The organism is Antarctobacter heliothermus (assembly GCF_002237555.1).
Taxonomy (GTDB): Bacteria; Pseudomonadota; Alphaproteobacteria; order Rhodobacterales; family Rhodobacteraceae; genus Antarctobacter; species Antarctobacter heliothermus_B.
On sequence record NZ_CP022540.1, the window covers coordinates 1,187,978 to 1,244,600 of the forward strand.

Below are 56,623 nucleotides of genomic sequence, written 5' to 3' on the forward strand. Positions count from 1 at the left end.
TCCTGTGCCGTCAGTGTCAGCCTCGTCAATCCGGCGCGCGGTCCGAAAGTCGAACCGCGTGCCATCAACGGGCAGGCGCGCGCCGGTCGGGATCTGGTCCGGCCCGGTTGGCGTACAATGAGACGCCTTCAGGTGCAGGTTGTGATCGTGCACGGTGCCGGCCCCCGCGACGTTGAAATAGAGATGTTGCGCCAGATTGACGGGGGTCACGCGGTCCGGGGTGGCGGTCATCTCCCAGGTCAGGGCGGCACCCTCCAAAGACAGGCGCACCTCAAAATCTACCGCGCCGGGATAACCCTGATCAAGATGGGATGAGTGCAGCGTCAGGCGCACCGCCCGGTCGCCCTCAGGGGTCATGTGCCAATTCTGCCGACCAAGGCCCAGTGGTCCGCCATGCAGGTGATGCCCACCCGGCCCTACGGGCAATTGCCAGTCCTGCCCGTCCAGTGAGAACCGCCCCTGCGCGGTCCGGTTTGCCACGCGGCCTACGACGACCCCCATAGACATCGGATTTTCGCGATAGGCTTCGGCGGTGTCATAGCCCAGCACGACGCGTCGGCCTCCGACCTGCCAATCCTGCACGGCGCAACCGATGGACAATACGGTGATGCGGCTGTCGCCGTCGTGCAGCACATGGCTGGAAATCTGGTCTGTCATCACGCCCCCCTGTTTTCGCCCAGCCATATCAGAGGGTGGGCAGAGGGCATAGCGCCGGCGCTTAATCCTCGTCCGGGACATCCGTGTGCAGGTGCCGTCCACCGCGCTTCTTGGCCAAGGCGATCTGTTTTTGCCTCTCGCGAAACCGCGTTTTGTCCTCGGCCGAGGTTTCATCCACGCACAGGTGACAAGACACGCCCTTTTCATACTCGGGGCGCGCGCGGTCTGCGGGAAGGATCGGACGGCGACAAGCGTGGCACAGATCATGAGGCCCCTCGCGCAGCCCATGTTCCACAGAGACCCGTCCGTCGAAGACAAAACACGATCCCTGCCAACTGCTGTCGTCCTCTGGCACCTCTTCAAGATACTTCAGGATGCCACCCTTGAGGTGATAGACATCCTCATGCCCCTGACTGAGCAGGTAGTTGGTGGATTTTTCGCAGCGGATGCCGCCCGTGCAAAACATGGCGATACGTTTGTTGTGAAATCGCTCTTTGTTCGCCTCCCACCACGCGGGAAAATCGCGGAACGCGTCGGTTTTCGGATCCACTGCGCCCTCAAAGGTGCCGATGGCGACCTCATAGTCATTGCGTGTGTCGATCACCGCCACGTCGGGGCTGCGGATCAGCTCGTTCCAGTCGGCGGGATCGACGTAGTGACCCACGCGCGCGCGCGGATCGACGTCGGGTTGACCCATGGTGACGATTTCTTTTTTCAACCGCACTTTCATACGGGCAAAGGGCCGCTCGGATGCGGTTGACAGCTTCCACTCCAAATCAGAGCAGCCCGGCAGGGCGCGAATATGCGACAAAACAGCGTCGATCCCGGATGCAGGCCCGGCAATGGTGCCGTTGATCCCCTCCTGCGCGAGCAGAAGGGTGCCAGTGATCTTTTGCGCCTGACACAAATCCTGCAGCGGCCCCTGCAAGGCGGCCGGATCTTCAAAGCGGGTAAAGTGGTATAGGGCGCAAACGGTACACATAGACCTGTCGATACGAAGCGAAGGGGCAGCAGTCCAGCGGCTATTCTGCCGCAATGGCAAGACCGTGAACCACGGCGGTGAAGACTTCGCTGTAGACGGGTTGTGCGTGTGGCAGGGCGCGGGTCATCGCGTCACGGACCGCACCCAGCAAACTGGACCCGCCGACATAAACGACCTGATCGACACTATCGGGGGCGCAGCCAGCCGTGCGCAGCGTGTCCATCGCGCAGATGGCAATCTCTTGGCCATAGCCTTCGAGGGCGGCGTCCAACGCATCTGCCGCGAGCGTCACGGTCAGCCCGCGTTCTACTACGCCCAGGGCGATGTCCCCTGCGTCGACGCCATTGGCCGCAATCTTTCCGGCCTCAACCGCATAGGCAATGTCGTGACCAAGATGGGATTCCAGCACATCGGCTAGCCGTTCGAACAGCTGCGGTTGCGGCGCAAGGCGGATCCAGCGCTGGACCTCTCGCAGGATGGTGGCGTCATAGACAAAGGGGATCTTTTCCCAACTGGCCAGATCGTGGAAAAGCGCGCGCGGGGCGGCGTGGGTCTTGGCCCCGATTTCGGCCCCGATTTGCGCGCCGTAGCCAAGCAGCGGCATGGCATGGGCAAGGCTCAGTGCCTTGTCAAAGTCCGTGCCGCCAAGGCGGATGCCGCCGCTGGCGATCACATGGGTCTGTCCGTCTTTGCGATCACAGAGCGTAAAGTCCGATGTACCGCCGCCAATATCGACGATCAGCATGCGCCCGGCGCCATCGACCGCCAGCGCGGCGGCTTCTGGCTCTGGGAGAAACTCTACCGAATCAAAGCCGGCAAGTCGGTACGCCTCTGTCAGATCCTCCAGAGCCTGAGCATCTCGCGTGGCGGAGGCAGAGTGGAAATGTACGGGCCGGCCAGACAGGGCCTTGTCGAATTTTAGCCCGGTGTGCGCCTCAGAGCGGGTGCGAATCTCTGTCAGAAAGCGGGCGATGACCTCTATCAGAGTTAGGCGTTCGTTCAGCAAACGGCGCGGTTCGCGGGCCAACGGCGTACCAAGGATGCTTTTGAGAGCCCGCATGAACCGCCCCTCGGCACCGTCCATCATCGCGCGTGCCGCCGCGGTGCCGTACAGAAAGCGACGTTCAGCGAAATCGACAAAGATCGCTGTGGGCAAAGTCTGTTCGCCCGGTTCCAGCGGGATCGCGTAGGGGCGACCGCCCGCCATGACAGCGGCGCCCGTGTTGGACGTGCCAAAATCCACGCCAAGCCGTGCCATGTTCGCAACTCCTGTTTGAAAGGCGGGCACGATTATCAGCCACTGCCCGGCATGGCAATTCCGAAATCGCATCCTTATGGTGCCCGCGAAAAGGATAGGGAGACACGCATGCACGCCCTGATCGTGATTGATGTTCAAAACGATTTCTGCCCTGGTGGCGCGCTGGCCGTCGACAAAGGCGATGAGATCGTCCAGTCGATCAACGCGTTGATGGCTGAGGTTGACGCTGTGGTACTGACGCAGGACTGGCACCCGGCGGGACATTCGTCCTTTGCCAGTTCGCACGTGGGCAAGACCCCCTTTGAACTGATCGAGATGCCTTATGGGCCGCAGGTGCTTTGGCCCGATCATTGCATACAGGGCTCGCCCGGGGCGAATTTTCACCCGGATCTGGAGGTCGACAGGGCCGATATGATTCTCCGGAAGGGCTTTCGTACCGCTATCGACAGCTATTCGGCGTTTTTCGAGAACGATCACAAAACCCCCACCGGGCTGGAGGGGTACCTGCGCACGCGTGGGATAGACCGATTGACCATGGTGGGACTGGCCACGGATTTCTGTGTGAACTTTTCGGCGGTGGATGCGGCAAAACTGGGGTTTCAGGTGACGGTTCTGCAGGATTTGTGCCGGGCAATTGATCTGGACGGTTCGCTAAAAGCGGCTTTGGACGGGATGCGGCAGGCCAGTGTCACGCTTGCGTGATACCGTGGCTTTCGGTTTATCCTGAATTATTACGCGACGGAGGGCCGACATGGTCGATATTGCAACCCGGGTTTGGAACCACAAGTGGAAGATCGACCCGATCGTCCGGTCCCTGATCGATACGGATTTCTACAAGCTTTTGATGTGTCAGTCGGTTTTTCGCAAGAAACGCGACACCAACGTCACCTTCTCGCTGATCAACCGATCCCAGAATGTACCGTTGGCCAAGTTGATCGATGAGGGTGAACTGCGCGAACAGCTGGACCACATCCGCTCACTGTCGCTTTCGCGAGGGGAGGGGACATGGCTGCGCGGCAACACGTTTTACGGCAAACGACAGATGTTCCGGCCCGATTTCATGGAGTGGTTCGAGAACCTGCGCCTGCCTCCCTATCATCTTGAACGGGTGGGCGATCAGTATGAGCTGACGTTCGAGGGAAAATGGCCCGAGGTCATGCTTTGGGAAATCCCTGCACTTGCGGTCCTGATGGAGTTGCGCGGCCGTGCTGTGCTGCATGATATGGGCCGGTTCGAATTGCAGGTGCTGTACGCGCGCGCAATGACCAAGCTATGGCAAAAGGTCGAAGACCTGCGGCAGGTGCCGGAATTGCGTATCGCGGATTTCGGAACGCGGCGGCGGCATTCGTTCCTGTGGCAGGATTGGTGCGTTCAGGCGATGCTGGAGGGGCTGGGCAGCAGCTTTGTCGGGACGTCCAACTGCCTGATTGCCAAGAACCGTGATCTGGAGGCGATTGGTACAAATGCACATGAGTTGCCGATGGTCTACGCGGCATTGGCCGAAGACGATGCGGCGCTGGCGCGGGCTCCCTATGACGTGTTGGCGGATTGGCAAGAAGAGCATGATGGCAACCTGCGGATCATTCTTCCCGACACCTACGGCACCGAAGGGTTCCTGAAACGTGCGCCGGACTGGCTGGCGGGCTGGACCGGCATCCGCATCGATTCAGGTGATCCGGCGGCGGCGGCGGAAGAGGCGATCAACTGGTGGATAAGCCGGGGCGAAGACCCGCGCAAAAAGCTGATCATCTTTTCGGACGGGTTGGATGAGAAGAAGATACTGGAACTCTATCGGCAGTTCGATGGCCGGGCGCGGGTGTCCTTTGGCTGGGGCACTTTGCTGACCAATGATTTCCGCGGGCTGACACCGGATGATCGGCTCGCGCCCTTCAGTCTTGTGTGCAAGGCGGTCAGTGCCGAGGGCAACCCGACGGTCAAACTGTCGGACAATCCCAACAAGGCGATGGGCCCGGCAGAGGAAATCGCGCGTTACAAGCGTGTTTTCGGCGTCGGGGATCAGGAGGCGATGGAGGTCGTCGTTTAAGGCCCGTGTTTCGCAACTGGAGGTGCTGTAGACCAAGACCGCAAAGCCGTCAGTTGTATCCTCTGGCGGCCCACAGCACCTCGGCCAGATCCGTGCTCCCGGTGAACAGGCGTCCGGCGGACAGCCTTGTCAGTTGCGCCAATTGATCCGGGTCGGCGTCGCCCATTGCGATAGTATGGATCGGGATGGCGCGGGTGTAAGGAGTTTGGTCCATATGGGCCAGCAACGGCGTGCGGGTCTCTGTATCAGAGGTGCCATCGATCACGGCGATGATGGCGGGCAGAAAATCGGTAAGCGTGCCGTCCTCTGCCTGCGGACGAAAGGCCTCAAACCCTTCGTACAGGGCGTAAAACACATCCAAGCCCCCATCGGCCTGCAAGGTATCGATCAGTCGGCGCGCCTGTTCGGATTCGGCGGTCTGGTCGCCTGCGATTACGATCGGGTCCAGAATGTTGTGGTTATAGGGAATGAGGATCGTCACATCGCGGGGCGAGGGTTGCAGCAGTCGTGCGGCTGCAGCGTCCGGGTCCAGCAAAGTTCCCACGGCGTCCTTGATCTCTTGTATCGGCGTGCCGTCGGCCGACCCGGACACATCCAGCAGCCAGACCGTTAGTGACGGTTTGCGCAGATCGGTCTGATAAAGCCGGAACGCCTCTGCAATGACTTCGGACGAGGGCGTCGGAACCGGCGCAAGGGAGCGAGCGAGGTCGATGCCCCAGTCGGGATTCCAAATCGTGGGGTCGGGGGTGTCAGAACCGGCAGAGACGACGCGGCGGCCCTGACCGGACAACACGTCCTGCACCTCTGGCGTAGACAGGAACGCCCGAAGCTCCAGAAATTTGGTTTCTTTGTCTCCATCCCCTTTGGAAATGTAGCCAATTGGGCTGTCGGCCATGGCAAGTCCGTCGGTCGGGTAGATCGCAAACAGCGGCTCCCTGCCCTCTGCGATCAGTTTTCGGTTGGCGTCGATCAACAAGGCCTCTGTGTTGATCATGGCTTCAAAGGCGGCACTGTTGTCGACCAGCGCCTGTGCCAGCCAGTCGTCGTCCCCGGAAGATCGATCCACCTGCGCCAGCAGATCGCGCATTTCGTCCCGCACAGCAGGATCGGCGAGAGTCTCCATGGTCAACGCTTCGGATGTGTTCGACAGCGCGTGAAGAAATCCGAAATAGGCCAGAGCCCCGGAATCCGATTGCGTTGCAGAAGCCACCGACAAGCGGAACTTGCCTTCCTTTGCGGCGGTGTGGATGTCCTGAACGGTCACATCGGTTCGACCAATCCACCCAAGTTCCTTGGCGATGGAAGTGCGCAGGCCCAGCACAACCGGCGAGCGGGACACAGAGGTCTCATGTTGCACCACCTTTTGCGGATCGCCCAACGCGATCCATAGAGAACTGGAGGGCCAAACCGCGTCAAAATCTGTGCCTGCCCCTTTGGCCAGTTCACGCGTGATAGCCGTTGAGGTGAGATAGGTGATTTCTATGTCGGTATCATTTTCCTCGGCCCAATCCTGAATAAGCGGCTCGACGGCGCGGTTTTCAGGGTCTGACGCGATACGCAGCACCATGCGGGGTTCAAGTACGCCGGAGTCCAGGATCAGAAGCCCGACGAGGATCACGATCAAGGCAACAAATACATATTCCAACGTCTTCATAATGCGTCTCCGGAAATCACCTTGATGGCATCGTATCTTGCACCGCGTGGAATGGAACCCGTTTGTGCCTTTTCTAAGCGCAGACGCAGCGCTATGCACGGGTGGCTTCAGGAGGTCAGAATGACAGCGATCAAACCACAGCCGGGTATCATGGACATCGCTCTGTATGTGGGCGGGAAATCCCATGTCGACGGCGTTACCAATGTGGTGAAGCTCAGCTCGAACGAGAATCCGTTCGGGCCAAGCCCCGCCGCACAGGAAGCCGTCAAACGGTCGGTGCATGAACTGCACCGCTATCCGTCCACCGACCACCGGGCATTGCGTGATGCCATTGGCGAAGTGCACGGGGTGGACCCCGAGCGGGTGATCTGCGGCGTCGGCTCGGATGAGATCATCACCTTTCTCTGTCAGGCATATGCCGGGCCGGGCACCGAAGTCGTGTATACTGAACACGGGTTTGCCATGTACCGCATCAGCGCACTGGCCGCCGGGGCGACCCCGGTTGAGGTGCGCGAGCGTGAACGGGTGACGGATGTGGACGCGATCCTTGCGGGCTGCACCGACAGGACGCGGCTGGTGTTCATCGCCAACCCCAACAACCCCACCGGCACGATGATCGGTCTGGCCGAGGTGGAGCGTCTGGCGGAGGGACTGCCTGAGCAGTGCCTTCTGGTGCTGGACGGCGCCTATGCAGAATATGTCGAGGGCTATGATGGCGGTGCCAAGCTGGTCGAGCATCGCGACAACGTGGTGATGACGCGGACTTTTTCCAAACTGTATGGTTTGGGCGGGCTGCGCGTCGGCTGGGGCTATGGCCCGAAAGACGTGATTGATGTGCTCAACCGGGTGCGCGGGCCGTTCAACCTGTCCGGCACCGCACTGGCAGCGGCAGAAGCGGCAGTGCGTGACACCACATTCGTCGAGAAGTGCCGGAGCGAGAACACGCGCCTGCGCGGCTGGATGGCCGAGGCACTCGCCGAACACGGCGTTCCCAGTGACACCTCGACTGCCAATTTCGTGCTGGCACGGTTTGCCGATCAGGAAGAGGCCGAAGCCTGTGATCTGTACCTCCAAAAGCAGGGGCTGATCGTGCGGCGTGTGGCGGGCTACAACCTGCCCCATTGCCTGCGCATCACGGTCGGGGACGAACCGTCGTGCCGGCAGATCGCGCACTATGTGGGGTTGTTCAAGGCGGGCGCGCGATGAGTGTGATTTATCCCCGCGTTGCGCTGATCGGGCTGGGACTGATCGCCTCGTCGATGTTCTGGGCTATGAAACGTGGCGGTCTGGCCGACCATGTCATGGGATATGCCCGGTCCGAAGACACGCGCGAGACAGCGCGGCGGATCGGCTTGGGCGATGAGGTGGTCGACACTTTGGTCGATGCTGTGCGCGATGCCGATCTGGTGGTATTGGCTACGCCGGTGGGCGTCATGGGCCGCATCGCCGAAGAGATCGCGCCGCATCTGAAACCGGGGGCCACGGTGATCGACGTCGGCAGCGTCAAGCGCACGGTGATCGAAGAGGTCGGGCCGCATATTCCCGCGGGCGTGCAATTTGTCCCCTGTCACCCCATGGCAGGGACAGAGCATTCCGGGCCTGAGGCGGGCTTTGCCTCACTCTTTGACAATAGGTGGTGCCTTGTCGTGCCAGTCGAGGACGCCGATCCCGAAGCGGTTGCGCGGGTCGAGGCCTATTGGCAGGCGATGGGTGCCAACACAGAGGTGATGGAGCCAGAGCACCACGACCTTGTTTGTGCCGTGGTCAGCCATGTGCCGCACCTGATTGCCTATACAATGGTGGGTGTGGCCGACGATTTACGGCGAGTGTCCGATCAGGAAGTGATCAAGTTCTCGGCTGCGGGTTTCCGCGATTTCACCCGGATCGCGGCCAGCGACCCCACCATGTGGCGCGACGTGTTTCTGACCAACAAGGAGGCCACGATCGAGATTCTTGGCCGCTTTACCGAAGAGTTGATGGCGCTGCAGCGGGCCATTCGAACTGGCGATGGTGAGCAGCTTCACGCCTATTTCACCCATACGCGGGCCATTCGGCGTGGCATTCTGCAAGCGGGTCAGGATACCAATGAACCCGATTTCGGTCGTGCAAAGGTAAAACGGTGAAACACCTCGCTCTTGGTCTGTGCTGTCTTGTGATGCTTGGGTCCTGCGGGGCGCGAGAGAGGGTGTCGAACGGGCTGGACAAGATCGGGAACGCCTTTGCCGGCAGCGATGGCGGTGGCCTGTGCGGCGATCCGGCGCTGCAGGGTGAAGTTGTCGGCGCCGTGCCGGGCAAGCTGTCAGCCTGCGGGATCGAGGACGCGGTGCGGCTGCAATCCGTGGGCAACGTGCGCCTGAGCCAAGGCGCACTGATGGATTGCAAGACGGCGCGCGCGCTGGAGGTTTGGGTCCGCGAAGGCGCGAAACCGGCCGTGGGTCGGCGAGGCGGCGGTGTGTCGGGACTTAAGGTGGCGGCGCATTACTCCTGCCGGACCCGCAACAACCAGCCAGGCGCGCCGATTTCGGAACATGGACGCGGCAAGGCGATCGACATTTCGGCGATCCTGCTCAAGGACGGGTCCAGCATCACGGTCGAGGATGGCTGGGACAGGCGCAAGGATGGCAAGGCGCTACGCCGGATGCACAAGGAGGCCTGTGGGGTCTTTGGCACGGTTCTTGGGCCGGAATCAGACCGTTTTCACCGCGACCATTTCCACTTTGACACCCGGCGGCACGGCAACGGCGCCTATTGTCGGTAACACGACTGGCGGCGTGACACGATTGGCTGGGTAGACCCAGTCTGTAGCCTGGCGTTTATAGTCCAGGTTGCAGGGGGCGCTGCCCCCGCTCCTGCGGAGCCCCCCGGGATATTTCAGGACAGAAGAAGCCGAAGGTGGCGTTGGGTTCTCTTTCGCGTGAGGCGGGGGTGCAGCGGCAACGCCCGAGGTGGGGCGTTGCCGGGTTGATTGTACCTGTCAGGCCGCCGGAGCGGGCGGCGTGTCCGGGTTGGCGTCTTCGTCGGTTGGGGCGGGGCCGTCTGTGGCTTCGGCTTGGGGCGTGCCACCCATTAGTCCATCAATGGTGCCATCCATCGTCATGCCCAATTCCTCTCCAAGCTTTTTCAGCGCTGGCAGTTGCACGGCCATGCCCAAAATGGAATCGAGCGCCTGATTGACCGGGGGTTTGTCGCCCGCGCCGGTGCCGCCTGCGCCGCCGCCCTGCGTGCCGTTCAGGCCCGAGAGGTGGTGAATGCGGATCGAGTCGATCTTTTCAGCCGGTTTAACTGCCTCGGCCAAGATCCGGGGCAGTGCCTCGATCCGGGCCAGGTCGATCTTCATGGCGATCAATCCGGCCGACAGGACGTTTTCAGCGTCGGCGATGGCGCGTTTACCTTCGGCCTCGGCCAGCAGGTCCATCTTTTTGGCTTCGGCGCGGATGGTGATCGCGTCGGCATCGGCCTGCGCCTCTTCGCGGCGGGCGCTGGCTCGGTCGCTGGCGGCGTCCTTTTCGGCCTGCGCCGAAAGGCGGATTGCGGTGGCAAGGCGTTCGGCCTCACGCGCAGCCTCGATCAGGGCTATCTGTTTGGTCCGTTCGGCTTCAGCGACCTGTTTGGCGGTGGTCACGGCCTCCATCGCCTTGGTGGCTTCGGCGCGGGCAAGATCGGCACTGGCGCGGGCGCGGCTTTCCTCTTCGGATTTTTGCGCGATGATGATCTGGCGGTCTTGCTCGGCTACTTCAAGCTGGCGTTCCTTGGCGATCTCGGCTTCGCGGATTTTGCGCTCACGTTCAATCTCAGCACTGCGAACGGATTCCTCTCGCGCGATGCGCGAGCGTTCGGTTTCGCGTTTGCTGTCTTCGGTGCGGGCAGCGATTTCCGATTCTTGTGCCATGCGCATTGTCTGAATGCGTTGGATCTGTTCGATGCGGGCCTGTTCCTCATCCTGCTCGATGGCGATTTTCTGGCGCGAGGCCTCCATTTCCGCCCGGCGCACGGCGACGTCTGCCTCTGCCTCGATGTTGGCGCGTTCCTTGCGGGACTTGGTGATGACCTCGGCAAGGCGGCGCATACCGACCGCGTTGAAGGCGTTGTTTTCGTCCAGCGCCTCAAACGGGGTCTGGTCCAGTGCTGTGAGTGAGACCGACTCCAGCGAAAGACCGTTCTTGGTCAGATCCTCTGATACCGTATTCTGCACTTCTTGGACAAAATCGGCGCGGTTTTCGTGCAACTGGTCCATCGACATCTTGGCGGCGACAGAGCGCAGGCTGTCGATGAGCTTGCCCTCGATCATCTCACGCAACTGGTCGATATAGAAGGTGCGGTCGCCCAGTGTCTGGGCGGCGCGGGCGATGCCCTCTTCGGTGGGCATGACGGAGACGTAGAATTCAACGCCGACATCGACACGCATCCGGTCCTGGGTGATCAGAGCGGCCTCACCGTTGCGCTGCACCTCCAGACGCAGCGTCTTCATGTTGACGGGGCTGACCTCATGAAACAGCGGAATGACGATGACACCGCCGTCCATGATCACCTTTTTGCCGCCGGCACCGGTCCGGACAATGCTGACCTCACGGGTGGCGCGGCGATAGAGGCGGGCAAGTACAAGCATAATGAGGACGACGAAGGCCAGAACGGCCACGACGATAATGAGAATGGGGGTAATGTTATCCATGTGAGTCCCTCAAGGTTCGAAAAATCAGGTGAGTGCGACCAGCAGGTAGCCGGATTCATAACGGTGGCGCAGGACCATGACCTCTGTCCCTTGTGGGATGGTCACGTCGTCGCGCAGAGGTTCGGCGCGGAGATAGTGCGAGTTGCCGAAACGGTCGGTGACGCGGACCTCTGCGGGGCGGCCCCGTGCGGCGGTGCCTTGGGTCACGACGCCCGCGCGGCGGCCCAGATGGCGTTCGGACAGCGCCTCAGTTTCCATTTTGGGCAACAGACGCGCGAAGAGCGCGCCGAATTGCCGGGCAAACCAGATTGCGGCGGCAGCGGCGGGCACGGCGGTCAGCCAAGCGGGCAGAGGGCCGCCAAAGATGTTGCTGGCGACGACCTGAATCACGAGGCCGGACAGGCCAAACGCCAGCAGGATTGCGGCCAGCCAGATGAGCGCGGGCATCTTGCCAAAGCCAAGCCATGCGGCGGCGCTGGCCAGACCGTCGGGTGCGCCGTCGGGCATGTCGCCGTCCATGTCCGGACCGTCGACGTCAGGGCCGTCCAGATCCGGACTGGCCAGTTCAAGATCGCCGATATCTATATCCGTGCCGTCCAGCCCCAGGTCGATGTCCAGATCGCCGAGGTCCGGCATGTCGACGTCCAAGTCGGGTCCGTCAACATCAAGACCGTCCGCGCCCGCGCCCAGCAGCGTGCCGCCCAAGATGCCAAAGGCAACCTCAAGCGTCAGCAGCCCGAACAGCAGTGCCAAGGCGAGGGTGAACGGGAACATTCCGTCTGACAGAAGCAGTTCGAACATGCCTTCTCCGAAATTAGTGTATACAAAGGTATACATAGTATCTGGGGATCTCACGATCCTGTTACAAGACTATGATGGCAAAATCGACCGACCCTGCAACAGGATCATGACAGGCATGCCGTTGCTTGAGTCAAAGGGAAAGTCCGGAATGCCCGACTTCGTGGCGCGGTGCGGGGCTGTTGCGGGTCAGAAGCCGGGTGTGCCACGTTCCTCTGGGTGTGCCGCTAGGTGCCGCGTCTTGATCTGATCCGAGGTTTCGCGGCTGCCGTCATGGCTCCACCCTGGTGGGGCGACGCAGTACATCAGCCGATCCCGCATCCTTAGACCCGGCTGTGTCGCGTCGTGCCAGATGCCGACCCATTCGTGAAAGGCGACGCGGATCGGGTTGAAGGTGCCAAGGTTGTGCACAAGCCCGTAATCGGGTTTCTCCTCATCCAGTTCGGGGACAAATGTCCCGAACATCTTATCCCAGACGATAAAGACACCGGCGTAGTTGGCATCCAGATAACGGGGGTTGCGGCCATGGTGGACGCGGTGGTGGCTGGGCGTGTTCATCACTGCCTCGACCCAATTCGGCATCCGGCCAATCGTTTCGGTATGAATCCAGAATTGATAGATCAGGTTCAGCCCGCCGCAGAACAGCACCAGCGCCGGATGAAAGCCCAACAGGATCAGCGGCGCGCGCACCACCATCATAAAGGTAAAGGTATAGGTCCACGTCTGTCTCAGGGCCGTGGTCAGGTTGTAGTGCTGCGAGGAATGATGATTGACGTGACTGGCCCAGATCCAGCGGATGCGGTGGCCAAAGCGATGGACCCAGTAATAGCGCAGGTCATCCAGCACAAAGCACAGCAGGACCACCCACAACGCTGTGCCCAAATCCAGCGGTGTTAAGCCCCACAGGAACATGAAAAAGCCCCAAGCGATAAAGCCGAGCGCAATCCCTGCGGTCACGTTGCCTGCGCCCATGATCAATGAGGTGACGGCATCGCGCGTTTCATACCGGCCCCCTTTGCCGGTGACACGAATCCACAGAAGTTCAGCCAGTATCGCAGCGATGAAGAAGGGGACGGCAAGCTGCACGACATCGGGAAAAGTGATCTGGTCGCTCAAGTCGTGCCGATCCTTTCTGCCCAGAGGGCGATTTCGTCCGGATCAAGGTGCAGACGGACGGTCGGCGCCACGTAGTCCGGCAGATACAGGGTCAGGCCTCCGTCGCGGCGGGTCACACGGCCATCCGCCACCCAGCGCGCCGTGCTGTCCGCGCCCATGGGCCAGACGACGCCGGTGCCGGTTGGCGTGGCAATCAACGCCGCACGGCCCGAGCGGCACAAGGTGACGCCGGTGATGTCGGTCAACGGAAATTCTCGGGTCCATGCGGCGCGCGCCTCTGCCTCCGTTGTGAAACGGCGGGGCTGTGACAGGCCGGTGGTGTGAATCAGCAGCGCGACGCCTGCGATGCCAACAACCACCAGCGCTAAAAGTACGGTCAGCGGCATGTCTCCTCCTGACGGATCATCTTGCCGAGTCAGCGCGAGCTGTCAAAAGCAACGGCACGTCAGTCTGCGTTTCCATGGCCGGGGCAGGGAACGCTCCGCAGTGTGTCCGAAAGGGGCCCTGATTCGGGTGAAGCTGCTGCGGCACACGATGAAATGCGGCACAAAAGCCGCGAGTTTCGGAAACAGCGCTGATTTGCCTGCAGCATTGTCGCCTCAAATAGGGGGTTTTGTCCGAACTTGGGCGAAAACCATTGAGCTCCGCCCCGCTTTTGCCCAAGTTCATTCTTGTCGGTGGGGGCCGATGAACTGGAGCTAAGCAAACGTGATCGCAACCTTGTCTGTCTTTTGCCTGTTGGCCTTGGTGGCCTGCGCGTCGCAGTTTCTACTGCGCCAAGAGATGGCGGTTCAGCGCGTCGCGGTGAAACAACCTGCCCGGTTCGGCCAGAGGCGATAACCGCCCGGCCAATCAGAAATACTCTCTCTCTCTCTCCAAAAAGACCCCGTCCGGACATCCGGGCGGGGTTTTCTCTATCCCCGCTTCGGGGACTTCGGTGGGCGATTATCCTTCGCCATCACCGCTCATCAGGGCATCCAGAACGGCGCGCGTGTCGTCCGACGACCAATCCGCATCGCCGGTCAACCGTCCGACCTCTTGCCCCTCGGGGTTCAGGATCAACGTCACGGGCAGGCCCAAGACGCCCATCTGCCGCGCCAGCATCGACTTGGGATCGCGGTGCAGCGGCAGGTTGTCGACGCCGATCTCGTCAAAAAAGGCCTTCATCTTGGGCGGCGGGTTACGGGAGGTGGCGATGGTCAGCACCTCGAACGTGTCGCTGCCATACTCCTCTTGCAAGGCGGCTAGCATCGGCATTTCCTTGCGGCACGGCGCGCACCATGTCGCCCAAAAGTTCAGAACCACCCATTTGCCCTGCCATTCGGACAGGTTTAGCGGCGCGCCCTCAAAAGTCATGAAATCTGCGGTGCCGACGGCCTTTGGTTCGGCATGAAAAACCATTTTGCGCATGTCGCCAGTGGCCGCGGCCTTGGCGGCCTCGACGTCGGCAGCAACCGGATTTGCAAGCATCAATGCAGCAGTATAGATAGCCGCAAGCGTGAGACGTTTCATATGACCTCCGAAGGACACCCAATGTCTGACAAGACCTCGAACCAGATGTGGGGCGGCCGCTTTGCCGCCGGGCCCGATGCCATCATGGAGGCAATTAATGCCTCGATCGGCTTCGACAAGCGGATGGCACCCCAAGATATTGCCGGGTCTCGTGCCCATGCCGCCATGTTGGCGGCCACAGGCATCATCACTGATAGCGATGCCGAGGCGATCAGGGAAGGATTGCTCACGGTCTTGTCAGAGATCGATAGCGGCGACTTCGAGTTTTCGACCGCGCTGGAAGACATCCACATGAATGTGGAGGCGCGGCTGAAGGAAGTGATCGGCGAACCGGCAGGGCGCTTGCACACCGGGCGGTCGCGGAATGATCAGGTGGCGACGGATTTTCGCCTTTGGGTGAGGGACCAACTGGACGCGGCTGAGGGTGGTCTGGTTGCCTTGATGCAAGCGCTGCTGGGGCAGGCAGAGGCAGGGGCCGATTGGGTCATGCCGGGCTTTACCCATTTGCAAACCGCGCAGCCGGTGACATGGGGCCACCACATGATGGCCTATGTCGAGATGTTCGGGCGCGATCTGTCCCGTGTCCGCGACGCCCGCAAACGGATGAACGAATCGCCCCTTGGTGCCGCCGCACTGGCGGGCACCGGTTTTCCCATCGACCGCCATATGACCGCCGAGGCGCTGGGCTTTGACCAACCCATGGGCAACTCACTCGACGCCGTCAGCGCCCGCGACTTTGCGCTGGAATTCCTGTCGGTCGCCTCGATCAGTGCCATGCACCTCAGCCGCTTTGCCGAAGAACTGGTGATCTGGTCCTCGGCCCAGTTCCGCTTTGTCACCCTGTCGGATCGCTTTTCGACCGGATCGTCGATCATGCCGCAGAAAAAGAACCCGGATGCCGCAGAACTGATCCGCGCCAAGATCGGGCGCATCTTTGGCGCGAATGTCGCGCTGATGATGGTGATGAAGGGACTGCCGCTGGCCTATTCCAAGGACATGCAAGAAGACAAGGAGCAGGTCTTCGACGCCGCCGACAACTGGATGCTGGCCCTTGCCGCGATGGAGGGCATGGTGCGGGATATGTCCGCCAACGTGCCCAACCTAGAAGGTGCCGCCTCTGCCGGGTTTTCCACCGCGACGGACCTTGCCGACTGGCTGGTGCGCGAAACCGGCCTGCCGTTCCGCGATGCGCACCACGTCACCGGCACACTGGTGGCCAAGGCCGAGGGTAAGGGCTGCGACTTGCCCGACCTGTCGCTGGAAGAGATGCAAGAAGTGCATGGGAATATCGACGCCTCGGTCTATGATGTCTTGGGCGTGCACAACTCTGTCCGCTCGCGGATGAGCTATGGCGGCACCGCGCCGCAGCGTGTGCGCGAACAGATCGCAGCCTGGAAAGGTCGTTTGCCATGAGAATTCTGGCACTGCTCGGACTGCTTGCACTGGCCGCTTGCGGCGCGGATGGCGAACCCGAAACGCCCGAAGGGCCGTCAGGTCCGGGCGTCAGCCTCACCGTGACCGGCAAGGCCGAGGTCGGAATCAAGGGCTGATGCTACGCTGGCTCTGGCTGGCGCTGGCGCTTTGGGGGGCGGTCCACCCAATGTACTATTTCCTGACTTTCCTTTCGGGGAATGGCTGGGATTTAGTCGCGCTAATCGACGCCTGGTACGTCAACGACAGCACGCGCGGCTTGACATGGGATCTGACCATCGCGGCTCTGGTCTTGACCGTGTGGATCGTCGCCGAGGTAACTGTGCGCCGCAACTGGAGCGCCCTGCTCGCGATCCCGGCCACCTTTTGCATCGGGCTCAGTTGCGGATTGCCGCTGTATCTATGGTTCCGATCACGGCGCATCTGAACAATGGCGCGGTAAACCCCGTCGCACATCAGCGCACCACTTTGCGCTTCTTCTTGGCTTAAATACTCCGGGGGTGAAGTGGCCGCAGGCCAAGAGGGGGCTGGCCCCCTTGCCCGCTCTCGGCTAAAGCGCGGACATGGATCATTTCATCTATCAAGACGGGCAACTCTTTGCCGAAGATGTCCCGGTGGCCGAAATCGCGGCCGCTGTCGGCACGCCCTTTTACGTCTATTCCACGGCGACACTTGTCCGGCATTTCCGTCTGTTCGATGAGGCGCTCGCCTGGGGGCCGCACCTTGTCTGCTACGCGATGAAGGCGGCCTCAAATCAGGCGATCTTGAAAACCCTTGCCGCTGAGGGCGCAGGCATGGACGTGGTGTCTGGCGGTGAATACGCCCGCGCCAAGGCAGCAGGCGTTCCCGGCGACCGCATCGTCTTTTCCGGCGTCGGCAAGACGCGGGACGAAATCCGCACGGTTCTGGAAGGCGGCATTCGCCAATTCAACGTCGAGAGTGAGCCAGAGATGCGTGCCATCTCTGAGGTTGCCACTGCCATGGGCGTCACCGCACCGATTACCGTGCGGGTGAACCCGGACGTGGACGCCAAGACCCACGCCAAGATCGCCACGGGCAAGTCCGAGAACAAGTTCGGCATCCCGATCGCCCGAGCGCGTGAGGTCTATGCCGAGGCTGCGGCCCTGCCGGGGCTGAAGGTCATCGGCATTGATGTGCACATCGGATCGCAGCTGACTCAGTTGGAACCGTTTGAGCAGGCCTACAAAAAGGTCGCCGACCTGACAGAGGCGCTGCGCGCGGACGGGCACGACATCTCTCGGCTGGATCTGGGGGGCGGTTTGGGCATTCCCTATGCCCGCTCAAATGAGGCCCCACCGCTGCCCATGGACTACGGCGCGTTGATCCAGCGCACCGTTGGCCATCTGGGCTGCGAGATCGAGATTGAGCCGGGCCGCCTGATTGTCGGCAATGCGGGGCTGCTGGTCAGCGACGTCATCTACGTCAAACATGGCGAGGGGCGCGACTTTCTGATTCTCGACGCGGCGATGAATGACCTCATCCGTCCGGCAATGTATGAGGCGCATCACGAAATTGTGCCCGTTATTGAGGCACCCGCCGGGGCGGAACTGACGCCTTACGATATCGTCGGACCGGTCTGTGAAAGCGGCGACACCTTTGCCAAAGGACGTCTTATGCCGCCCTTGCAGGCAGGCGAACTGGTCGCTTTCCGCTCTGCCGGGGCCTATGGTGCCGTAATGGCCAGCGAGTACAACACCCGCCCGTTGATCCCCGAGGTGCTGGTCAATGGCGATCAATTCGCGGTTATCCGCGCACGCCCGACCTTTGACGAGATCATAAATCGCGATACCATCCCCGAATGGCTGTGAGGCATCCTCCTCGCCGTCAATGATTGCGAGGAGCGATATGGCCCCCACCCGCGACCCCTCAACCGACATCTTCCGCACCCTGCGCTGGCCGCTGGCGCTGACCCGGCTCGGCATGGTCGCCGAACGGTTGGCGCGCGCCTTCTGGCCGTTGTGGTCCATCGTGATCTTCGCGCTGGCGCTGCTGATGCTGGGCGTTCAGGATGAGGTCGCTGTGGAATGGGTCTGGGCGGCCGGGGCCGTTCTGGGCGCGGGGGCGCTGTGGGCGGTTTGGTACGGGGCGCGGAGGTTCCGCTGGCCCTCCCGTGCGGCGGCAGTTCTGCGGCTTGACGCGACGCTGCGGGGCAACCCAATACAGGCATCGCTGGACACGCAGGCGATTGGCGGCGGCGACGCTGCCTCTACCGCTGTCTGGCGCGCACACCAGACGCGAATGCGCGCCCGCCTAGCAGAGGCGCGCGCGGTTGAGCCCGACCTTCGCGTTTCACGGAACGATCCGCTGGCTCTGCGCTATGTTGCACTCCTGACCTTATCTGTAGCGATCCTGTTCGGCTCGCTGGTGCGGGTGCAATCGGTGACTGGCATGGGGGCAGGTGGCCCGGATCTGGCGCAGGGCCCGGCGTGGGAGGGTTGGATGCAGCCGCCCGCCTATACGCGCCTGCCGTCGGTTTACCTGAATGACATCACCGCTGCGTCGATTGAGGCACCAGAAGGGGCCGAGATCACCCTGCGCATGTACGGCGAGGTGGGCGCGCTCAGTATCCGTGAAAACGTATCTGGTCGCGATCTGACGCCCGAGGCGGCGCAGGAAACGGCGCAGGATTTTGCCGTGCTGAAATCCGGTGAACTGGCCGTGGATGGGCCGGGCGGACGCCTCTGGCAGATTGCGATGATCCCCGACGCTGCGCCAAGCGTGGCCCGCGACGGCGAGATCGAGGTCAGCTATGAGGGCGAGGCTCAGATCCCTTACACTGCGACGGACGATCATGGGGTTGTCACCGGGACGGCACGGTTCGTGTTGGATCTGGAGGCGGTCGACCGCCGCTATGGCCGCAGCATCGCGCCGGAACAGCGCAAGATGATCGAGGTGCCACTGGCAATGCCGGTGTCGGGCAACCGCGCCGATTTCAGCAACGCTCTGGTCGGGAATTTTTCGCTGCACCCTTGGGCCAACCTGCCCGTCAAGCTGACGCTGGAAGTAGAGGACGGGCGGGGACAGAAGGGCCTGTCAGAGCCCGAGGCGTTGACCCTGCCGGGGCGGCGTTTTTTCGATCCGGTTGCGGCGGCGCTGATCGAGCAGCGCCAATCACTGCTGTGGAATCGTGAAAATGCCGAGATGATCGTTCAGATCTTCAAGGCGATCCTGAACGAACCAGAGGATTTGTTCCGCAAGGATGTCGAGCAGTTGCGGCTGCGTACGCTGACCACGCGGCTAGAGCTTTTGGCGAAATACGGTGCTCTCACCGACGAAAAGCAGGATGCACTGGCGCAGGCGATGTGGGATCTGGCGCTGTCGATGGAAGAGGGCGACCTGCAAGACGCGCTGGAACGGCTGCAACGGGCGCGCGAGCGGCTGGAAGAGGCGATGAAGAACGGCGCCTCGGATCAAGAAATTGCCGAGTTGATGCAAGAACTGCGTGAAGCAACGGATGACTACATGCGTCAGTTGAGCCGCCAGCAAGCGCAAGACAACCCCGAGGGTCAGCAGATGGACCCGCAGAACATGATCCAGATGTCACAGGATGACATCCAGCGGATGATGGACAAGATTCAGGAACTGATGGAACAAGGCCGCATGGCCGAGGCGCAAGAAGCCATGCGCCAGTTGCAAGAGATGCTGGATAATATGCAGATGACCCAGGGCCCCGGTGGCGGTGGCCAGTCGCCGGGTGAACAGGCGATGGAAGGTCTGGCCGACACGCTGCGCGAGCAGCAGGAACTGTCGGACGAGTCGTTCCGTGATCTCAACGACGGCCAGCGCGGTCAGGGGGACAGACAGCCGGGACAGGGCCAGCCGGGACCGCAGGATCGTCAACCCGGGCAAGGTCAGGGTGGCCGTGATCCTGGTCAAGGTGAAGGCGGCGATCTGGCGGGCGACCTTGCGGAACGGCAACGCGCCTTGCGTGATGAATTAAACCGTCAGCGTCAGGCGCTGCCCGGACAAGGCACAGAGGCCGGTGAACGCGCCGCCGAGGCGTTGGAGCGGGCAGATGGGGCCATGGACGGGGCCGAACGCGCCCTGCGCGACGGCGATCTGGCCGAGGCAATCGACCGGCAATCAAGCGCGATGGAGGCGCTGCGTGAAGGGATGCGCAATCTGGGCGAGGCACTGGCCGAACAGCAGCAACAGCGCACCGGCGAGCAAGGCTTTGCACAAGGCGGCGACCCGGCGCAGCAGCGCGATCCTCTGGGACGCAATTCTGGTAATACCGGCCGGGTTGGCACCGATGAGGGCTTGTTGCAGGGGCAGGACGTCTATCGCCGCGCCGAGGAACTGCTGGGTGAGTTGCGCAAGCGGTCAGGCGAGTTGGACCGGCCTGAAGAAGAGCGTAACTATCTGGATCGCCTGCTAGAGCGGTTCTGATCCAATAGGGCGCTGACGCGCACAGGAAATCTTGGGTCCGGCCTTTGGCCGGTCCCTCGGGGTGCCACCGGCGGGACTGTTTTTACAAATGAAAAACTAGGGGCGCTTTAGTCGGGGTCGATTTTGCCGCGCGTCGCCTTGACGGCGCCGCGTTGTTTTTTGGCATCGAGACGGCGGCGTTTCGACCCCAATGTGGGCTTGGTCGGAATCCGGCGTTTGGGTTTTTCGGTGGCTTTTTGCACCAGTTCCGCAAGGCGTTGGCGGGCGATCTCGCGGTTGCGGGCCTGACTGCGGGTGTCTTCGACCTGAATGACCAGCGCGCCCTCTTTGGTCCAGCGCCGTCCGGCCAGTTTGCGCAGGCGGGTCTTGACGGCGGCGGGCAGGTTCGGCGACCGCTCGGCCTCAAACCGCAATTCGACTGCCGTGGACACCTTGTTCACGTTCTGGCCGCCGGGGCCCGAGGAACGGACGAACTGTTCGGTCAGTTCCCAGTCCTCGATGGTGATATGATCGGTGACGTGCAGCATGGAGACAACGTAGGGCAAAAGAAAAAGGGCCGCCAGATCAGCGGCCCTTCGAGAATACGGAGGCGGGACCGGTTAGGCACTGCCAATTCGGGGGATTCTGACCCCAGGGGCTGCCCTAGAGCGCATCCTCCCGAACTGTTCCGACACCTCTCTCCAATGCTTCTCTCGACACTGGATCACCTCCTTTCAGCTGTTGAAAACGCAAGATGATGGTGCCACGGGTATCGCGAACCACAAAGTCTTTTTTGCGTATCAAGCTGATTTCTGCTCTGGGCGTGCCTTTGAAACGATCATCCGGAAGGGAATGAGGGCGACAAGGGCGAGGCTGAGTTTCACCATCCAGTCCGCCACGGCCAGCGACATCCATAGCGGCGCGACGGGGCCGACGTTGAGGAAGGGCAGCACCTCGTTGGCCCAGCTGACGTCATTTGCGGGCTCAATCCATGTCAGGCCGGACGAAAAGGCGATGGTAAAAAACAGCGCCGTGTCCAGTGTCGAGCCAACCAGCGTCGAGGCCAGCGGTGCGCGCCACCAAGTGCCTTGCCGAAGCCTGTCGAAGATCGCAACGTCTATCAGTTGTGCGGTCAGGAACGCCAGACCAGAACCGATGGCGATCCGAAGCGTGACCGCCGGATAGGTAAAGCCGTCGCCTTGCAACATGATCTGCGTGCCGATCAGCGAGCAGAACACGCCGACGATAAAGCCGGCAAACACCACCTGTCGCGCCGGGCCGGGGCCGTAGATGCGGTTCATCAGGTCGGTGACAAGGAAGGCCAGTGGATAGGTGAACGCCCCCCATGTCAGCCATTGGCCAAACAGGAACTGGACGAGGATGTTGGACGCCAGAACGATGGCGGCCATGGCTAGAATGCCGGGAAGATGTGCGCGTGTCATGATGTGACCCGTTTTTGACAAGGTTGCGGGGACTTGATCCGGCTTTTCCGGATTGGGCGCGTTTAAAGGGCGTGCAGTGCCACGTCAAGGTATCGGGGCGTTACTCTGTCACACGATATTCGACAAACTCGCTGCGTTGGAAGCCTTGGAAGTTGTCGTCAGAGATCATGGTCAAACGGATGGCTCCTGCTTCGTCGCGCCAGACAGAGAGACCTTCAAGGTTGCCGTGTTTGTGGGCTGATGTTTCCAGCAGGGTTTCCTCGGAGAGGATGCGATCCTCTCCGAAGGAAAATCGGCGCACGCGAGATCGGAACGCCAGGCCGGTGAATTCCCGTTCCAGCAGGTAGAACAGTCCGTCAGGGCCGAAATCCGCACCCACGGGCAGAAACCCGCCGTGGCGCGGTATCGAAAAGACCTGTTGCCAGCGTCCCAGGTCATAGCGCCAGACCGGAAAGGGATGGATCAGTTGACCAGACCGTTCGGGTAGGGTGTACAGGCGCCCCTGATCGTCGATGGCCAATGCCTCGAGCCCGCCGTTGCCTGCAAAACCCAAAAAGGCGCGCGGGCTGTCAAGCGGCTTTGGTCGGTTTGGCCCGGTGTAGGCCCAGACCCGGTGATCCCCTTCGAAAGAGATGAACATCTGTCCGTCCGGGCCTATGGCCAACCCTTCGGAATCGGCTTGAGGCCCGGTGAGGGGCGTGCCGGAGCGGTTCTGGAGGGGGCGCGGTGCGTCTTGCTCGATGCGCGTCAGACGGGGGCCTGTGCGGATCAACTGCCCCTCGACCAGACTGGCCCGGTCGGACAGGGCGATAAATCGGCGGCCGTCTGCGCTCAACTCCAGTCCCGAAAAACCACCAAGGTCGTGCGCCTGCGCTGGCCAGTCGAGCCGGCTGAGGAATTCTACCTTGTCGCCCGATTGCGCGACGCATCCCGCCAGAAACAACAACGAGACGCACGCGCCAAGGGCGGCGCGTTGGGTGCGGAGCAAGGGAGATGTCACGCGAAGATCAGTTCGCGGACAGAACGTCGGCACATTGGCGCGGCAGATCTCCCAGCGTCAATTCCCGCTTTGGCGGCGACGGTTTGGCGTTGGGGTCGGGCGGAGGCGGATTCAGGATGCGGTCCACCCAGCCCTCGGCTTCTTTGCATCCGTCGCCGGGTGGCGGTGCGGCCTGATCGACGCAGCCGCTTGCCCCTTTGGGACAGCTGAGGCGAACATGGAAATGATAGTGGTGCCCCCACCATGGCCTAACCTTGCGCAGCCAGGATTTGTCACCCTTTTCATCGTTGCACATCTGCACCTTGGCACCGGGAAAGATAAAGATCCGTGCCACGCGTGGGTCGCTGGCGGCGGCCTTGAGGATTTCGTGGTGCTGTTTGGTCCATTTGTCGTTGGTATAGGCTCCCGAGGCGCGGCGCATCGAGATCGAAGAGATGTTCTCACGCGCCTTGACCGACAGGTTCAGGTTGTCGGCGGGCAGCATCCAGATGTCGGCGTCCAGTCCGATCTGATGACTGGCGTGTCCGGTCAGCATCGGGCCGCCGCGCGGCTGGCTGAAATCGCCCAGATACAGCCCGTTCCAGCCGGGTTGCGCTGCAGCCTTGCGGCTGAGGTCCTGCACATAGTCGATCAGTTCCGGGTGGCCCCAGTTGCGGTTGCGCGACAGGCGCATGGCCTGCCATGTCGGGCCGGTCTCAGGCAGTTGCACACCGCCGGCAAGGCATCCCTTGGCGTATCCGCCAAGCGGGGCTGCGGACTGGTCTGATCCTTGCGCCTTGGCGCCAAACAACTGTTTGGCCTGTTTGGACGACAGCACCGGGTCCAGTGGGCGGGCCGGGGTCCGGTCGCCGGAAATGTCGCGTCCCCCGCCGCCACAGGCGGCCAGCGCAAGGACAAGGGAAATGGTAGTCACAAAACGGATCATTCGGCTCTATCTCCCTCGGGATTTACCCAGACTAGCAGAACGAGGCCCAACAGGAAAAGCCCGATCACGGGAAGAAAGCCCAACTGGTTGGATTGGGTGGCGTAGGTAAAGACAGTGATCATGGCCGGGGCGAGAAAGGCGGTTGCCTTGCCTGCCAGCGCAAATAGTCCGAACCCCTCCGCCGGTCGCAGCGGATCGCAGTGGCGCACCATCATCGATCGCGATGCGGAGTAAAGTGCGCCGCCCGCGCCGCCGATGGCCGCGCCGCAGATATAGAAAATCACGTCCGGTAGGGGCGATCCTTCGGCTAGCGGAAAACCGAATAGGCTTTCCCGTGACATGCCTACAATGAATGAGCCGACGATCAGCAGGATCCAGATGCAAATGCGGATTACCGGTTTCGGGCCGTACTTTTGATCCGCCAAGCCGCCCGCCCATGACAGCACGGCTGCAGCAATCGCCGCGACGATGCCAAACACACCGATCTGGATCACTTGCCAGTCCAGCACCAACGTGGCGTAAATGCCACCATAGGCATACAGCGCGGTCAGCGCATCGCGATAGAACAGCGAAGACAGCAAGAAGTTGCGGCAGGATTTGCGATGCCAGACGCGCACGATAGAGGTTCGTAGGTCGGCCAGAACGTGGCGCACGCTGTCCGGCTTTTTACGCTCTAGCGGATCGTCGCGGTTCCACATGAAAAACGGGATCAGAAAGAGAGCGAACCACAACCCGATGAACGGCCCGACAAAGCGTGTGCCCTCGCGTGCGTCCGGATCAAGGCCAAAGGCCGGGGACAGGCCGATCAGCGTCTTGCCGGTTTCATTCTCGGCAAAGAACAGCAACATCAGGAACAACGACAGCACACCGCCCCAATAGCCAAAGGCGGTGGCCGTGCCGGAGATGCGGCCAACCTCTGTTGGGGTGCCAAGGCTGGGCAGGATCGCGTTGTTGAGATTGAAGGCGGATTCGCTGGCCACAAAGCCCAGCCAGAACAGTGCCAGAACAAAGTACAGCCCGGTACCGTCTGGCTTTAGCATCCATAGTGAAAAGGCCGCTGCAATCGCGATTCCGGTGAACAGCCAGAACCATGGTCGCTTGCGCCCTGTTGCATCGGCCCAAGCCCCCAGCAGCGGTGCGGAAAAGGCGATGGCCAGCCCGGCGATTGTCTGGGCAGACGACCACAGGCTTTGCGCGCCGGCCTTTGCGGCGTCACTTCCGGCACCCTGTGCCAAAAAGTAATCGGCGGCGACGGCAGCGAAATAGGGGCCAAAGATGAAGGTCAGTCCAAGGGTGGCGTAGGGCTGTTGCGCCCAATCGAAGAACATCCATCCCCAGATGCGTTGTCTTCTTGTTGGTAGTGCCATGGCTGCCCCCTGCCCGTTGCGGCGATAGAACCTGTCGCGGCATGGCGTGGCAAGGGGGCTAGCGCAAGGGAAACCTTTGCACTGGCCTATAGAGTGCGCTTAGGCGGCGTCTTCTGCTTGTGGAGCGTGCACCAGATCGGGCGGGTTCTGCGTGTCAGGCGGCCAAGAGCGCGCGTCTTCTGTCTCGATCCATTTGAGCACAAATTCCGGCAGAGGGGGGCTTTCGACAGGCATACCAAGAGCCGCAGCCGACCGTGTCGTTGGCACGATGCCGTTGGAGTCGGTCAGGGCGGTCCTATAGACAGCTTGGCTGGCACAATCACCGTCGGTCTTCCACATTGATTGGTCGATATAGATGAACCGCTTGTCCCAGCCCAGTATACGAGAGTGGATCTGCACCTTGGCGAACATGCGCACGCGGCGGCGATACCGCACAACAGACCCCGCGACTGTCAGGCCCCAACGTTCGCGTTTGAGGGTGTCTATCAATCCGATGCGGTAGGCCAGAGGGATGCGGCCCAGATCATAGATCGTCAACGTCCGCCCGTTGTTCAGCTCCATCCACATGTCGAGATCCCAGGGCATGCACAGATGGGTGGTGACCTGAGTGTCAAACAGACCGATGCGCGGGGCGCGGCGGGCAAGATAGCTTTGCCAGAAGAGGCGCAGAAAGGGATACATGAGACGACTCCTTTGTGACCTTGTTGCTGCGCTGCGGCAGGCGCGTCAATCAAGACCTCGCGGCACACTTGTCCTTGGGGGCGACTGCGCTTAGGTCTGTGGCAGTCAAAAACACGGAACAAAGGCCCATCGGATGCAGTCGCTCTTTCAGATCCTGAACATGATCCTCAGCATTGCGGTCTTTGTGATCGTCGCCCATGTGATCATGAGCTGGCTGATCAATTTCCAGATCCTCAACCTGCGTCAGCCGATCGTCGCCTCGATCTGGGAAGGGCTGAACCGGTTGTTGGAGCCGGTCTATTCGCGTATCCGCAGCATCCTGCCGCCTATGGGCGGACTGGATCTGGCGCCGTTGATCACGCTGGTCGGCATCTATGCGCTGCAGATCATCCTGCGCAACAACGCGGGCTTTTTCTACGGGTATTGACCGGGCAGGGGGCATCTTGCCCCCTCGGCCTTCGGCCTCACCCCCGGGATATTTCAAGACAGAAGATGCCGGGACGGCGCGCGGTTCGATGGCTCATATTGTGGGTCAGAGGGGTTGATTCACCGAATCGTAGTGTGTGATTGTCTGGACACGAGCAGATCCAGACAATTCGACAGGGACACCCATGCCGCGCGACGCCGGGACCGCCGAGGCGATTCTCAAGGACATTTTCGGGTTTGATGCCTTTCGCCCCGGTCAGGGTGAGATCGTCGATGCGGTGGCAGGCGGTCAGAACGTGCTGGCGATCATGCCCACGGGTGGCGGCAAGTCGTTGTGTTTCCAGCTACCTGCGCTGATGCGCGCCGGGGTGACAGTGGTGATCTCACCGCTGATCGCCCTGATGCGCGACCAGGTTCGGGGGCTGCGCGAGGCCGGGGTGGCCGCAGGTGCACTGACCTCTGGCAATACGCCCGAAGAGACGGATGCAGTCTGGGATATGCTGCATTCAGGTGAGCTGAAGCTACTGTATCTAGCGCCGGAGCGGCTGGCCAATGGCGGCACGCAGCGGATGCTGGCGCAGGCAGGCGTATCGCTGATCGCGGTGGATGAGGCACATTGCGTCAGCCAGTGGGGTCATGACTTTCGCCCCGACTATCTGCGTATTGGCGAGTTGCGGCGCGCGCTGGACGTGCCGCTGGCGGCGTTTACCGCCACGGCGGATGTGGAAACGCGCGAGGAGATAGTATCGCGGCTGTTTGACGGCGTACCCCCGACCACATTTTTGCGCGGTTTTGACCGGCCGAACATTCACCTTGCCTTTCAACCCAAGGACGGGCCGCGCGCCCAGATCCTGAGTTTTGCCGCTGCTCGCAAAGGGCAGTCCGGCATCGTCTATTGTGGCACCCGGGCCAAGACCGAGGGGATCGCCAAAGCGCTGCGAGATGAGGGGCATTCGGCCTGTCATTACCACGGTGGGATGGAGGCGGGGGATCGTCGCCATGTCGAAGAACGCTTTGCCCGTGAGGACGGGCTGATCGTTGTGGCGACGGTGGCCTTTGGCATGGGCGTGGACAAACCGGACATCCGCTGGGTCGCCCACGCGGATCTACCCAAGTCGATCGAGTCCTATTATCAGGAGATCGGTCGCGGCGGGCGCGATGGTGCGCCTGCGGAAACGCTGACCCTGTATGGGCCAGAGGACATTCGCCTGCGTCGGTCGCAGATTGATGAAGGGATGGCCCCGCCGGAACGCCGTGCCGCCGATCACGGGCGGTTGAACGCGCTATTAGGTTTGGCAGAAGCGCAGGGGTGTCGGCGCAAGGTACTGCTGGGCTATTTTGGCGAGGAGGCAGCGCCCTGTGGCAACTGTGATTTGTGTGACAGCCCGCCGGAGCTGTTTGATGGCACGCTCGCGGTCCGCAAGGCATTGTCGGCGGCGCTGCGTACGGACGAAAGCTTTGGCGCGGGGCATTTGATCGACATCCTGATGGGCAAGGATACCGACAAGATCCGGCAGCGCGGTCATGACAGCCTGCCTACCTACGGCGTGGGTAAGGATCTCAGCCGGGGGCAGTGGCAGGCGGTGTTCCGGCAGATGATGGGTCATGATCTGATGCGTCCTGATGCGGAACGGCACGGGGCGTTGGTCATGACGGATCGCGCCCGTCCAATCCTGCGGGGCGAGCAGACGATTGCGTTGCGCAAGGATGTGGTGTCAAAGGCTACAGAGCGGCGTCCGGCGGTCAGGGAACTGGTTCCGGAAGAGGACGCACCGCTGTTTTCGGCCCTGAAGGCCAAGCGCACGGCGCTGGCGCGCGATGCACAGGTGCCGCCCTACATGATCTTTCCCGACCGGACCCTGATTGAGATGGCTGAACGGCGCCCGGCCTCGTTGGACGATATGATGCGGGTCAATGGCATCGGCGCGAAAAAGCTGGAGCGGTATGGCGCGGCGTTTCTTGAGGTCTTGAACGGGGCAACTGAAGAGGTCCATCCGCGGCGGCGCAAGCTGGCCGCGACGGGGGCAGGCGGCGTTTACGATGCGCTGATGGAGGCGCAGGCAGGACTGCTGCGGGGGCAAGACGGCACGCAAAAGCCGCTGTCCTGTCCGGCCTCCATGCTGGCGAAACTGGCCGATCGCCCGCCGCAGAGTGAGGATGCCTTGGGTGCTCTACTGGGCGACAAACGCGCCGACAGGTTTGGCGCGGCGTTCTGGACTGTCTTGCAAAACGGGTCCGAGTAAGGCGGGCATAGGCGCTTTGTGACGACGGCAAGAACAATCAGCTTTGCCAAGAGCATCCGTTTCTAAAAAGTGCTGCCCTTCCCAACGGATCGCACCGACAGGACAAAGGCAATTTGAAACTGGCAAAGATCTTCCCTTTTCCGGACAGTGTTCCTGCCGGGCAAAGGGTTGCGCCTGCTGGACGTTGATCTGCCGCCGGTCTAGATCAAACTGCACCTAAACAACAACAGGGGGGGCGCGGTATGCTTGTTGTGATTTCGCCGGCCAAGCGGCTGGACTGGCAGGAGCGGGCGGTCGAGATGACAGTGCCGGCGTTCGAAAGCGATGCGCAGCGGTTGGCGCGCACAGCGCGCAACCTGACCCTGAAAGACCTAAAGGATTTGATGGGTCTGTCGGACGATCTCGCGCGCCTCAACAGGGATCGTTTCCGCGCCTTCACCGACGCGCCCAGGCCAGAAGATCTGCGCCCTGCCGCGCTGGCCTTTGCTGGGGACACTTATATCGGGCTTGAGGCCGGATCGTTGGAGTGTGAGGAGATGGACTGGGCGCAGGATCATTTGCGCATCCTGTCCGGACTGTATGGTCTGTTGCGGCCGCGCGATGGTTTTCAGGCTTACCGGCTTGAAATGGGGTCCCGTCTGAAAACGCGGCGCGGCGCCAATCTGTATGACTACTGGGGTGATCAGATCGCAAAAGCGTTGAACGCACAGGCAGGGGCGATGGGGACAGACGTTCTGGTGAATTGCGCCAGCCAGGAATATTTCGGCGCTGTTCAGGCCAAGGCGTTGAAGCTGCGGGTGATCACGCCGCAGTTCATGGAGGACAAGCCGGGCGGACCGAAGATTGTCAGCTTTTTCGCCAAGCGCGCGCGCGGGGCCATGGCGCGGTTTGTTATCCAAAAACGTCTGACCGACCCCGAAGGTTTGCGCGACTTTGACCTAGGCGGCTATCGCTACCAGCCCGATTTGTCCGAGCCGGATCGGCCAACCTTTTTGCGACCCGCAGAGGCAGAGGCATTGTCAGCGTGATCTGCGCCTAGTCGGCCGACTGATCCGCAGGACGCGGGGAATAAAGTTTGATTTTTTCTCCAAGAGCAGCCTTGCGCAGGGGCTTGGTCAGGTAGTCATTCAAACCGGCCTCAAGGATGCTTTCGCGGTCGCCAGGCATGGCATGGGCGGTCACGGCGATGATCGGCACCTGCTGGCCGTCACCTTCCAGCGTGCGGATCTCTCGGGTGGCCTGTTTGCCATCCATCTGCGGCATGGAAATATCCATAAAGATCATGTCAGGACGCCTGTCTCGGAATGCTTCGACCGCCTCTATCCCGTTGTTTGCAAACCGTAAGGTCACGTTGAAGTTTTTGGCCATCTTGCGAAAGACCAATTGATTGGTCTTGTTGTCCTCGGCCACAATCACGTCCAGCGGCAGTGCATGTTTGGGGGCCGCGGCGGGCATTTCGGGCGGGGTGGGACGTGCGGGGGCCTCATCCAAACGCGGCTCCGGAAACGCAGGCAGAAGCGGGTATTCGGCCGGTCCGATCTTTTCAAGCGTCGAGAACAGCATTCTGCGGGGCACGGGTTTCTGAAGGACCGCCGTCACGTCTGTGTCGTCCACATTTCCGATCCGGGCGGGATTGTTGGCCAGTAGGATAATCGGAACACGCCGCTCGCCGCGGCACAGCTGTGCGGCAAGTTCCTGTCCGCTCATGTCGGGAAGGTCCTGTTCAATCAACAGCAGATCGGGCCGCATTGCCATTCGGTCGATCGCTTCTGAACCGGTTTTGCAGAATTCAGTCTGGAGGCCAATGATTTCCAACTGTTTTGACAGAATGGCCCGGTTGGTGTTGTGGTCATCTACGACAAGCACGCGTTTGAGGTGCTCTGGCAGACTGGCGGTTTCGAACACCGCTGGTTCCTCGGTCGGCAAAAGGATGCGCAGACCGAAACAGCTGCCTTTGCCCAGATCGGATTCGGCCCAGACCTCTCCGCCCATCAGTTCGACAAGGCGGCGGGTGATGGCAAGGCCCAACCCGGTGCCTTCGAACTTGCGGTTACGCTCATCCTCGACCTGATTGAATTCGCCAAAAACATCGTCAACCTTGTCAGGAGGGATGCCGATGCCAGTGTCCTCAACCGTGATGTGGAGGGCGGTATCGCCGTCGCCATCGGGCACGCCGACCACACGCACCAGTACATGGCCTTGCACAGTGAACTTCACTGCGTTGCCCAGCAGGTTGGTCAGGATCTGGCGAATTCGGCCCGCGTCCCCGATAAAGCGGGTTGGCAGGAACATGTCGAAATCCACGAGCAGCACGATGTCCTTGTCCCGCGCGGTGGGCTGCAAAAGCATGACCACCTCATGGATCGCGCGCTCAAGATCAAAGGGCTCTGGGTGTAGTTGCAACTTTTCAGCCTCGATCTTGGAGTAATCGAGGATGTCGTTGATGATCACCAACAGCGCCTCACCGGAACTGCGGATTGTGTCGGCGTATAGCTGTTGTTCCTCATTCAGCGAGGTATCCATAAGCAGATCGGCCATGCCGACAACGCCGTTCATTGGGGTCCGGATTTCGTGGCTCATGTTCGCGAGAAAAGCGGATTTCGCACGGTTGGCGGCCTCGGCGCGGGTCATCGCCTCTTTCAGACGTTCCTGATCCTGTTTGATCTGGGTGATGTCCATCCGCAATCCGACGCGCCCGCCGTCGCGCGTCTGGCGTTCGTAAACCCGGAGCCAGCGCCCGTCTGCCAACTGCTGTTCATGTTCCGTCTCGGAGACCCGCTGCGCGGACAGGCGACCCTCCAGCCAGTCTTCTTCGCGGCCCTTGGCCTCTGAATATTGTCCGCGTGCCAGCCCATAGCGCAGGATATCCTCAAGGCTGGCGCCGCGCTGCATGGCTGGGGCGCTGGCGGCATAGAGATCCTTGTATTGCTGGTTGCACATCAGCAGACGATCTTCGGCGTCGTACATGACAAAACCGTCGGGCATTTCCTCGACCGCGGACCACATCCGCATCAGTCCGGTTATGTCGATGCCCAGACTGACGACCCCGCCGTCGGGCAGCCGCCGATCATTAAGCTTGACGAACCTGTTGTTCCACAGGCGCAGAGTTTCATTCGGGATCGGATCCATATCCCAGCGGCCGCGCATCCGGCGGACCCAGTCTGCGTTGCGTTCACCTTGCAGATCGACGATCCCCTCCTCGACAAGAACGCTTAGCACATGTTCATAAGGGGTTCCGGGCGCGATGCTTTCGACGCCTTCGAAGACCTGCAGATAGGCAGGATTGGCCAGTTCCAGGCGCATGGTTTTATCGTACATGGCAAAGCCGTCGCGCATGGTTTCCATTGCGCTCCACAACTGATCGGTGACGACCTCGATCTTTTGCGTGGCCTCGCCCAACTGGTGCATGACACGTTGGTTTTCGTCCCGGACCACCTTGACCTCTGTCCGGGTCTCCTGAATCTCATTGCGCAATTGCAAAGCGTGTTTGCCAAGCTGGCGGTTGGCCTCGAACAATTCGGCCTGTTTCTGGTCCAATAGCCGTTCCGCGGCCAGTCGCGCCCGTCGTTCCTGGGCCAGGCGATCGGCCATGTCCATGCCATTCCTCTCCTTGCAGGCCACACCTGATTCATGCGTGGCCAAGGTGAAAATCCTATTAATCCCGGGTCAGGTTGGATGGGTCGGGGTCAGGATTCCCTGACCCTGTCGAATCCTTGTTTTGCTTTGGTCCGCGTGGCACCATTGGAGCATTGTTCTGAAAGGAGCTTTTTATGCGTCGCATTGTTTTGGCCGCCGTCGCGGTTGTGGTCGGCTTGTCCTCGGCTCATGCGCAGGAGGTGATGCCCGATCGGCGTTTCGTGATTACCCGTGATGTCGATTATGTCGGGAATGACCTGCAAAGCCTGTTCGATACCACGCTGGACGCCTGCCAGCGCGCTTGTCTGGATGCGACAGGCTGCATCGCCTTCACGTTCAATGCCCGCACCAATGCCTGTTTCCCCAAGTCAGAGGTAACAGATCGCGCCGCCTTTGAAGGGGCCGTTTCGGGCCGCGTCGTGATCACCCCGGCCGAGACGCTGGACCTGGCCGAAACCCGGCGCAGTGACCTTGATTTTCTGCGTGAAAATGACATCAGTCGCGCTCGTCAAGAGGCAGTGGATCTGGCCGTCCGTCACGGCGGCGGACAGTGGACCGTCACGGCCCTGATGGATGCAGCGCAAGAGGCGCGTGACAACGGCAACATGAGCGATGCAATTCATTGGACGGGGGCGGCGCTGGCCCAGAACGACGACCCGGCGCTCTGGCTGCAATACGGCCAGTGGTCGGTCAATTATGCCGAGACTGTTCAGGGGGCCGACAAGCGCAAGTATTTTGGTCGTGCGCTGCTGGCTTCTGTCAACGGATACCTGCGCGCAGCCGACGATAGCCAACGCACTACTGCGCTTGTCGATATGGCCTACGCATTGGAGGCTGAAGATCGCGGGCGGGACATGATCCCGGCGCTCAGACTGGCTGAAACGCTGGATGACCGCCCGTTTGTGACGGACATGTTGGACGATGCCATTGGCAAATACGGCTTTCGGGTCGACGACCACTTGGTCGAGGCAGACACCGCCACGCCGAGAATTTGTGCCAGTTTCACTGAGCCACTGGTTCGTGCCGGGCAAGACTATGCCCCATACGTCAAGCTGCCCGATCCGCGCCTTGCGGTTGTGCAGGACGATCAGCGCATCTGCGTAACCGGGGTCGAACACGGGTCGCGCTACACGATCACCTTTCGGTCGGGTCTGCCCGCCCAATCGGGTGAGTCGCTGGTCCGCGATGTGCCGATCACCGCCTACGTCAGCGACCGCGCCCCGACGCTCAGCTTTCCGGGTCGTGCCTATGTGCTGCCGCGCACTGCCGATGCGGGTCTGCCGATCGAAACGGTCAATCTGGATGAGGTCGATCTGGTGTTGCGCCGCGTGTCCGACCGCAATCTGGTCCGCGCGATTCAGGACGACTATTTTGGCCGCCCGTTGGGCCGCTACGATGAGGAATACTTCGCCCGCGATCTGGCAGAGGAAATTTGGCGCGGTACAGGAGTGGTTGAGAACCGTCTGAACGCTGACATGATGACCCGCCTTCCCATGGGCGATGTGCTTGGGGACCTACCCGCAGGCATTTATGCGCTGACTGCTGCCGTTCCCGACCCGAAACAGGGCAGTGACAGGCGCTCGACACAGTGGTTCATCCTGTCCGACATCGGTTTGACGACCCTTCAGGGCACCGACGGGCTGACAGTTTTTGCCCGCGATCTTGGCAGCGCCGCGCCAATGGACGGGCTAGAGGTGTCGCTGCTGGCAGGGGCCAACCGCGTGTTGGAGACTGTGACCACCGACGCGGCCGGTGTGGCGCGTTTCGCGCCGGGCCTGCTGCGAGGTTCGGACGGCAGCGCGCCCGCGCTGGTCATGGCCAAGCGGGGCGATACGGATATTGCCTTTCTCTCGCTGACCGACCCGGCCTTTGATCTCAGCGACCGGGGCGTTGCGGGACGCGCGCCTGCCGGTCCGCTGGATGCCTTTCTGGCCTTTGATCGCGGTGTTTATCGTGCGGGCGAAGAAATCAACGTCACTGCCTTGTTGCGCGATGCGCAGGCCGATGCGGTAGGTGACGTGCCGCTGACCGCTGTTCTGACGCGTCCTGACGGCGTGGAATACTCACGCCACATTTCCGACGGCGGGGAAGCGGGCGGGCACGTCTATACCCTGCCGCTGGGTCCGACGGTGCCGCGCGGCACATGGCGTCTGGCGGTCTATGCCGACCCCAAAGGTGAGGCGCTGACCTCAGACACGCTGCTGGTCGAAGATTTCGTACCCGAACGCATTGATTTCGATCTCAACCTCCCAGATGCCCCGATCAACCCGCTTTCGCCGCCCCTGCTGGGTGTCGACGCACGGTACCTGTTCGGTGCGCCCGGCGCGGATCTGGACATCGAGGGTGAACTGCGACTGTCTACCCAGACCCGACTGGACAGCTTCCCCGGCTACCGTTTTGGCCGCCACGACGACGATTCCGTTACCCGGATCGAAAGTTTCGATGCAGATTTGACCACCGACGCCACAGGTGCTGCGCAGCTGGTCCTGCCGATGCCCGACATCGACCCGCAGGGCCGCCCGATGGTCGCCACCGCAGTGCTGCGCCTGTCCGAGGCGTCTGGCCGTCCGGTTGAACGGTCTATTGCTCGCTCGGTTGCGCCGCCGACGCCGATGATTGGCATCAAACCCGCCGCTGAGGAATTTGCCGAGGGTGCAGAGGCGCGGTTCAGTGTGATGGCCGTAGGTCCCGATCTGCGTGCGCAGGAGATGGATGTCAGCTGGCAGGTCAACCGTGTCCGCACCCGCTATCAGTGGTATCAGGACTACGGCAATTGGTACTGGGAGCCGGTGACGTCTCGCGAAACGGTGGCCCGTGGCAAAGGAACGCTGGGCGATGACCCGTTGCAGATTGCCGCCGAGGTCGACTGGGGCCAGTTTGAGGTTGTCGTCGAACGCAAGGACGGCGCCTATCTGGCCGCCTCGATGAGTTTCTCCGCCGGTTGGTACGCCCCTGCGGATGCCGCCGACGCGCCAGACATGTTGGAACTGTCGCTGGACAAACCGGCCTACACCGAAGGAGAGACCGCAACCCTGCGCATGGTTCCTCGGTATGCCGGTAAGGCGCTGATCACGGTCTTGGCCGACCGCGTGATTTCCATGCAGGCGGTTGAGGTGACAGAGGGTGAGAATACGCTGACCCTGCCGGTGACGCAGGATTGGGGTGCGGGCGTCTATGTGACCGCGCAGGTGATCCGCCCAATGGATGTGACCGCTGGACAGAATCCGGCTCGCGCGCTGGGCCTGACCCATGCCGCTGTCGATCCCGGTGACGCGCATCTCAACGTCGGCTTTGATGCGCCGGCGGAAAGTGCGCCGCGCGGTCCGCTGACTGCCAAGGTGACAGTCGACAACGTAACTCCCGGCGACACCGCCTATGTCACTGTCGCGGCTGTGGATCTGGGGATCCTGAACCTGACTGCGTTTGCGACACCGGACCCTGCGGGCCACTACTTTGGTCAGCGTCGTCTGGGGGTTGAGATTCGCGATATCTATGGCCGTCTGATCGACGGCATGAACGGCGCGATGGGAGCGGTCCGTTCGGGCGGTGACGGCGTGGCAGGCATGCGCCTGCAAAGCCCGCCGCCGACAGAGGCGACCGTGGCCTTCTTCTCGGGTCTCTTGCCCGTAGCGGAGGATGGTTCTGTCGAGGTCAGCTTTGACATTCCCGACTACAACGGCACCGTCCGGCTGATGGCGGTTGCTTGGTCGCCCTCGGGCGTTGGCGCGGCAGAGGCTGATGTGCTGGTGCGTGACCCGGTGGTGATCTCGGCCTCGCTGCCGCGTTTCCTGTCACCGGGGGATGAAAGCCGCCTGCTGCTGGAGCTGACCCATGCCAAGGGGCCTGCGGGTGAGATGCCGCTGGCGATCACCGCAGATGGTGTGACGCTGGACACCGGCGCGCTGCCCGCCGCCGTGACGCTGGGGGATGGCGAAAAGCTTGCACTGGAATTGCCGTTGACCGCTGACGGCATCGGCGACCACAAGATCGAGATCGCGGTGACCACACCGGACGGTTTGCGACTGACCAAGGAACTGACTCTTGGGGTAAGGTCAAACGACCCCGACGTGGGCACGACCCGCCGGTTCCAACTGGCCGCAGGTCAGACCTTTACCCTGGACGCGGATGTCTTTGCCGATCTGCGGGTCGACGGCGCCTCTGCCATGATGTCCGCCGGTCCGCTGGCTCGGTTCGATGTGCCGGGGCTGCTAGCCTCACTGGATCGCTACCCTTACGGATGTACTGAACAGGTAACGTCAAAGGCGCTGCCGCTGCTCTACATGTCGGCGATTGCCGAGCCTTTGGGCCTTGGCGACAAGGACCGTATCGACTTGCGCATCGAACAGTCGATTGCCCAAGTGCTGACGCGCCAAGCCAACAACGGGGCCTTTGGCCTCTGGGGGGCGTGGTCAGGCGATTTCTGGCTGGATGCCTATGTCACCGACTTCCTCAGCCGCGCCAAGGGTGCGGGATATGAGGTGCCTGACATTGCTTGGCAGAACGCGCTGGATAACCTCCGGAACCGGATCGCCTATGCGCCCGATTTTGACAACGGCGGGCAGGACATCGCCTATGCGCTGATGGTACTGGCGCGTGAGGGTGAGGCCGCCATGGGCGACCTGCGTTACTACGCCGACGAGAAGGCGGATGATTTTGCCACGCCTTTGGCGCAGGCCCAGCTTGCCGCCGCTTTGGCCAGCTACGGTGACCAGCCGCGCGCGGACGCCATGTTCGGCCGTGCCGCGGCGCGTCTGTCGGCCACACCGGTCTCGACGAAACAGGGCTTCCGCGACGACTATGGCAGCACGCTCCGCGACGCGGCAGGGCTGCTGGCGCTGGCGGTTGAGGCGCGGTCAGACAGGTTTGACCGCGACGCGGTTGTGCGCCGCATCTCCGCCGTCAACCGCCCGCTGTCGACGCAGGAACAGGCGTGGTCCCTGCTGGCCGCACACGCCATGGTGCAAGACCCGACCGTTTCGGGCCTTGCGCTGAATGGCGAGGCGCTGAAAGGCCCCTTTGTCCGTCGGATAGAGGCCGAAGGGCTAGAACCGGTGACACTGACCAATACCTCTGACACACGCACCGACGTCACTCTGACCACGCTGGGCAAGCCACTGGGCGCGACAGAGGCGGGGGGATATGGCTATGCGCTGACACGCGAATACTTCACCCTCGACGGTGAGCCGATCACCGAGATCCGTGCAGGTGACCGTATGGTGGCGGTGTTGACGATCAAACCCGCTGAAAAGACCGGCGCGCGTCTGATCCTTGACGATGCCTTGCCTGCGGGGTTCGAGATCGACAATCCTAGTCTGTTGCGCTCTGGCGACATTCGTGCGCTGGATTGGCTGAAGCTGGCCGACGCGGAACATGCAGAGTTCCGCACGGATCGCTTTCTGGCAGCTGTAACACAGAGTAACGAAAAACCATTGCAGCTGGCCTATGTTCTGCGCGCGGTGTCGCCCGGCACTTTTCATCACCCGGCGGCATTGGTCGAGGACATGTACCGGCCAGAGTATCGTGCTACGACCGCCTCTGACCGGGTGACGATCCTGCCATGAGCGGTGAGACGATTGCGACAACTCAATGGCGCGCGCTTGACCGGGATGGTGAGGACAAGTGCCGTCTTGCCCGTCTCGATCAGGGGTGGATGCTGGTGGGCCATGCGCGGTTCCGCGATGGCAATGGATGGGCCGCGCTGGACTATGTGATCCGTGTGGATGCGGACTGGTGCACCACCAGCGCCGATGTCACCGGCGAACACGGCGGCGACCCAGTCGCCGTGCGGTTGGTGCGCGGGCGGGATGGCTGGACCGTGAATGACGCGCCACGCCCTGACCTGAGAGGGGCCGAAGATGTGGACCTTGCCTTTACCCCTGCCACCAATCTCATGCCACTTAACCGGGTGCCAGAGGTCGGGAGGTTGGACACAACTGCAGCTTGGGTCCGGTTTCCCGGTCCCTTGGTGTCGCCGCTGACGCAAAGCTATACGCGGGAACGCGGCGGGATGGTGCGCTATTCGGCCGAGGAAACCGCGTTTGAGACGCAGCTGGCGGTGGACCGGCACGGCTTTGTGACCACCTATCCCGGTCTGTGGGAGACAAGTGAGTGAAACGGCTGCTCGTTCTGGTGGTTGCTCTTTGGGTGACCGCCTTTGCGCGCGACCGGTTTGATGCGTTCATAGACGACACAACGCTGCCGGTGCTGGTCCATGCGACCTCTCCCGAGGTGCGCGACCGCAATGGCGCGCTGCTGAGGGCCTATACCATCGACGATGGGCTGTGGCGGATGAACGTATCTTCGGATCAGGTCGATCCGCTGTTTTTCAAGATGCTGTTCGCTTACGAGGATAAGCGTTTTCATAGCCACAAAGGCGTCGACTTGCGTGCCACGGCCCGCGCCGCCGGGCAGGCGCTGCGCAACGGTCATGTCGTTTCAGGGGCCTCGACCCTGACCATGCAGGTGGCGCGCCTGCTGGAGGATGGCACCACTGGCCAATGGAGCGGCAAATTGCGCCAGATGCGGCTGGCGCTGGCGCTGGAACGGCAGTTGACCAAAGACGAGATTATGGCGCTGTACCTGCGGCTGGCGCCCTATGGCGGCAACGTCGAAGGACTGCGGGCTGCGTCTCTGATCTGGTTGGGAAAGGAACCGACCCGCCTGACGCCTGCCGAGGCGGCGCTGCTGGTGGCCCTGCCCCAAGCCCCGGAAAGCCGTCGCCCGGATCGCTATCCAGACGCTGCCCGCGTTGCCCGCAACCGCGTGTTGATGCGGATGGCGAATGCCGGTGTCATTCCGATGGCGGCCGCGCAATCCGACCGGCTGGACCCCGCGCCGCTGGGCCGCAAACAGATGCCGCAGCTTGCCCCGCATATGGCGGACCGTGCCATCGCGCTGGGCCCCGGACGGCATGACCTGACGCTGGACCGTTCGTTGCAGGAAAGCCTGGAAGATCTGGCGCGGCGCTATATGTCCGGCCGTGATGAACACCTGTCTGTCGCGCTGATCCTTGCCGATCACAAAAGCGGCGAAATCCTCGCCTCTGTCGGGTCCAAGGATTACACCGACATGATCGGGCAAGGCTTTGTCGACATGACGCAGGCGCAGCGCTCTCCGGGCTCGACGCTGAAGCCATTGGTATATGGATTGGCCTTTGACCGGGGGCTGGCGCATCCCGAAACGCTGATCCTGGATACACCAGTGCAGTTCGGAACATACGCGCCGCAGAACTTTGACGGTGCTTATCGCGGTGAGCTGCCGGTGCGGCGGGCGCTACAACTGTCGTTGAATATCCCGGTGATCCGCCTGACAGAGGCGTTGGGTCCGGCGCATTTGATGGCCGCGCTGGAACGTGCCGGCATCGAACCGGGGTTGCAGGGTGGCGCGCCCGGACTGGCGCTTGCGCTGGGCGGGGTCGGTGTGACGCTGGAAGAGATGGTGCAGCTATACGCGGCGCTTGCGCGCGGAGGTGAGGCGCTGCCGCTGCGGTGGCGCGCCGATCAATACGGCGGTGAGGATGCTGCACGCCGTATTCTCAGCCCGGCCAGTGCCTGGCAGGTGGGTAATATTCTGGCGGACGTCGCGCCGCCCGCCTCTGCCGGACCGCCGGGGCGTGTGGCCTACAAGACAGGCACCTCTTACGGGCATCGCGACGCTTGGGCGCTAGGCTGGACCGGGCGGCATGTGGCCGGGGTCTGGATCGGTCGGCCCGATGGCACGCCGGTTCCGGGGGCCTTTGGTGGGGCGCTGGCCTCCCCATTGTTGTTCGAGGTTTTGGGCCGGGCGGAGGCGCGGCTAGAGCCGCTGGCCCCGCCACCGCCCGAAACCCTGCTGGTCAGCCGCGCGCAACTGCCTGAGCCGTTGCAACGGTTTGGCCCGCGCGAACCAGTACCGACACTGCAACTGACCTTTCCGCCCGACGGGGCGCTGCTGACGGCAACGGGGGGCGGAGTGCCGGTCAAACTGCGCGGCGGTCTTCCACCTTACACCTTGTTGGCGGATGGGGCAGTACTGGCCACTGGGTTGCGCAGGCCCGAGTTTCTGGCCCCGGTCCTTGGCCCCGGTTTCACGACACTTTCGGTGATTGATGCGCAAGGGGCCTCGGGGCGGGTGTCAATCGAACTGAGGTAGGGGGCTCTGCCCCCGTCTCCCTTTGGTCGCCCCCCCGGAATATTTTTGGACAGAAGAAACGCAAGGGGGCGGCGATTCTGGCCGGGCGATTCGGCAATCCGTTGCTGGTTGAATCCGGGCGGCAATTCCCCGCCCACAAAACCACCTTGCCATGTTAGAATCGCTGCCGAGGTTCGAGTAGACGGAGAGAGACATGGTTCAAGGGCTTTGGCGGCTGGCGCTGGCCGCCGTTCTTGGTGGTGTGGCAGGTGCTGGTCACGCGGCGGAGATCATGTTGTCTGACGGTCAAAGTATGGGGTGCCAGTTGCGGATAGACGGCCCCATCGCCACGGGCGATGCAGACCGGCTGGACGAGGCGCTGCGCGATTTGCCGTTCCCAGAGGGCACCAGCCCTGTTGGGCAGCGCGTTTGCCTGAACAGTACGGGAGGATCGTTGGTCGAGGCGGTGCGCATGGGCGATCTGATCGCAGAGCGTTTTATGGGGACCGCCGTGCCGGAGGCCGCGACCTGCGAAGGGGCCTGTGCGCTGGTCTTTTTAGGGGGGCGGTTTGCCCATCCGGAGGCGGATGGCGATTTCATCCCCGACAGGGTGTTGCATCCGCGCGGGACTTTGGGTTTTCACGCGCCCCCCTTGGTGATCGAGGACCGCGCCTATGGACTGGATGAAATCAACCACGCCTATTCCGCGGCGCTTGGCAGTATGGGCGAAATTCTGCGTCTGCGGTCCGATCACGCGGCGGAAATTCCGGACTCGTTGTTTCTGACCATCCTCAACACGCCTGCCACCGACATGACCTATGTCGAGACGGTGGAACAGGCCGCGCGCTGGCAGATCGAGGTGGCCCCCGTGGCGCTGACAGCAGAAGATATTGGCGCTGCGCTGCGCCATGCCTGTCTGAACGCTGATGGCGGCATGCTGGATCAGCGCCCGTCGGACAGCTATCTGTATGGCTCTGCCAACCTGCCGTTTACCTATGCCAATCTTGGCGCGGACCACGCGCAGGTTACTTCGCGCGGGGGGTTTCGGGCCGAGGACGTGGCGAATTGCGATATGACGTTGCGCGCCGATGGCGACCCGCTGGACCGGATCGGCTATGTCACGTTCGAAGGGGGGGGGGCCAACGAGGACAGCCACCGTGACGTTTATCCCTATATGTTCCACGATCCGCGTCTGCCGTTGTCGGCCCTGCCGGTGGCGCGTGGAGCAGCCGAGACCGGAGAGCAGATCTTTTTTGCGGCCATTCAGGCGGCGGCGCGCGAGGAACTGTCTGAGGTCGAGATCAAGTCCTGCTGGTTGCTGTCGCCCGAGGCGCGGATCGTCAACGTGAATGACTATGTCAATCTGCGGGATGGTCCCGGGTTTGAAGCAGAATTGCTGCGCAAGGTGCCTTTGGGTGAGAAGGTGCGTGTGATCGCAACGCAGGATCTGCGCACGCCCGGAACCGGGGAGCAGGCGCGGTCCTGTCTGACGGCCTGCAACGATCTGGCGGCGGACAGCTCTGATGCTGATTTGCGCGCGCGGGTTGATCGCTGCATCGCGGGGAATGTGTTCTGGTACGAAATTCGCGACGGTTCAGGTACGGCTGGCTATGTCAGCCGCAAATTTCTGGGCGATTGACGCGTATGTCCCGGGCCTGACTTGGGTCCTCTGTCCGCCTGGTTCGGTTGATGATGTAACAGGCGCCGCATTCCCGTCTTCGTGAAGGGCCGGTCGCATGTTAGGTTTGGCTGGATATTTCCCAGCACGAGATCCGATATGCATATGATTTTTAGAACCGTCCTTGTGGCGTTGACATGCGCCCTATTCCTCATGCCCGGCCAGTCCGGGGCTGCTACGATCACCCTTGGCGGATCGCAGGAGATGGGCTGCCGCATTGCCATTGACGGCCAGATCGGAAAGGGCGATGCGGATGCCCTGCGCGCCGTCTTTGAAGAAATCGGCTATCCCACCGAATATTCGCCGATCGGGCGGCGCATTTGTCTGAACTCGCCGGGCGGGTCGTTGCTCGAAGGGTTGGCGATGGCCGATCTGATCGCAGAATGGAACTTTGGCACAGCGGTTCCTGATGGGGCGTCTTGCGAAAGCGCATGTTCTATCGTGTTTCTGGCGGGCCGTTTCAACAACCCGGAGGCAGGCGGCGCGTTCTCTGTCGACCGCGTGATGCACCCGCGCGCGCGGATCGGGTTTCACGCGCCCTCGTTGCTGCTGGGAGAGCGGTCTTATTCCCGAGAGGAAGTGGACAAGGCCTATGCCATCGCGCTGGACAGCATGGCGGGTATTTTGCGCCATCGGGCCGAGAGTCTGACGGCGATTCCGGATTCCCTGTTTCTAGATTTACTGGGCACCCCGCCGTTTGAAATGACCTATGTCGAAACAGTTGGGCAAGCAGCCCGATGGCAAATTGGCGTGGTCCCGGTCGCGTTGCCCTCGGGCGGGGTTCGCGAGGCCCTGAGCTATGCATGCTGGCACGTCGACTCCGGGCTGCTTGATTATTCGCCGTCGGAATACGGCAGCCCCTTTATGCTGGAGTTCAGTTTTGAAGAACTGACCGAAGAGACGCTGCGGGGGTCAAGCTCACGCGAGTTCCGATATGAAGGCTCTGCCCAGTGCGAGATCGGGATTTTTGCCAGCGGTGGTTTCAACAACTACAGCACGGTCGATTATGTCGGTGTCGCGCAATACACTGGCGGGGCGACCGATCAGGATGTGTCCGGCACGGTTTATGCCTACATGCTGTACCCGTCAGAACAGAGCATCGACACCTTGCCGGTCCCCCGACCGGGTGACGATCTGCGGTCCAGCGGCTTTTTTCAGGCCGCGCGCGCTACGTCCGGCGGTGGAGCGACGGGCGGGCTGACATCATGTCGTCTGACGCAGGCCAACGCGCAGGTGATCAACGTCAACGAGTTTGTGAACCTGCGCGCAGCACCGGGGCTGCGCGCGCCGATTGTTGGTCAATTGCGGTTGGCGGAACAGGTGCAAGTGCCGGATATCGGTGCGCTGTTGCCCGTGCGCGGCGCGCCGCGCGGTCCAACCTGCGTCAGCATCTGTGACGGCCTGTCGAGCAGCCCGTCGGACGTGGGGCTGAAGGACAGCGCCGAAGGATGCATCGCGGAAAACATGCTTTGGTATCAGGTCATCAGTTCATCCGGCGTCACAGGCTATGTCAGCCGCCATTTCCTAACCGACTGACGTCAGGAATGCCGCACTTGCGATCCGGGGTGCTCCGGGGTTTTCTGCCCCGGAGGTCGAGTTGCGGGAGCAGGATCATGTGGAAAATTCTAAGCGTCGTTTGTATGGGTATTCTGTCAGCCGGGTCGATGGCGCTGGCGCAACAACGTGGCAGCGCCCAGCCGATCCCGGATGACACATGGGCGGCAATGCAGGGGGTCAGCTGGCACAGCGGCTTGCCCTGTCCCGCGCGCGCAGATCTGCGATTGCTGACGGTGCCCCATGTCGACTTCAAGGGGCGCACGGTTCAGGGCCAACTGATCGTGGCGAAGGATGTGGCAAAGGACATGCTGGATATTTTCGCCGATATTCACGCAGCGGGCTATCCGATCCAGAGCATGAAGCTGGTGCATCATTTTCGCGGCGAGGACGGGTTTTCCATGGCGGCAAACAACACCAGCGCGTTCAATTGTCGGGTGGTGGCGGGCACTTCGCGGTTGTCACAGCACGCGCTGGGGCGGGCCATCGATATCAACCCGGTGCAGAACCCCTATGTTAACGGCGGGCGTACCTCACCCTCTGCTGGTGTTGATTTTGACGAGGCAGCAGAGCGTCGGGCCGGAACAGGCGGCGTCATCGTGGCAGGCGACGCGGTGGTGACGGCCTTCAAATCACGCGGCTGGGGCTGGGGCGGCGACTGGACCTCGATGAAGGATTACCAGCATTTTTCGGCCAACGGGAACTGACCCTTGGCACCCGTCCGAAGAACTTAGGGCGTGCCCGCCGCGCCAAAGACCAGATCGGCGTGTTGATCTAGATAGATGCGCATCCAGGGCGTGAACCGCTCGGGGGTTTCAGCGACCTCTTGGATCAGTTGAGGCCGGCCGACCCATCGTGTGTCCATGACTTCGTTCGGGTTGGGGACCAGCGTCATCTGCGGCGTTGCCTCGGCGCGAAAGATCTCGACCACCTCATGCTCGATCATGCCGCCACCCACATCGGCGCGGTACTCGACCTGACCCATGTGACGGGTCGTGACGCCGATGATCCCCAATTCGTCGTCCAGACGCCGCAGCGCACAGGTGTCGGCGGCTTCGTCCCAGAAGGGATGCGTGCAGCAGGTGTTCGCCCACAGACCGGGAGTGTGATATTTGCCCAGCGCGCGTCGCTGAATCAGAACCTCATCCCCGCGCATCACAAAAACCGACACGGCCTTGTGCCGCAGGCCGCGTTCATGCGCGTCCAGTTTGTCGACAGGTTGCAGGGTGCCGTCCACCCAAGCGGGGATCATGATCGTCATCGTAGTCTCTGGCCTTTGGGGCGTATCGGGGTCCGGGATATATAGGGTTTTGCATGGGGGCTTTGCACGTCGAAAGCGCAGTGGAGGAAAACCCGACTGTGTCGCGCGGCCGGTCCCCTTTAGCCTCAGCACCATGGATTGACCTTGATTTGATTTCGATACCGGAGAAGAGACATGGACTTCGACGCCCTGTTCACCACGCAACTGGACGCCCTGAAGTCCGACGGAAACTACCGTGTCTTTGCGGAACTTGAACGCGATTGCGGCGCTTTTCCAAGCGCACGCAGCCTTGACCCCGATGCCCCGGACCGGGTCACGGTCTGGTGTTCAAACGACTATCTTGGGATGGGTCAGCACCCATTGGTCCGCGACCGGATGAAAGACGTGATCGATCTCTGCGGCACCGGGGCGGGTGGGACGCGCAACATCTCAGGCACCAACAGCCACCATGTGGCGCTGGAGCGCGAATTGGCCGACCTTCACCGCAAGGAGGCGGCGCTGCTGTTCACTTCTGGCTATGTTTCGAACTGGGCGGCGCTGTCGACGCTGGGGGCGCGTTTGCCGGACGCGGTGATCCTGTCGGACGAATCCAACCACGCCAGCATGATTGAGGGCATTCGCCATTCGCGTGCGCAAAAGGTGATCTGGCGCCACAACGACCCCGAGGATCTGGATCGCAAGCTGGCGGCCCTGCCCGCCAATGCGCCCAAGATCGTGGCGTTTGAATCGGTCTACTCGATGGATGGCGACATCTGCCCGATGGCAGAGATCGTCGAGGTGGCAGAAAAACACGGCGCGATGACCTATCTGGATGAGGTTCACGCCGTTGGGCTGTACGGCCCGCGCGGTGGCGGCATTTCGGAAAGTGAGGGGCTGGCAGATCGGGTTACGCTGATCGAGGGCACGCTGGGCAAGGCCTATGGTTGCATGGGCGGTTATGTCACCGGCAGTCACGCGCTGTGCGATTTCATCCGCAGCTTTGCCAGCGGTTTTATCTTTACCACCGCCTTGCCGCCCGCCGTCGCGGCGGCGGCGCAAACCTCTGTCGCCTACCTGAAATCCTCGGACAGCGAGCGCAGGCAACAACGCCGTCAGGTTGCCCATCTGCGCGCCGCGCTGGATCGGCGCGGCATCCCGCATCTGGACAACCCAAGCCATATCATCCCAGTGATGATCAAGGATCCGGTGAAATGCCGAATGCTGGCGGATATTCTGATGCGCGACTGGGGGATCTATGTGCAGCCGATCAACTATCCGACGGTGCCAAAAGGGACAGAGCGGCTGCGCTTCACCCCCGGACCGCTGCACACGGACGCGGATATAGATCACCTTGTCGAGGCGCTAACCGTGTTGTGGAAGCAATGCGCGTTGGCGCATGAGGTGGCGTAGGGCGGGGTTTGGCCCGCCATTCGGCCCGCCACACGCGCAGCGGGCCGGGGGGGCATGCGTCAGATACGCTCGATCGCCAGGGCGATGCCCTGACCGCCGCCGATGCACATGGTGATCAGCGCCTTGGAGCCGCCGATACGCTCCAATTCATACATCGCCTTGACGGTGATGATCGCCCCGGTCGCGCCGACCGGGTGGCCCAGTGCGATGGCCCCGCCGTTGGGGTTCACCTTGGCCGGGTCCAGCCCCAGACCCTTGTTCACCGCCAGTGCCTGCGCGGCAAATGCCTCGTTTGATTCGATCACGTCGAAGTCGTCCACCGACAAACCGGTGCGGGCCAGCAGGTTTTGCACCGCCGGGATCGGCCCGATGCCCATGACCTCGGGCCGGACACCGGCATGTGCATAGCCCAGCACGCGTGCTCGGGGTTTCAGACCGGCGGCCTCTGCCGCACTGGCCCGCGCCAGCACCAGCGCCGCCGCGCCGTCGTTGATACCGCTGGCATTGCCCGCCGTGACGGTGCCGTCCTTTTTGAACACGGTGCGCAGACCGGCCAGAACCTCGGCTGTTGTCGGCTTGGGGTGCTCATCGACGACGAAATCAACCATCTCACGCTTGCGACGCACCTGAACTGGCACGATCTGCTCGGCAAAGCGGCCTTCTTCGATGGCGCGCGCGGCGCGGGTCTGGCTTTCCAGCGCAAAGGCGTCTTGGTCAGCGCGGCTGACGTCATGTTCGGACGACACGTTTTCGGCAGTGACCCCCATGTGGCCGGTGCCAAACGGACAGTTCAGCGCGCCCAGCATCATGTCCAGTGTCTTGATATCCCCCATCTTAGCGCCCCAGCGCTGATCGGTGATCGCAAATGGAGAGCGCGACATTGCCTCTGCCCCACCCGCCAGCGCGAAATCCGCATCGCCCAGCATCAGCGACTGCACGGCAGAGACAATCGCCTGCGCACCGGACCCGCACAGTCGGTTGACGTTCATCGCGGGCACGCTGTCGGGCACGCCCGCCTGCATCGCGGCAACGCGGCTGAGGTACATGTCGCGGGGTTCAGTGTTGATGACATGGCCAAAGACCACATGTCCAATCTGGCCGCCCTCAACCCCGGCACGCTCCAGCGCGGCCTTGGCCGCGGTGGTGCCCAAATCTATCGGCGGGGTGCCCGCAAGGCTGCCGCCAAAGGTGCCGATAGCGGTTCGCGCGCCGCTGAGAATGACGATATCGTCGCTCATGTTTTTCCTCCATGTTTTGCACGATCATGCGCCCCGCAGCCGGGTTTGTCAGCCCTTTCAGGGGGTTTGCAAATTGAGACGTATCGGCACGCCTCTTGTGGTAAAACGGATAGGAGACAGGGAGGAATTGTGATGTCTGCAAGTGTTCAGGTGCTGTATCCGGCGACGGATGGCACGCATTTCGACTATGACTACTACGTCAAGACGCATCTCAAGATGGTGAATGAGATTTGGGGTCCGCATCTGCATACCTCGCTGGTGATCAAGGGGCTGGCCGGTGGGCCGGACACGCCGCCGGGGTTTCATGCTATCGCTACGCTGGTGTTCAAAGACGGTGATGCGATGAAAGAGGCGATGGGCAAGGCAGCGCCGCTGCTGGACGACATTCCGAAGTTCACCAACACCACGCCGCAAATGTTGGTCGGTGAGGTCATCGGCTGAGCGCCGCTTGACAGTGCGGGGCTGTCGAAGCAGCCTCGCGCCATGATATTGCCTTCTGCCATTGATGCCATCGGGAATACGCCTCTGGTCGATCTGACCCGCGCCTGTGCGGCTCTCGGTGTTCAGGGGCGCATCCTTGCCAAGCTGGACTTTCTGCTGCCGGGGTTCTCGAAAAAGGACCGCGCGGCCAAGGCGATCATTGAGGCGGCGCGTGCCGACGGTAGTTTGCAGCCCAGACAGCCGGTGGTCGAGCTGACCTCAGGCAACATGGGGACCGGGCTGGCCATTGTCTGCGGCATCCTAGAACATCCGTTTATCGCGGTGATGAGCCGGGGCAATTCGGTCGAACGGGCGCGCATGATGGCGGCGTTGGGCGCAGAGGTGGTTTTGGTGGATCAGGTTCCGGGTGGCACGCCGGGGCAGGTGTCCGGAGCCGATCTGGCACTGGTTGAGGCAGCGGCGCAGCGCGTTACGGCAGAGCGGGGGGCCTTTCGCGCCGACCAGTTCGGGCATCCGGGCAATCCTGCGGCGCATGAGACCGGGACGGGACCAGAGTTCTGGGAGCAGTCCGGTGGCACGATTCAGGTCTTTGCCGATTTCGTCGGCTCCGGCGGAACTTTGGCAGGAACCGCGCGGTTTCTGTCGCCCAAGGGGGTTGCCTGCTACGCGGTTGAGCCGCGAGGCGCGGAGGCGCTGTCAGGCGGTGATACCGCGCACCCCGACCATCCTATACAGGGCGGGGGTTATGGAATGGCAGATCTGGACCATATGCGGGGCGTGCCGTTGGCGGGCACTGTAGCCGTTACCGGACCAGAGGCGCGTGATTGCGCCCGCCTGTTGGCCCGGACCGAAGGTCTGTTTGCGGGCTATTCCGCCGGGGCCAACCTTGCTGCTGCGGCGCAGTTGTTGCGCGGGACAGAGCGGGGCAAGACGGTGGGCATTGTTCTGTGTGACAGCGGTCTCAAGTATCTGTCGACCGACCTTTGGGCTGACGCGCCCTGATCCGCATGCTTTGGGATCCAATCGCGAAACGCCGCCCGGTCTGGGCGGCGGGGTAGGCATCTTGTGACATCATTCCACGCGGAACGGCGGGCCAGAGGCCCCGTCTAGTACGCCAAGGTCGTCAGCGGAATGATACCGCTTGCCTCGACTCGGGCCTGTACGCTGACCGCCGCCATCAGCAGGACGGCGATCAATACAAGATTGACGATGTTCAATGCGCTACGCATCGGGTGCCTCAAAAACTCAAAGAACCGAGAGCGGGTAGGCCCGGGTATCGGATTACGATTTACGGATGACTGACGCGGCTTAACCGCAGACCGCCGAAAACTGGTGTAATAGGGACTGTCGGGCAAGGGGGGCGCGTCAGTTTGTCCGGTCCCACTGGCGCCTTTCTGCGTGGTTCGGCGTCTCTTGCGGGAATCTGCGGCAGGCTGTATCAGGCTTCCCCATGACACCCCATGTCGACAGGACTGACCGCGCCCGCCTGCGCGAACGTTTTTACGGCGCCACGCACACCGTGCTGGCCCGGCTACAGTCGCGCACCTGATTGCCTGCGCTCTACAGGCGCCCCTTTCCGATCAGCCATACGCCAACAAACGGGAGAGGACCTATGTCCCCCAAGACGCTTTACGACAAAATCTGGGATGCCCACGTTGTCCATGAGGACAAAGACGGCACCTGCCTTCTGTATATCGACCGCCACCTTGTGCATGAGGTTACCAGCCCGCAGGCTTTTGAGGGGCTGCGCATGGCGGGCCGCACAGTGCGTGCGCCAGACAAGACCATTGCGGTGCCGGATCATAACGTGCCCACCACTGCGGGCCGCGATGATCCCGACCAAATGCCCGAAGACAGCCGCATTCAAGTGGCCGCACTGGACAAGAACGCCAAGGATTTTGGCATTCACTATTACCCGGTGTCCGACATCCGTCAGGGCATCGTCCACATCGTCGGCCCCGAACAGGGCTGGACGCTGCCGGGAATGACAGTTGTGTGCGGTGACAGTCACACCGCCACGCATGGCGCTTTTGGCGCGCTGGCGCATGGTATCGGCACGTCAGAGGTGGAACATGTTCTGGCCACACAGACGCTGATCCAGAAGAAGTCCAAGAACATGAAGGTCGAGATAACCGGCAAGCTTAGCCCCGGTGTCACCGCCAAGGACATCGTTCTGCGTATCATCGCGGAAACTGGCACTGCTGGCGGCACTGGCTATGTCATCGAATATTGCGGCGAAGCGATCCGCAACCTGTCGATGGAAGGCCGCATGACCGTCTGCAACATGGCGATTGAGGGCGGTGCCCGTGCTGGCCTGATCGCGCCGGACCAAACGACCTATGACTATGTCATGGGCCGCCCGCATGCGCCCAAAGGCGCCCAGTGGGAAGCGGCGCTGAACTGGTGGAAGACCCTGTTCTCCGACGATGACGCAGCTTGGGACAAGGTTTTGACCATCGCGGGCGAGTCGATCGAACCCACCGTGACCTGGGGCACATCGCCCGAGGACGCACTGCCGATCAGCGCGCTGGTCCCCTCTGCCGACAGTTTCAAAGGTGGCAAGGTCGCCGCAGCCCAGCGGTCGCTGGACTACATGGATCTCAAACCGGGCACGCCGCTGAAAGAGATCGCCATCGACACGGTCTTTATCGGCTCATGCACCAATGGCCGGATCGAGGATCTGCGCGCCGCTGCGGAAATCCTGAAAGGTCGCAAGATCAAGGAAGGCATGCGCGCGATGATCGTGCCCGGCTCGGGTCTTGTCCGCGCGCAGGCCGAGGAAGAGGGGCTGGCGGACATCTTCAAGGAGGCCGGTTTTGAATGGCGTCTTGCGGGCTGTTCCATGTGCCTTGCCATGAACCCTGACCAGCTGAAGCCGGGAGAGCGTTGCGCGGCAACCTCTAACCGCAACTTTGAGGGTCGTCAGGGGCGCGGCGGTCGCACGCACCTGATGTCGCCCGCGATGGCGGCGGCGGCAGCGGTCACCGGCCACATCACCGACGTGCGCGAGCTGGTGTGATGCGGATGGCAAAGGGGCGCCCCGGTCGGGACGCCTCACGTTACGCTGCTAGTCAACCCTCAGTTGGTCAAAGTACCATCCGAGTTGTTGATGCCGGAAACAGGGATGGAGGTCTCCATGAACTCGCCGCTGCTCATGCGGCAGTTCGCGTAAAGCGTGACTCCATCAACCTCGGCCTCCAGCATGATGTTGCCACAGCTCATCTGAAAGGTCGCGGCATTCCCGCCCATTTCCAGCATGCCGTTGTTGTTGCCAATCGGCGGCATCGCGATGCTGGTCTGGTTTGGCATGCCGTTGGCCTTCAGGCAAACAGCGGCGATCTGGGCGCTGCCGTCCGACCCATATTGGAACGCAATGTTCGAACAGGTGTTCTGAAAGGTGCTTGCACCAGAGTGACTGCCTGCAAGGGCAGAGGTCGCGGTAAAGGCAAGAAAGACTGTTGCTGCAAAGGTTTTCATTCTGATCTCCCAATCCAAAGGACAGCCGTCAAAATGGCGGCCACCTCAGCTTTGCCCGAGGCGGCGATTCCCGCAAGGGTAGAGTTGTCATGCGTGAATATTCCTTTTGGGAGAAAAGGTGCCGTTGCGGAAGGCGCGTCCTTCCATGCCCGCCCCACCTTGTTGACTTCGTCGCCCCCGGCCGTCGCGGCCTGGGTGCGCCAATTCTCTGAAATCCTGCGGCAGGTCGTGCCGTCAGCCCCGGCAAAAGCCGGGCGTCCAGACCGACCCCTGCCCCTTAACTAAAGCCAAGGATGCTTTGACATGGACAAATTCGAAAAGCTCACCGGGATCGCGGCGCCTATGCCGCTGGTCAATATCGACACCGACATGATCATCCCCAAACAATTCCTGAAAACAATCAAACGCTCGGGTCTGGGCGTTCACCTCTTTGATGAGATGCGGTTTGACGACAACGGAGACGAGATCCCCGACTTTGTCCTCAACAAGCCGCAGTATCGTGAGGCGCAGGTCATCGTCGCCGGTGACAATTTTGGCTGCGGGTCATCGCGGGAACATGCGCCTTGGGCGCTGAAGGATTTCGGCATCAAGGCGGTTGTCTCCACTAGCTTTGCTGACATCTTTTATAACAACTGCTTCAAGAACGGCATTCTGCCTATCGCCCTGCCGCGTGAGGCGGTCGATCTGCTGATGAAGGATGCCGAAAAGGGATCGAACGCACGTATGATCGTCGACCTTGAGGCGCAGACCGTGACCTCTTCGGATGGTGAAAGTTTTTCGTTTGAGATCGACCCCTTCAAAAAGCACTGCCTGCTGAATGGTCTCGACGACATCGGTCTGTCGATGGAGAAGGTTTCCTCCATCGACACGTTCGAGGTGCAGGCCGCTCAGGCACGTCCTTGGGTCTGACAGAGTGAAACGCCTCTCCCGCGGGTATGCGGGAGAGGTGCATTTCCTGCGCCACAAGTCTTACTTGCCCAAATCGTTTCGAAACCGTAAACTGCTCATCGCCGTAGCTGCTGACCTTGTTGTGGTGAAATTTCCTTTTACCACAACATATTGCGACGCACTCTTGAAGTGCCTAATTTGTGCCCGGGAAATGATGCAATCCCGCACCACTGCCTTCGTGAAACGGCCATGTTACTGCGCAAGCCTTCCTTGACCGCTTGAGCAATTGAGGCAAAGGGGGCAAAACTTGGGCAAGATTGAGGCAACCCGCCACAAAGCGCGGGCTCGGGATGGAACAAGGGCGCGGCATCGTATCGCGGCCGTCCGGATCGAAAGGGCAGAGCTGTGATATCGCGAATGGTGGCCGCTGTAGCGCGGGCGTTCCTTGTTGCATTGCTGGTGGCAACCCCGGCGCTGTTGTTGCCGGGGACTCGGGTCGAAACCACACAAATAATTGCCCTGATCGGCTTGCTCGCCGCGATCCTCACCTTTGTCGAATACGTCGCAGAGTCGCCCTCCTTGATCGAGTTCCGCGCTGCGCCGCCATTCAACCGCATCCGGTTTGCGTCTATTGCAATCACAGTGGGATTGTTGACCCTGATTTGCCGGGGCGACACGGTGCCAACCCCTTTGACAGAGGCGTTGGTCGGTTTTGGTACGATGATCGGTGCGGCGATGGATTTCCCGTTTTCGCCGGTGCGTCTGATGCTGCTGGTGGCGTCAGATGATGGGGCAACCGATAAGATCCGGTCCCTTGCCGGGCTGGCCTATGTCATCTCACTTGTCACTCTGCTGAGCTTTGTCGCCCTTGTTCGGCTGCTCGATTGGCCGTTGCGTTCGGGGGCCTTCAACTTCTGGATCAACCTGCCGCTGTTTGACCCCACGACCGGCGGGGACATCCTGATGCGGCTCAAGCGCGACAGTCACGTTAACGTCGCCTTAGGGTTTCTTCTGCCATTCATGATCCCGGCGGTCCTGAAGGCCGCAGCGGTCTATGCAACTCCGCTTGCGCTGGCCGATCCGCAAACGTTGATTTGGACGATAAGTGCATGGGCCTTTCTGCCAGCAAGCCTGATCATGAGGGGGGTGGCGCTGATGCGTATCGCGGATCTGATCGAGGAGAAGCGTCGCCGCGCCTACGCCCAGGCGGATTTGCAGGTGGCCTGATCCTGTTCCTCAGTTACTTGCTGGTAGCCTGCGCGGCATGCGCGGACCCGTTGCGGGTTGCAACTTGGCATGGCGACTTCAGTCGCAAGGGGCCCGGGTTGATGCTGGCTGATTTCGACAAGGTCGTGCCGGACCTGTCGCCAATCATGTCAACAGAACCTGATGTGCTGGTCCTGACTGATATCGACTATGACGCGGGTCTGGTCACCTTGTCCAAACTGCGCGATGTGCTGCAAGAGGCCGGATTGGATTATCCACACCAGCTGTCCGTGCGACCTAATACCGGGATGCCGACGGATTTGGACATTGACGGCGACGGGCGACGCGGCGGCCCACGGGATGCACAGGGATTCGGCTGGTTTTCCGGGCAGGGGGGCATGGCGGTCCTGTCGCGGTTTCCAGTCGATCTCTTGGCCGACCATAGCAAAGTCCTGTGGAAGGATACCCACGACAGCACCATTGCAAAGGATGATCCGGCCTTCGCAATTCAGCGCCTGTCCAGTTCGACCTTCTGGGCGGTGCGTGTTGCAGCGCCTGACGGGGATCTGACCCTTCTGACGCTGGGGGCCACACCGCCGGTTTTTGACGGCCCAGACGACCGCAACGGGCGGCGCAACCGGGACGAAGTGTTGTTTTGGGCGCATGTACTGAATGGCGATCACGGACCAATCCCCGAAGGGCCTGTTGCGGTGATCGGCAATCTCAACCTTGATCCGGAGCGCGGCAATGGCCTGCACGAGGCGGCAAGGACGCTGCTGACGCATCCACGCCTGCAAGACCCGATGCCGGGCGTTCAAACCGTCGCTTGGGATAGCACCGGCCCGATGCGGGTTAGCTATGTCCTGCCAGACCGCTCTGTGACCGTCGGCGAAAACGGGGTCACGCCGCCGTCGCCTGATCTTGGTCGGCATGGCCTTGTCTGGGTCGATCTGGCCCTGCGCTGAGGACCGGCGCAATCGCCGAGGCCAGCGCCTCAGCCACGTCTGTTTCGACAAAGCCGGGCAAAAGCGCATCGAAATTGTCACGGGACAGGTGGTGCGGTTTGTCCCAGAGATAGCGCATTTCCAGCAGTTTTGCGCCCATCCTCCAGACCGGGCTGACCAGCCGCAGCGGCCACCACGCCATGCGCCTGATTCGGACCGGGCGGTCCAGAATCTTGCTACACTGCGCCGCCATTTCCCGGCCCGTCAGGGTAAGACCGGGGAAGGCGATATCGGCAAATCGGGGCAGACGCTCACGCCTCTCTGCCAGCGCGACAACGGCGCGCGCCATGTCAGGTAGATAGGCCCAGGCATGCGGTACATCTGGATTGCCTGGATAGGTCAGCACTCCTTTGCGGAGCGACGGGGCCATTTGCAGGTCAAACCAGTTGCCTGAGGCGGCAGTGTCCAGAAAATCGCCCGCCCGCAGCAGGATCACAGGCACGCCGGAGGTGCGATACGCGGCCTCCATGTCCACCCGAATGCGGCCCAGCGGATTTCGTGCGTCATGGGGGGTATTGGGGCCGAACGCCTCGGGGGCATCTTTGCCAAATACATAGACGTTGCCCGGAACGATCACAGTCGCGCCAGCCGTGCGCGCCGCCGCGATCACCTGCTGCGTCAGCACCGGAACCTGAGCCGCCCAGTCGCGGTAGGCGGGGTTCCAGCCGTTCACGATCACATCCGCGCCCTGCGCCGCTTGTGCAAGGTCGTCGCTGGCGCGATCAAACAGACGGATATGCCAGCCAGCGTTCCAGAACGCCTCTGCCACATTGCGTCCAAAGCGACCGCTCCCACCCAGAATCAAGACTGTTCCAACCACAACTGCATCCTCCCATCTGGCTTGAGCGAACCATCGGCTATTCATGAGATTCGAGGAATTGCCAGAATGCGCAGGGCGTGTATTCATGAATGAATGGATGGCGCTCTTGCAAAACTCGACTGGTCTTTGGTCCAGACCTTTTTGACGGTGGCAGACACCGGCTCTTTGTCCGAGGCGGCTCGGAAACTGGCAATCTCTCAGCCCACAGCGGGACGTCAGATCCGACAGATCGAGACTACGCTGGAGTTAGAGCTGTTTCAGCGTCAACCACGCGGGTTGTCGCTGACCGATGCAGGCGCGGCGCTGGTGCCGCACGCGCGCCGGATGGCCGAGGGGATGCAGGGGTTTAGCCTTGCCGCCGCCGGACGATCTCAAAAACTGTCCGGCCCGGTCCGTATCACCGCCAGCGTCTTTACCGCGCAGCATTACTTGCCCGTCATCCTGGCAAAGCTGCGTGAGGAAGAGCCCGACATCACGATTGATCTTGTCCCAACTGACCGCTCTGAAAACCTGTTGTACCGCGAGGCTGACATCGCCGTGCGCATGTACCGCAGCGAGCAATTGGACATTGTGACCCGCCATTTGGGAGAGTTGAGTCTGGGCCTGTTCGCGGCCAAAACCTATTTGGATCGCCGCGGCCGTCCGGCGGGTTTCCACGAGTTCTTTGACCACGATCTTGTTGGGTATGATCAATCCGACCTGATCCTGCGGGGGCTGCGCGAGATGGGGATGGATGCGCAGCGCGAATGGTTCGCTACGCGCACCGACCATCACAGCGTCTATTGGGAAATGGTCCGGGCGGGGTGTGGCATCGGTGTTGCCCAGTTGCGCGTGGGTTTGGCAGAACCTGTTGTAGAGCGGGTGCTGCCAGAGGTGCCGCTGCCGACGCTGCCGCTATGGCTGGCCGCGCATGAGGCGGTGCGGCAGACTCCGCGCATCCGACGCGTGTGGGACGCGCTGGCCGAAGGGCTGCTGGCGCAGGTGGACTGAGCCGGCAAACAGCGGGGGTTATTGACCCGACGGCGCGCGCGGGCTACGCCCCAAGCGTTATGAACAGGAGAGCCGACCATGCCCAACCCTTCGATTCTTATCCTGCCCGGAGACGGCATTGGCCCCGAAGTCATGGCCGAGGTCCGCAAGGTCATCGACTGGTACGGCACCAAGCGCGACCTGGCCTTTGACGTGTCCGAGGATTTGGTCGGCGGTGCCGCCTATGACGCGCATGGAACTCCGCTGACCGATGAAACGATGGCCAAGGCACAAGAGGTCGACGCGGTACTGCTGGGGGCTGTGGGTGGTCCAAAGTACGACGCACTGGACTTTTCGGT

General features: G+C 61.8%; 50 protein-coding genes (2 of these 50 cut by a window edge). 29 read left to right on the plus strand and 21 right to left on the minus strand.

Annotated elements, in window-relative coordinates; genetic code table 11:
• The 3 genes from ANTHELSMS3_RS05665 to ANTHELSMS3_RS05675 form a co-directional block, all read right to left on the minus strand.
• Positions 1 to 657: the 5' portion of an aldose epimerase family protein gene (locus tag ANTHELSMS3_RS05665; protein ID WP_157733404.1), read on the minus strand. Its footprint begins 297 nt before the window's first position; the window shows 657 of its 954 coding nt (coding positions 1–657); the start codon lies at positions 655 to 657; its stop codon lies off the left edge, out of view.
• 61 nt (positions 658 to 718) lie between these two features.
• On the minus strand, positions 719 to 1,639 hold the full coding sequence (gene trhO, locus ANTHELSMS3_RS05670; protein ID WP_094034034.1) for an oxygen-dependent tRNA uridine(34) hydroxylase TrhO: 921 nt from the start codon (positions 1,637 to 1,639) through the stop codon (positions 719 to 721).
• A 40-nt stretch (positions 1,640 to 1,679) separates the two neighbouring features.
• On the minus strand, positions 1,680 to 2,897 hold the full coding sequence (locus ANTHELSMS3_RS05675) for an Hsp70 family protein (protein WP_094034035.1): 1,218 nt from the start codon (positions 2,895 to 2,897) through the stop codon (positions 1,680 to 1,682).
• A gap of 108 nt (positions 2,898 to 3,005) precedes the next feature.
• Here ANTHELSMS3_RS05675 and pncA point away from each other — a divergent pair, with 108 nt between their 5' ends.
• Both pncA and pncB read left to right on the plus strand, forming a co-directional pair.
• Positions 3,006 to 3,599: a bifunctional nicotinamidase/pyrazinamidase gene (gene pncA / locus ANTHELSMS3_RS05680; protein ID WP_094036953.1), complete on the plus strand. Its 594-nt coding sequence runs from the start codon at positions 3,006 to 3,008 to the stop codon at positions 3,597 to 3,599.
• A 49-nt stretch (positions 3,600 to 3,648) separates the two neighbouring features.
• On the plus strand, positions 3,649 to 4,941 hold the full coding sequence (gene pncB, locus ANTHELSMS3_RS05685) for a nicotinate phosphoribosyltransferase (RefSeq protein WP_094034036.1): 1,293 nt from the start codon (positions 3,649 to 3,651) through the stop codon (positions 4,939 to 4,941).
• Between the two features lie 49 nt (positions 4,942 to 4,990).
• On the opposite strand, the gene ANTHELSMS3_RS05690 is transcribed toward pncB, so the two are convergent.
• Positions 4,991 to 6,595, minus strand: coding sequence for a vWA domain-containing protein (locus ANTHELSMS3_RS05690; protein WP_157733405.1), 1,605 nt, complete (start codon positions 6,593 to 6,595; stop codon positions 4,991 to 4,993).
• A gap of 120 nt (positions 6,596 to 6,715) precedes the next feature.
• On the opposite strand from ANTHELSMS3_RS05690, the gene hisC reads away from it, so the two are divergent.
• Genes hisC through ANTHELSMS3_RS05705 form a run of 3 tightly spaced genes read left to right on the plus strand, consistent with a single transcriptional unit; the run spans position 6,716 to position 9,353 of the window.
• The gene (hisC, locus tag ANTHELSMS3_RS05695; protein WP_094036954.1) at positions 6,716 to 7,801 is read left to right on the plus strand and encodes a histidinol-phosphate transaminase; all 1,086 of its coding nucleotides are present in this window, start codon (positions 6,716 to 6,718) and stop codon (positions 7,799 to 7,801) included.
• Complete coding sequence (locus ANTHELSMS3_RS05700; protein ID WP_094034038.1) at positions 7,798 to 8,718, plus strand: prephenate/arogenate dehydrogenase family protein; 921 nt, start codon at positions 7,798 to 7,800, stop codon at positions 8,716 to 8,718. Before hisC ends, ANTHELSMS3_RS05700 begins: the two co-directional genes overlap by 4 nt.
• The gene (locus ANTHELSMS3_RS05705) at positions 8,715 to 9,353 is read left to right on the plus strand and encodes an extensin-like domain-containing protein (RefSeq protein ID WP_254694853.1); all 639 of its coding nucleotides are present in this window, start codon (positions 8,715 to 8,717) and stop codon (positions 9,351 to 9,353) included. The genes ANTHELSMS3_RS05700 and ANTHELSMS3_RS05705 overlap by 4 nt, the downstream gene beginning before the upstream one ends.
• 216 nt (positions 9,354 to 9,569) lie before the next feature.
• Here the strand turns inward: ANTHELSMS3_RS05705 and ANTHELSMS3_RS05710 are convergent, their stop codons facing one another.
• The 5 genes from ANTHELSMS3_RS05710 to ANTHELSMS3_RS05730 form a co-directional block, all read right to left on the minus strand.
• On the minus strand, positions 9,570 to 11,264 hold the full coding sequence (locus ANTHELSMS3_RS05710) for a flotillin domain-containing protein (RefSeq protein WP_094034040.1): 1,695 nt from the start codon (positions 11,262 to 11,264) through the stop codon (positions 9,570 to 9,572).
• Positions 11,265 to 11,288: 24 nt separating this feature from the next.
• A complete protein-coding gene (locus ANTHELSMS3_RS05715; RefSeq protein WP_094034041.1) occupies positions 11,289 to 12,065 on the minus strand; it encodes an OB-fold-containig protein in 777 nt (258 codons plus the stop codon).
• A 186-nt stretch (positions 12,066 to 12,251) separates the two neighbouring features.
• Positions 12,252 to 13,178, minus strand: coding sequence for a sterol desaturase family protein (locus ANTHELSMS3_RS05720; protein WP_094034042.1), 927 nt, complete (start codon positions 13,176 to 13,178; stop codon positions 12,252 to 12,254).
• Positions 13,175 to 13,564, minus strand: a complete 390-nt coding sequence (locus ANTHELSMS3_RS05725; protein WP_094034043.1) for a hypothetical protein — start codon at positions 13,562 to 13,564, stop codon at positions 13,175 to 13,177. Before ANTHELSMS3_RS05725 ends, ANTHELSMS3_RS05720 begins: the two co-directional genes overlap by 4 nt.
• Before the next feature lie 559 nt (positions 13,565 to 14,123).
• Entirely contained in the window at positions 14,124 to 14,690 is a 567-nt protein-coding gene (locus tag ANTHELSMS3_RS05730) for a TlpA family protein disulfide reductase (protein WP_094034044.1), read from the minus strand.
• A gap of 21 nt (positions 14,691 to 14,711) precedes the next feature.
• Between ANTHELSMS3_RS05730 and argH the strand changes: the two genes are divergently transcribed.
• The 5 genes from argH (at position 14,712) to ANTHELSMS3_RS05750 (ending at position 20,531) form a co-directional block, all read left to right on the plus strand.
• Complete coding sequence (argH, locus tag ANTHELSMS3_RS05735) at positions 14,712 to 16,103, plus strand: argininosuccinate lyase (RefSeq protein ID WP_094036955.1); 1,392 nt, start codon at positions 14,712 to 14,714, stop codon at positions 16,101 to 16,103.
• Positions 16,100 to 16,240, plus strand: a complete 141-nt coding sequence (locus tag ANTHELSMS3_RS25405; RefSeq protein WP_157733406.1) for an argininosuccinate lyase — start codon at positions 16,100 to 16,102, stop codon at positions 16,238 to 16,240. Before argH ends, ANTHELSMS3_RS25405 begins: the two co-directional genes overlap by 4 nt.
• Positions 16,240 to 16,548: a DUF2834 domain-containing protein gene (locus ANTHELSMS3_RS05740; RefSeq protein WP_094034045.1), complete on the plus strand. Its 309-nt coding sequence runs from the start codon at positions 16,240 to 16,242 to the stop codon at positions 16,546 to 16,548. The genes ANTHELSMS3_RS25405 and ANTHELSMS3_RS05740 overlap by 1 nt, the downstream gene beginning before the upstream one ends.
• Positions 16,549 to 16,684: 136 nt before the next feature.
• Complete coding sequence (gene lysA, locus ANTHELSMS3_RS05745; RefSeq protein ID WP_094034046.1) at positions 16,685 to 17,950, plus strand: diaminopimelate decarboxylase; 1,266 nt, start codon at positions 16,685 to 16,687, stop codon at positions 17,948 to 17,950.
• A 37-nt stretch (positions 17,951 to 17,987) separates the two neighbouring features.
• Entirely contained in the window at positions 17,988 to 20,531 is a 2,544-nt protein-coding gene (locus ANTHELSMS3_RS05750; protein WP_254694854.1) for a DUF4175 domain-containing protein, read from the plus strand.
• Positions 20,532 to 20,638: 107 nt separating this feature from the next.
• Here the strand turns inward: ANTHELSMS3_RS05750 and arfB are convergent, their stop codons facing one another.
• The 6 genes from arfB to ANTHELSMS3_RS05780 form a co-directional block, all read right to left on the minus strand.
• Positions 20,639 to 21,058 (minus strand): alternative ribosome rescue aminoacyl-tRNA hydrolase ArfB, encoded by a 420-nt coding sequence (arfB, locus tag ANTHELSMS3_RS05755; RefSeq protein ID WP_094034047.1) that lies wholly within the window; start codon positions 21,056 to 21,058, stop codon positions 20,639 to 20,641.
• Positions 21,059 to 21,310: 252 nt separating this feature from the next.
• Positions 21,311 to 21,952, minus strand: a complete 642-nt coding sequence (locus ANTHELSMS3_RS05760; RefSeq protein WP_094034048.1) for a queuosine precursor transporter — start codon at positions 21,950 to 21,952, stop codon at positions 21,311 to 21,313.
• Positions 21,953 to 22,052: 100 nt separating this feature from the next.
• Positions 22,053 to 22,940 carry an esterase-like activity of phytase family protein gene (locus ANTHELSMS3_RS05765; protein ID WP_254694855.1) on the minus strand — a complete coding sequence of 296 codons (888 nt, stop codon included), beginning with the start codon at positions 22,938 to 22,940 and terminating at the stop codon, positions 22,053 to 22,055.
• A gap of 19 nt (positions 22,941 to 22,959) precedes the next feature.
• Positions 22,960 to 23,877, minus strand: a complete 918-nt coding sequence (mepA, locus tag ANTHELSMS3_RS05770) for a penicillin-insensitive murein endopeptidase (RefSeq protein ID WP_094034049.1) — start codon at positions 23,875 to 23,877, stop codon at positions 22,960 to 22,962.
• Positions 23,874 to 25,244 carry an MFS transporter gene (locus ANTHELSMS3_RS05775; RefSeq protein WP_094034050.1) on the minus strand — a complete coding sequence of 457 codons (1,371 nt, stop codon included), beginning with the start codon at positions 25,242 to 25,244 and terminating at the stop codon, positions 23,874 to 23,876. The genes mepA and ANTHELSMS3_RS05775 overlap by 4 nt, the downstream gene beginning before the upstream one ends.
• A 99-nt stretch (positions 25,245 to 25,343) precedes the next feature.
• Positions 25,344 to 25,925: an acyl-CoA thioesterase gene (locus tag ANTHELSMS3_RS05780; RefSeq protein WP_094034051.1), complete on the minus strand. Its 582-nt coding sequence runs from the start codon at positions 25,923 to 25,925 to the stop codon at positions 25,344 to 25,346.
• 133 nt (positions 25,926 to 26,058) lie between these two features.
• Here ANTHELSMS3_RS05780 and ANTHELSMS3_RS05785 point away from each other — a divergent pair, with 133 nt between their 5' ends.
• The 3 genes from ANTHELSMS3_RS05785 (at position 26,059) to yaaA (ending at position 29,622) form a co-directional block, all read left to right on the plus strand.
• Complete coding sequence (locus ANTHELSMS3_RS05785; RefSeq protein WP_089279269.1) at positions 26,059 to 26,352, plus strand: YggT family protein; 294 nt, start codon at positions 26,059 to 26,061, stop codon at positions 26,350 to 26,352.
• 184 nt (positions 26,353 to 26,536) lie between these two features.
• Positions 26,537 to 28,594 carry a DNA helicase RecQ gene (gene recQ, locus ANTHELSMS3_RS05790; protein WP_094034052.1) on the plus strand — a complete coding sequence of 686 codons (2,058 nt, stop codon included), beginning with the start codon at positions 26,537 to 26,539 and terminating at the stop codon, positions 28,592 to 28,594.
• Between the two features lie 242 nt (positions 28,595 to 28,836).
• On the plus strand, positions 28,837 to 29,622 hold the full coding sequence (gene yaaA / locus ANTHELSMS3_RS05795; protein WP_094034053.1) for a peroxide stress protein YaaA: 786 nt from the start codon (positions 28,837 to 28,839) through the stop codon (positions 29,620 to 29,622).
• 7 nt (positions 29,623 to 29,629) lie between these two features.
• Here yaaA and ANTHELSMS3_RS05800 read toward each other — a convergent pair whose 3' ends face one another.
• Entirely contained in the window at positions 29,630 to 32,191 is a 2,562-nt protein-coding gene (locus ANTHELSMS3_RS05800) for a response regulator (RefSeq protein WP_094034054.1), read from the minus strand.
• Positions 32,192 to 32,364: 173 nt separating this feature from the next.
• On the opposite strand from ANTHELSMS3_RS05800, the gene ANTHELSMS3_RS05805 reads away from it, so the two are divergent.
• From ANTHELSMS3_RS05805 to ANTHELSMS3_RS05830, 6 genes are all read left to right on the plus strand, one after another.
• Positions 32,365 to 37,791, plus strand: coding sequence for an alpha-2-macroglobulin family protein (locus ANTHELSMS3_RS05805; RefSeq protein ID WP_094034055.1), 5,427 nt, complete (start codon positions 32,365 to 32,367; stop codon positions 37,789 to 37,791).
• Positions 37,788 to 38,342, plus strand: coding sequence for a putative glycolipid-binding domain-containing protein (locus ANTHELSMS3_RS05810; protein ID WP_094034056.1), 555 nt, complete (start codon positions 37,788 to 37,790; stop codon positions 38,340 to 38,342). Before ANTHELSMS3_RS05805 ends, ANTHELSMS3_RS05810 begins: the two co-directional genes overlap by 4 nt.
• Positions 38,339 to 40,360, plus strand: a complete 2,022-nt coding sequence (gene pbpC / locus ANTHELSMS3_RS05815) for a penicillin-binding protein 1C (RefSeq protein ID WP_094034057.1) — start codon at positions 38,339 to 38,341, stop codon at positions 40,358 to 40,360. The genes ANTHELSMS3_RS05810 and pbpC overlap by 4 nt, the downstream gene beginning before the upstream one ends.
• Before the next feature lie 193 nt (positions 40,361 to 40,553).
• The gene (locus ANTHELSMS3_RS05820) at positions 40,554 to 41,978 is read left to right on the plus strand and encodes an SH3 domain-containing protein (protein ID WP_094034058.1); all 1,425 of its coding nucleotides are present in this window, start codon (positions 40,554 to 40,556) and stop codon (positions 41,976 to 41,978) included.
• A 138-nt stretch (positions 41,979 to 42,116) separates the two neighbouring features.
• Entirely contained in the window at positions 42,117 to 43,553 is a 1,437-nt protein-coding gene (locus tag ANTHELSMS3_RS05825) for an SH3 domain-containing protein (protein WP_094034059.1), read from the plus strand.
• 77 nt (positions 43,554 to 43,630) lie between these two features.
• Positions 43,631 to 44,278: a M15 family metallopeptidase gene (locus tag ANTHELSMS3_RS05830; protein WP_094034060.1), complete on the plus strand. Its 648-nt coding sequence runs from the start codon at positions 43,631 to 43,633 to the stop codon at positions 44,276 to 44,278.
• 23 nt (positions 44,279 to 44,301) lie between these two features.
• Here ANTHELSMS3_RS05830 and idi read toward each other — a convergent pair whose 3' ends face one another.
• Positions 44,302 to 44,832: an isopentenyl-diphosphate Delta-isomerase gene (gene idi, locus ANTHELSMS3_RS05835; RefSeq protein WP_094034061.1), complete on the minus strand. Its 531-nt coding sequence runs from the start codon at positions 44,830 to 44,832 to the stop codon at positions 44,302 to 44,304.
• Between the two features lie 174 nt (positions 44,833 to 45,006).
• On the opposite strand from idi, the gene hemA reads away from it, so the two are divergent.
• Complete coding sequence (gene hemA / locus ANTHELSMS3_RS05840) at positions 45,007 to 46,221, plus strand: 5-aminolevulinate synthase (RefSeq protein ID WP_094034062.1); 1,215 nt, start codon at positions 45,007 to 45,009, stop codon at positions 46,219 to 46,221.
• A 59-nt stretch (positions 46,222 to 46,280) separates the two neighbouring features.
• Here the strand turns inward: hemA and ANTHELSMS3_RS05845 are convergent, their stop codons facing one another.
• Positions 46,281 to 47,459: an acetyl-CoA C-acyltransferase family protein gene (locus ANTHELSMS3_RS05845; RefSeq protein WP_094034063.1), complete on the minus strand. Its 1,179-nt coding sequence runs from the start codon at positions 47,457 to 47,459 to the stop codon at positions 46,281 to 46,283.
• A 132-nt stretch (positions 47,460 to 47,591) separates the two neighbouring features.
• Here ANTHELSMS3_RS05845 and ANTHELSMS3_RS05850 point away from each other — a divergent pair, with 132 nt between their 5' ends.
• Together ANTHELSMS3_RS05850 and ANTHELSMS3_RS05855 are read left to right on the plus strand one after the other, a co-directional pair.
• Complete coding sequence (locus ANTHELSMS3_RS05850) at positions 47,592 to 47,900, plus strand: EthD family reductase (RefSeq protein WP_094034064.1); 309 nt, start codon at positions 47,592 to 47,594, stop codon at positions 47,898 to 47,900.
• A 42-nt stretch (positions 47,901 to 47,942) separates the two neighbouring features.
• Positions 47,943 to 48,902: a PLP-dependent cysteine synthase family protein gene (locus ANTHELSMS3_RS05855; RefSeq protein ID WP_094034065.1), complete on the plus strand. Its 960-nt coding sequence runs from the start codon at positions 47,943 to 47,945 to the stop codon at positions 48,900 to 48,902.
• A gap of 104 nt (positions 48,903 to 49,006) precedes the next feature.
• On the opposite strand, the gene ANTHELSMS3_RS26315 is transcribed toward ANTHELSMS3_RS05855, so the two are convergent.
• Entirely contained in the window at positions 49,007 to 49,129 is a 123-nt protein-coding gene (locus tag ANTHELSMS3_RS26315) for a hypothetical protein (RefSeq protein WP_302630583.1), read from the minus strand.
• Positions 49,130 to 49,350: 221 nt separating this feature from the next.
• On the opposite strand from ANTHELSMS3_RS26315, the gene ANTHELSMS3_RS25410 reads away from it, so the two are divergent.
• Complete coding sequence (locus ANTHELSMS3_RS25410; protein WP_157733407.1) at positions 49,351 to 49,449, plus strand: isopropylmalate isomerase; 99 nt, start codon at positions 49,351 to 49,353, stop codon at positions 49,447 to 49,449.
• Positions 49,450 to 49,512: 63 nt separating this feature from the next.
• Positions 49,513 to 50,919 (plus strand): 3-isopropylmalate dehydratase large subunit, encoded by a 1,407-nt coding sequence (leuC, locus tag ANTHELSMS3_RS05860; RefSeq protein ID WP_094034066.1) that lies wholly within the window; start codon positions 49,513 to 49,515, stop codon positions 50,917 to 50,919.
• A 59-nt stretch (positions 50,920 to 50,978) separates the two neighbouring features.
• Here the strand turns inward: leuC and ANTHELSMS3_RS05865 are convergent, their stop codons facing one another.
• Positions 50,979 to 51,377, minus strand: a complete 399-nt coding sequence (locus ANTHELSMS3_RS05865) for a CVNH domain-containing protein (RefSeq protein ID WP_094034067.1) — start codon at positions 51,375 to 51,377, stop codon at positions 50,979 to 50,981.
• A 303-nt stretch (positions 51,378 to 51,680) separates the two neighbouring features.
• Here ANTHELSMS3_RS05865 and leuD point away from each other — a divergent pair, with 303 nt between their 5' ends.
• The 3 genes from leuD to ANTHELSMS3_RS05880 all read left to right on the plus strand — a co-directional run bounded on the left by leuD (position 51,681) and on the right by ANTHELSMS3_RS05880 (position 54,436).
• Positions 51,681 to 52,286, plus strand: coding sequence for a 3-isopropylmalate dehydratase small subunit (gene leuD, locus ANTHELSMS3_RS05870; RefSeq protein ID WP_094034068.1), 606 nt, complete (start codon positions 51,681 to 51,683; stop codon positions 52,284 to 52,286).
• Positions 52,287 to 52,682: 396 nt separating this feature from the next.
• The gene (locus tag ANTHELSMS3_RS05875; RefSeq protein WP_198319886.1) at positions 52,683 to 53,492 is read left to right on the plus strand and encodes a hypothetical protein; all 810 of its coding nucleotides are present in this window, start codon (positions 52,683 to 52,685) and stop codon (positions 53,490 to 53,492) included.
• 101 nt (positions 53,493 to 53,593) lie between these two features.
• Positions 53,594 to 54,436, plus strand: coding sequence for an endonuclease/exonuclease/phosphatase family protein (locus tag ANTHELSMS3_RS05880; protein WP_254694857.1), 843 nt, complete (start codon positions 53,594 to 53,596; stop codon positions 54,434 to 54,436).
• On the opposite strand, the gene ANTHELSMS3_RS05885 is transcribed toward ANTHELSMS3_RS05880, so the two are convergent.
• Entirely contained in the window at positions 54,372 to 55,295 is a 924-nt protein-coding gene (locus ANTHELSMS3_RS05885) for an epimerase (RefSeq protein ID WP_094036958.1), read from the minus strand. The genes ANTHELSMS3_RS05880 and ANTHELSMS3_RS05885 overlap by 65 nt on opposite strands.
• A gap of 93 nt (positions 55,296 to 55,388) precedes the next feature.
• On the opposite strand from ANTHELSMS3_RS05885, the gene ANTHELSMS3_RS05890 reads away from it, so the two are divergent.
• Both ANTHELSMS3_RS05890 and leuB read left to right on the plus strand, forming a co-directional pair.
• A complete protein-coding gene (locus ANTHELSMS3_RS05890) occupies positions 55,389 to 56,285 on the plus strand; it encodes a LysR family transcriptional regulator (protein ID WP_094034071.1) in 897 nt (298 codons plus the stop codon).
• 78 nt (positions 56,286 to 56,363) lie between these two features.
• Positions 56,364 to 56,623 carry the 5' portion of a 3-isopropylmalate dehydrogenase gene (gene leuB, locus ANTHELSMS3_RS05895; protein WP_094034072.1) on the plus strand. It continues 844 nt past the right edge of the window, so the window shows 260 of its 1,104 coding nt (coding positions 1–260); its start codon is at positions 56,364 to 56,366; the stop codon falls past the right edge of the window.

Excerpts from the sequence above, each read along its gene's own strand:
- leuD (WP_094034068.1), top strand. The coding sequence starts at position 51,681 with ATGGACAAATTCGAAAAGCTCACCGGGATCGCGGCGCCTATGCCGCTG.
- argH (WP_094036955.1), top strand. The coding sequence starts at position 14,712 with ATGTCTGACAAGACCTCGAACCAGATGTGGGGCGGCCGCTTTGCCGCC.
- ANTHELSMS3_RS25405 (WP_157733406.1), top strand. The coding sequence starts at position 16,100 with ATGAGAATTCTGGCACTGCTCGGACTGCTTGCACTGGCCGCTTGCGGC.
- ANTHELSMS3_RS05710 (WP_094034040.1), bottom strand. The coding sequence starts at position 11,264 with ATGGATAACATTACCCCCATTCTCATTATCGTCGTGGCCGTTCTGGCC.
- hisC (WP_094036954.1), top strand. The coding sequence starts at position 6,716 with ATGACAGCGATCAAACCACAGCCGGGTATCATGGACATCGCTCTGTAT.
- ANTHELSMS3_RS26315 (WP_302630583.1), bottom strand. The coding sequence starts at position 49,129 with ATGCGTAGCGCATTGAACATCGTCAATCTTGTATTGATCGCCGTCCTG.
- ANTHELSMS3_RS05850 (WP_094034064.1), top strand. The coding sequence starts at position 47,592 with ATGTCTGCAAGTGTTCAGGTGCTGTATCCGGCGACGGATGGCACGCAT.
- ANTHELSMS3_RS05880 (WP_254694857.1), top strand. The coding sequence starts at position 53,594 with ATGCTGGCTGATTTCGACAAGGTCGTGCCGGACCTGTCGCCAATCATG.
- leuC (WP_094034066.1), top strand. The coding sequence starts at position 49,513 with ATGTCCCCCAAGACGCTTTACGACAAAATCTGGGATGCCCACGTTGTC.
- ANTHELSMS3_RS25410 (WP_157733407.1), top strand. The coding sequence starts at position 49,351 with ATGACACCCCATGTCGACAGGACTGACCGCGCCCGCCTGCGCGAACGT.
- ANTHELSMS3_RS05805 (WP_094034055.1), top strand. The coding sequence starts at position 32,365 with ATGCGTCGCATTGTTTTGGCCGCCGTCGCGGTTGTGGTCGGCTTGTCC.
- ANTHELSMS3_RS05845 (WP_094034063.1), bottom strand. The coding sequence starts at position 47,459 with ATGAGCGACGATATCGTCATTCTCAGCGGCGCGCGAACCGCTATCGGC.
- ANTHELSMS3_RS05740 (WP_094034045.1), top strand. The coding sequence starts at position 16,240 with ATGCTACGCTGGCTCTGGCTGGCGCTGGCGCTTTGGGGGGCGGTCCAC.
- pncA (WP_094036953.1), top strand. The coding sequence starts at position 3,006 with ATGCACGCCCTGATCGTGATTGATGTTCAAAACGATTTCTGCCCTGGT.
- idi (WP_094034061.1), bottom strand. The coding sequence starts at position 44,832 with ATGACGATCATGATCCCCGCTTGGGTGGACGGCACCCTGCAACCTGTC.
- ANTHELSMS3_RS05785 (WP_089279269.1), top strand. The coding sequence starts at position 26,059 with ATGCAGTCGCTCTTTCAGATCCTGAACATGATCCTCAGCATTGCGGTC.
- yaaA (WP_094034053.1), top strand. The coding sequence starts at position 28,837 with ATGCTTGTTGTGATTTCGCCGGCCAAGCGGCTGGACTGGCAGGAGCGG.
- ANTHELSMS3_RS05855 (WP_094034065.1), top strand. The coding sequence starts at position 47,943 with ATGATATTGCCTTCTGCCATTGATGCCATCGGGAATACGCCTCTGGTC.
- ANTHELSMS3_RS05825 (WP_094034059.1), top strand. The coding sequence starts at position 42,117 with ATGCATATGATTTTTAGAACCGTCCTTGTGGCGTTGACATGCGCCCTA.
- ANTHELSMS3_RS05780 (WP_094034051.1), bottom strand. The coding sequence starts at position 25,925 with ATGTATCCCTTTCTGCGCCTCTTCTGGCAAAGCTATCTTGCCCGCCGC.
- ANTHELSMS3_RS05750 (WP_254694854.1), top strand. The coding sequence starts at position 17,988 with ATGGCCCCCACCCGCGACCCCTCAACCGACATCTTCCGCACCCTGCGC.
- ANTHELSMS3_RS05830 (WP_094034060.1), top strand. The coding sequence starts at position 43,631 with ATGTGGAAAATTCTAAGCGTCGTTTGTATGGGTATTCTGTCAGCCGGG.
- lysA (WP_094034046.1), top strand. The coding sequence starts at position 16,685 with ATGGATCATTTCATCTATCAAGACGGGCAACTCTTTGCCGAAGATGTC.
- hemA (WP_094034062.1), top strand. The coding sequence starts at position 45,007 with ATGGACTTCGACGCCCTGTTCACCACGCAACTGGACGCCCTGAAGTCC.
- ANTHELSMS3_RS05865 (WP_094034067.1), bottom strand. The coding sequence starts at position 51,377 with ATGAAAACCTTTGCAGCAACAGTCTTTCTTGCCTTTACCGCGACCTCT.
- ANTHELSMS3_RS05715 (WP_094034041.1), bottom strand. The coding sequence starts at position 12,065 with ATGTTCGAACTGCTTCTGTCAGACGGAATGTTCCCGTTCACCCTCGCC.
- ANTHELSMS3_RS05690 (WP_157733405.1), bottom strand. The coding sequence starts at position 6,595 with ATGAAGACGTTGGAATATGTATTTGTTGCCTTGATCGTGATCCTCGTC.
- pncB (WP_094034036.1), top strand. The coding sequence starts at position 3,649 with ATGGTCGATATTGCAACCCGGGTTTGGAACCACAAGTGGAAGATCGAC.
- ANTHELSMS3_RS05725 (WP_094034043.1), bottom strand. The coding sequence starts at position 13,564 with ATGCCGCTGACCGTACTTTTAGCGCTGGTGGTTGTTGGCATCGCAGGC.
- ANTHELSMS3_RS05875 (WP_198319886.1), top strand. The coding sequence starts at position 52,683 with ATGGTGGCCGCTGTAGCGCGGGCGTTCCTTGTTGCATTGCTGGTGGCA.
- ANTHELSMS3_RS05760 (WP_094034048.1), bottom strand. The coding sequence starts at position 21,952 with ATGACACGCGCACATCTTCCCGGCATTCTAGCCATGGCCGCCATCGTT.
- ANTHELSMS3_RS05800 (WP_094034054.1), bottom strand. The coding sequence starts at position 32,191 with ATGGACATGGCCGATCGCCTGGCCCAGGAACGACGGGCGCGACTGGCC.
- ANTHELSMS3_RS05775 (WP_094034050.1), bottom strand. The coding sequence starts at position 25,244 with ATGGCACTACCAACAAGAAGACAACGCATCTGGGGATGGATGTTCTTC.
- mepA (WP_094034049.1), bottom strand. The coding sequence starts at position 23,877 with ATGATCCGTTTTGTGACTACCATTTCCCTTGTCCTTGCGCTGGCCGCC.
- trhO (WP_094034034.1), bottom strand. The coding sequence starts at position 1,639 with ATGTGTACCGTTTGCGCCCTATACCACTTTACCCGCTTTGAAGATCCG.
- ANTHELSMS3_RS05700 (WP_094034038.1), top strand. The coding sequence starts at position 7,798 with ATGAGTGTGATTTATCCCCGCGTTGCGCTGATCGGGCTGGGACTGATC.
- ANTHELSMS3_RS05675 (WP_094034035.1), bottom strand. The coding sequence starts at position 2,897 with ATGGCACGGCTTGGCGTGGATTTTGGCACGTCCAACACGGGCGCCGCT.
- arfB (WP_094034047.1), bottom strand. The coding sequence starts at position 21,058 with ATGCTGCACGTCACCGATCATATCACCATCGAGGACTGGGAACTGACC.
- ANTHELSMS3_RS05820 (WP_094034058.1), top strand. The coding sequence starts at position 40,554 with ATGGTTCAAGGGCTTTGGCGGCTGGCGCTGGCCGCCGTTCTTGGTGGT.
- ANTHELSMS3_RS05730 (WP_094034044.1), bottom strand. The coding sequence starts at position 14,690 with ATGAAACGTCTCACGCTTGCGGCTATCTATACTGCTGCATTGATGCTT.
- recQ (WP_094034052.1), top strand. The coding sequence starts at position 26,537 with ATGCCGCGCGACGCCGGGACCGCCGAGGCGATTCTCAAGGACATTTTC.
- ANTHELSMS3_RS05890 (WP_094034071.1), top strand. The coding sequence starts at position 55,389 with ATGGATGGCGCTCTTGCAAAACTCGACTGGTCTTTGGTCCAGACCTTT.
- ANTHELSMS3_RS05810 (WP_094034056.1), top strand. The coding sequence starts at position 37,788 with ATGAGCGGTGAGACGATTGCGACAACTCAATGGCGCGCGCTTGACCGG.